This is a genomic window from Pseudomonas sp. (assembly GCF_048265905.1).
In the GTDB taxonomy this organism is placed as follows: Bacteria; Pseudomonadota; Gammaproteobacteria; order Pseudomonadales; family Pseudomonadaceae; genus Aquipseudomonas.
In genome coordinates this window covers 57,672-114,600 of the sequence record NZ_JBLXAP010000003.1, presented here as the reverse complement: position 1 = coordinate 114,600, position 56,929 = coordinate 57,672, and the positions used below count along the sequence as shown (strand labels likewise).

Genomic DNA, 56,929 nt, shown 5'->3' with positions numbered 1-56,929 from the left:
CCCGGCGATGCAGGTCGCGCACCGTAGCCATGTGGTCAATATGCTGGATGGCGCAGAGCTTCGCGCGGTGATTGAGCAGGAAAAACCGCATTACATCGTGCCTGAGATTGAGGCAATTGCCACCGCGACGCTGGCTGAGTTGGAAAGTGAAGGCTACACCGTGATCCCAAGCGCCCGCGCCGCTCAACTGACCATGAATCGCGAAGGCATTCGTCGCTTGGCTGCTGAAGAACTAGGCCTGCCAACCTCACCCTATGAGTTTGCCGACTCATTCGAGGCGTTTGCGGCCGCAGTGGCCAAGATCGGCTTCCCTTGCGTGGTCAAGCCGATCATGAGTTCTTCTGGCAAGGGCCAGTCGGTACTCAAGAGTGAGGCTGATGTACAGCAAGCGTGGGATTACGCGCAGGAAGGTGGTCGCGCTGGCAAGGGGCGGGTCATTGTCGAAGGTTTTATCGACTTTGATTACGAGATTGCTCTGCTGACGGTGCGTCATATCAATGGCACCACCTTCTGTGCGCCAGTCGGTCATCGTCAGGAACGTGGTGACTACCAGGAATCTTGGCAGCCCCAGCCGATGAGTCCGAAAGCCATGGCCGAGGCCGAGCGCATTGCGCTGGCGGTTACAGATTCGCTGGGCGGCCGCGGTCTGTTTGGCGTTGAGCTGTTTGTTAAGGGGGATCAGGTCTGGTTCTGTGAAATCTCGCCGCGCCCGCATGACACCGGCATGGTGACCCTGATCTCCCAAGACCTTTCCGAGTTTGCCTTGCATGCGCGGGCAATTCTTGGTCTGCCAATTCCAGTGATTCGCCAGTTTGGCCCTTCGGCTTCAGCTGTCGTGCTGGTTGAGGGGCAGTCGGAGCAAGTCAGCTTTGGCAATCTGGCGGCGGCGCTGGCGGAGCCCGATACCATGCTGCGCTTGTTCGGTAAGCCGCAAGTCAATGGTCAACGGCGCATGGGTGTTGCACTGGCGCGTGACGAGTCACTGGAGCTGGCGCGGAGCAAGGCAACGCGTGCTGCCAAGGCGGTTAACGTCGAGCTGTGAATGGTCAGGGCTGGCGTTGGTGGCTGCTGGTTGGGTTGACGTCGCCTGTGGTCATACCGCTGGCGCTGTACACACGCCTTACTGCATTGCGTCTTGCCCCTGCTGCTGGGCCTGTCGAGGGCGTGGCTGGCGTTCAGTTCGCCGGGCAGCCAGTGCGACTTTTACTGCTCGGCGAGTCAACCGCCGCTGGCGTAGGCGTAAGTTGCTTGTCGCAAGCCTTGGTCGGGCAACTGGCTAGAGCCTTGGCCGATTATCAACAGCGTCCGGTTGCATGGCAGGTGCTGGCTGAGAACGGTATTACCGCAGCCCAGGCCTGTCAGCGGTTGCTGCCGCAGGTGCCTGCCGGCTCATTTGATTTGGCGGTGCTGGTGTTCGGGGTTAATGACTGTAGCCACCTGACTCGGCTTAGCCGTTGGCGCGCTTCGTTGCGCATGCTCGCCGTTGGGCTTCAGGCGGGTGGTGCGTCACTGGTTTTTACCGGTGTTCCGCCGCTACAGCACTTTACGGCGTTGCCTTGGCTGTTGCGCTGGCTATTAGGTGCCAGAGCGCAGCAGTTGGACGCGCAATTGCAGGCGCTGGCTAATGAGCGCCGAGCTCTGTATGTGCCGCTAGAACTGGATTTTTCAGCTGAGTACCTGGCGCTCGATGGTTATCATCCATCAAGCGCCGGGTATCAGGTTTGGGCGCAGAATTTGGCTGCTGCGATTACTCGCTCGCCTCACCCTCGGAAGATCGATTAAGTGCTTGCCAGACTTTTACGCTTTTAACGCGGTTGTCAGACGATTGCAGAATTTCCAAGTGGTAATCATCTATTTTTAAGCACACCGGGCCGTCTGGAATACTCTCCAGTGCTTCGGTGATCAACCCGTTCAGGGTTTTTGGCCCTTCACACGGTAGTTCCCAATCCAGTGCTTTGTTGATTTCGCGAATATACGCGGCGCCATCGATGACTTGGGTGCCATCGTCTTGTGGATGAATGTCGGGATTGCGCAGGGTATTTTGGTTGCTGAAGTCGCCGACAATTTCTTCAAGAATATCTTCTAATGCGACCACACCAATAACATCGCCATATTCGTCAACGACGATACCAATACGATGTTTTTGCTTTTGGAAGTTGATCAGCTGAGTCGAAAGCGGCGTGCTCTCGGGCACGAAGTACGGCTCCATGCAGGCGCCCAGCAGGCTCTCTTTAGTCAGTTGGTTGCTGGTTAGCAGGCGGGCGATCTGGCGGATATGCACCACGCCTTCGATCTGGTTGATATCAGTGCGGAATACCGGCAAGCGCGTGTGTGTCGTGCTGACCAACTGGGTGATGATGATTTCGATGTCATCTTCGAGATTGATCCCGGTAACTTCGTTACGCGGAATCATGATGTCGTTAACCGTGACCTTCTCTAGGTCAAGAATGCCGAGCAGCATACTTTGCCGGTTTTTCGGCAACTCATGGCCTGACTCACGCACAACGCTACGTAGCTCTTCGGTGGTCAGGCTGTCACTGCTTTTGCTGGTTGGGTCAACGCCAAGCAGTCTGAGGAGGCCGTTGCTGATCCAGCCGAGCATGATGACCAGCGGGTAAAACAGCTTGAGCAGTATGCTCAGCGGCATGCTGAATGGATATGCCACTCGCTCCGGGTGCAGGGCTGCCAAGGTCTTCGGGGTGATTTCGCCGAAAATCAGCAGGGCTATGGTCAAGCCAATGGTGGCAATAGCGATACCGGCTTCGCCCCAGAGTTTGATTGCCAGGACGGTTGCGATCGAGGAGGCGAGAATATTGACGAAGTTGTTGCCGATCAGAATCGTCCCGAGCAGCCGATCGGGACGGCTGAGCAAGGCGCTGACGCGCTTGGCGCCGCGATGACCTTCTTTGGTCAGGTGGCGCAGGCGATAGCGGTTGAGGCTGAGAATGCCGGTTTCGGAGCTAGAGAAGAACGCTGAGCAAGCCAGCAGGAAAATCAGAACGCCAAGCAAAAAGCCAGGGGGCAATGTGTCCACGAGGTGCGGGCCTACCTATATGTGCAGAATGAATTCGCGAACCAGCTTGCTGCCAAAGTAGGCGAGCATTAGCAGGCAGAAGCCCGCAAGGGTCCAACGAATTGCCTTGTGTCCGCGCCAGCCAAGCTGGTGGCGACCCCAGAGGAGTACGGCGAAGACGACCCAGGCGAAGCAAGAAAGGATGGTTTTGTGCACTAAGTGCTGTGCAAATAAGTCATCAATGAAAAGCGCTCCCGATAACAGCGACAACGAGAGCATGATCCAGCCAGCCCAAAGGAAACCGAACAACAAGCTTTCCATGGTCTGTAGCGGCGGGAAATTTTTGGTCAGGCCTGAAGGGTGCTTGTGCTTGAGTTGGTAGTCCTGCATCGACACCAGCAAGGCTTGAAATACCGCAATCGTCAGGATGCCGTAGGCGATGATCGACAGCAGTATGTGGGTAATAATGCCGGGGCCTTCATTAATCGGGTCAATGGTGCCAACGGGCATAAACTGCGCGAGTAATACGGTGATGCAGCCTAATGGAAACAAAAACAGCAACAAATTTTCCGTCGGAATGCGCAGGCAAGCCAATAGTGTGATGCTGATCACGGCGAATGTAATGAGGCTGGCCGCGTTAAAAAAATCTAACTGCATGCCAATATCGTGATGCATTTGCACGAAAAGACTGCCGCCGTGGAACAGCAGTGCGAGCACGCCGAGCAGGCCGAGCAGGCGCTTGTCAGGGTTGCTGCGTGTGGAAAGACGCAGTCCTTGGTAGATTGCAGCGCCGCCGTAAAGGCAGGCAGCCGCTAAGCTGGGCAGCAATGGGTGCATAAATCCTAGTAGGGAAAGCCCGAAAGGCGCTGAGTTTGGCACATAAAGCATAATTTACGAAAGACTACTGGCGGTGTCAGTGTTGCAGACAGTTGGTTATAATCACCGGCTAGTTGCAAGCCCAGCCTCGGTTCAGTTGAACCTGAAAGGAACGAGCATGTTCGAAAATTTAACAGACCGCCTCTCGCAGTCACTGCGAAATGTCACTGGCAAAGCCAAGATGACAGAGGAAAACATCCAGGACACCCTGCGTGAAGTGCGCATGGCTTTGCTCGAGGCCGACGTTGCATTGCCGGTGGTCAAAGAGTTCGTTAACCGGGTTAAAGACCGTGCGGTTGGCACTGAAGTGTCGAAAAGCCTGACGCCAGGTCAAGCGTTTGTGAAGATCGTGCGCGCCGAGCTCGAAGAGCTGATGGGCGCGGCCAACGAAGACCTGGCTTTGAATGTTACGCCTCCGGCTGTCGTGCTGATGGCGGGTTTGCAAGGTGCGGGTAAAACCACCACCGTCGGCAAGCTGGCAAAGTTTCTAAAGGAACGTAAGAAGAAAAGCGTGCTGGTGGTTTCGGCTGATGTTTATCGCCCTGCGGCGATCAAGCAGCTGGAAACTCTGGCCAATGATATTGGTGTGACCTTCTTTCCGTCGGACATTACGCAAAAGCCAGTGGCGATCGCGCAGGCGGCAATTAAAGAAGCGACGCTCAAATATATTGATGTAGTGCTGGTCGATACCGCTGGTCGTTTGGCCGTTGATGCCGAAATGATGGCTGAGATCCAGGCGCTGCATGCTGCGGTCAAGCCTGCTGAAACTCTGTTCGTGGTTGATGCCATGACCGGTCAGGATGCGGCAAACACTGCTAAGGCCTTCGCTGATGCGCTGCCGTTGACCGGTGTGGTGCTGACCAAGGTTGATGGTGATGCGCGTGGCGGTGCGGCGCTGTCTGTGCGCCATATCACCGGCAAGCCGATCAAGTTCATTGGTATGGGCGAGAAGAGCGACGCACTTGAGCCGTTTCACCCAGATCGTATTGCCTCGCGCATCCTCGGGATGGGCGACGTACTCAGCCTGATCGAACAGGCTGAGCAAACCCTTGATCGCGACAAGGCCGACAAGCTCACCAAGAAACTGAAAAAGGGCAAGGGCTTCGACCTCGAAGACTTCCGTGATCAGTTGCTGCAAATGAAAAACATGGGCGGTCTTGGTGGGCTCATGGACAAGCTGCCGCAAATGGGTGGGGTTAATCTCGCACAGATGGGCAACGCCCAAGGCGCAGCTGAAAAACAATTCAAGCAGATGGAGGCCATCATTAACTCGATGACTCCCGCTGAGCGTCGCGACCCTGAAGTTATCAGTGGTTCGCGCAAGCGTCGCATCGCCATGGGGTCTGGTACTCAGGTTCAAGACATCGGCCGGCTGATAAAACAGCACAAGCAGATGCAGAAAATGATGAAGAAATTCACCGCCAAAGGCGGTATGGCGAAAATGATGCGCGGTATGGGTGGAATGTTGCCAGGTGGCGGCGGGATGCCCAAGATGTAATTCAGTGTCTCGGCTTTGGCCTGCAGCCCCCTAGAATGGGTTGTTCAGGTGTTTGGTCGAGACAGTTTGAATGGCTTTGCAGGCATGCCAAGTCACGTCCTCGACCGGTGGGGGCAAAAAGTTATTTGCAAAAAACCGGATTATCCTTAGAATATGCGGCCTTTCGGGCCTAGTGCCCGATGCTTGCATTATCAGTTTTGCAGCACCGACTACAGGAACGAAGTTTAATGGTAACTATCCGTCTAGCCCGTGGCGGCTCTAAAAAGCGCCCGTTTTACCACCTCACAGTGACCAACAGCCGCAATGCGCGCGATGGTCGTTTCGTTGAGCGTGTTGGTTTCTTCAACCCAGTTGCATCGGGTAACGAAATCAAGCTGTCCGTTAACGAAGAACGCGTTACTTACTGGCTTGGCCAGGGTGCGCAGCCGTCTGAGCGTGTTGCTCAGCTGCTGAAGGAAAATGCTAAGGCTGCAGCCTAAGTATTTATGAGCACAACGCCAGCTCCAGCTGAAGACTTGGTTGTCCTCGGCAAGATCGTATCGGTGCATGGCGTGAAAGGCGACGTGAAGGTGTATTCCTTTACCGATCCGATCGATAACGTGCTCGATTATCCGCGTTGGACGCTCAGGCGTGACAACGAGGTTAAGCAAGTTGAAGTGGCCAGTGGGCGCTTGCAAGGCAAGGTCCTGGTAGCGAAGTTGAAAGGTCTCGATGATCGCGAAGTTGCGCGTACTTACGCCGGCTTTGAGATCTGCGTGCCTCGCAACCAATTACCGGAACTAACCGATGGCGAGTTCTACTGGTATCAGTTGGAAGGTCTTAAGGTGATTGATCAGGCGGGGCAGTTGCTCGGCAAGATTGACCATCTGTTTGAGACTGGCGCCAACGATGTGATGGTAGTCAAAGCCTGCGCCGACAGCCTTGATGATCGCGAACGCCTGTTGCCCTATACCGAGCAATGCGTGTTGTCGATTGATTTGAGTGCTGGAGAAATGCGGGTTGACTGGGATGCGGACTTTTAAGCGCCATGCCTAGCTTGCGCGTTGAAGTCATTACGTTGTTCCCGGAAATGTTTGCTGCCATCAGCGAATATGGCATTACCAGCCGTGCGGTGAAACAAGAGCTGTTGCAGCTCACTTGTTGGAATCCGCGGAGCTACACCAGCGATCGTCATCACACTGTGGATGATCGACCTTTTGGTGGCGGTCCAGGCATGGTGATGAAGATCAAGCCGCTTGAGGATGCTTTGCTCGACGCCAAGCATGCCGCAGGTGAAAAAGCGAAGGTGATTTACCTTTCGCCGCAAGGTCGCCAGCTGACTCAGTCAGCAGTACGCGAACTGGCAAACGAAGAGGCTTTAATCCTCATTGCAGGTCGCTACGAAGGCATCGATGAACGCTTTATTGAAGCGCATGTTGATGAAGAATGGTCGATTGGGGATTACGTCCTGTCTGGCGGTGAGCTGCCAGCCATGGTTCTGATCGATGCGGTAACGCGCCTTTTGCCTGGTGCATTAGGTCATGCAGGTTCGGCCGAGGAAGACTCCTTTACGGATGGCTTACTTGACTGCCCGCACTACACCCGCCCGGAGGTGTATGCGGATAAACGTGTTCCTGAGGTGCTGCTTAGCGGCAACCACGAACATATCCGGCGCTGGCGTTTGCAGCAGTCCCTTGGTAGGACGCACGAACGACGCGCTGATCTTCTGGATAGCCGCTCGCTTTCTGGGGAAGAGAACAAGCTGCTGGAGGAATACATCCGCCAGCGGGACGATAGTTAATGTATCGATGACAAGCCAGACCGCTTGTCTTAGGAGCGCAGCATGACCAACAAAATCATTCAGCAGATCGAAGCTGAGCAGATGAGCAAAGAAGTCCCTCCTTTTGCACCGGGCGACACCATTGTCGTTCAGGTAAAAGTTAAGGAAGGCGACCGTCAGCGTCTGCAGGCTTTCGAAGGCGTCGTAATCGCCAAGCGTAACCGTGGTCTGAACAGTGCTTTCACTGTTCGTAAGATCTCTAACGGTGTAGGTGTTGAGCGTACTTTCCAGACCTACAGCCCGCTGGTTGACAGCCTGGCTGTTAAGCGTCGCGGTGACGTTCGTAAAGCTAAGCTTTACTACCTGCGTGACCTGTCTGGTAAGGCAGCACGCATCAAGGAAAAACTGTCGTAAGACGTTTTTCTTTGAAAAAAAGGCAGCCTACGGGCTGCCTTTTTCGTTTAAGCAAGATCACTCAGGCGAACGTTGCTTCATCTGCCCGCTACTTGGCTGGTGGATATCCGACTTCTGGTGGACAAGCTTCGCGTTGTCGCACCCTACAATGATCATGCTTCCTCAACACTAAACTACAGGCCGCTACGTCATGACCCCTCGTGAGCAAGAAATCCAGCGCCGTATAGAACTCTCCACCACGCGCGTCGCCAAAGCCGTGTTCCCGCCGACAACTAATCACCACAACACCCTGTTTGGTGGTACCGCACTGGCCTGGATGGATGAAGTGTCGTTTATTGCCGCGACACGGTTTTGCCGACGCTCGTTGGTGACAGTATCTTCGGATCGCATCGACTTTAATCATGCAATTCCTGCCGGTTCGATTGTTGAATTGGTTGGACGGGTAATCAAGGTCGGCAATACCAGCCTCAAGGTTGAAGTCGAAGTCTTCGTTGAAAATATGTATCAAGACGGTGTGGAGCGCGCGATAAATGGTGTGTTCAGTTTTGTGGCTATTGATGACGATAAGCGACCGGTACCGGTTTTACCCGATTTCCCGCTAGACGCATAAGCCGTCCGCGACTAGTAAAAAGGCGCCTAAACCGGCGCCTTTTTACCTTGTGCTGCACTCTGGGCTATTTGCCGGCACTCGTCTCTGCCGCCGGATGCGTTGTCGGTTCGGTTTTGGCTGCGGGGGCATTGGCCGTTTCGTCATCAATCAATGACACCAATGTCCAGCCAGCTTCAGGTACGAAGTCCAGAGGTTGAGTGGCCACGTGGATCCAGCCTTTAGGGTCTTTAGCCATCAGCAGTAAAGCACTGTCGCCATGCAGTTCTTGATATTCCTGCCAGCCGAACGCTGCCTTGAGTGTGGTGGTGCGGATTTCTGCACCCTTGCTTAGTCGGCTGGCGAACTGTGGAAAGCTGATGGCAGCGCTGCCCAGGTTGCGCCCGCGTACACCGTCGCTGCTGCGATGCTTGTCTGAGCGCCGACTGTCGCTGCCAGAGGGCAGGGTGAAGCGGTTCGTCGCAGCAAAGTCATGGCGGAAATGCATGCAGGCCAGGGCGTTGAGCTCGCTTGAGGGGGATAGGGTTATCAGGTGGCCAAGACCGACCAGATCCAGATTGGCTTCGGCGTGCTGTGAGGTCGGATTGCCGAAGTAAGTCGGCAGATTGGCCATGCGAGCTGCGCGGGTGTTTTCCCAGCTGGAGTCGGTGAGCAATACGCGGTTGCCAAGGCTTTGCAGGGCTTTGCCCATGGCTCGGGCCACTGGATTGGCACCGACAATCAAGAAGCCGCTTGGCGCGGGCTCGGCGACCTTCAGCAGTCGCGCTAAAGGGCGCGCCGTGGCGCTTTGCAGCACCACGGTGCCGATAATCACCAGGAAAGTAAGGGGTACCAGCAATACCGCTTGCTCATCCCCCGCTTCTTGCAGGCGTAAGGCGAAGATCGCTGATACCGCCGCTGCGACAATGCCGCGTGGCGCGATCCAGGCCAACAGGCTCCGCTCGCGCCAGTTCAGGTTGGAGCCAAGGGTGCAAGCGAATACGCTGAGCGGGCGGGCGACAAACTGGATAATCGCCAGTAAAACCAAGGTCACCGGGCCCAGCGCGATCAATGCGTTAAGGTCAAGGCGTGCTGCGAGCAGAATAAACAACCCGGAAATCAGCAAGACACTGAGGTTTTCCTTGAAGTGGAGGATTTGCCTTACATCAACGCCGCGCATGTTGGCCAGCCACATGCCCATGACGGTCACGGCCAGCAGACCAGACTCGTGCATCAATTGGTTGGAGGTTATGAAAATACCCAGCACGGCGGCCAAGGACGCGAGATTGTGCAGGTATTCAGGCAGCCAGTGGCGCTTGAGCACCTGGCCAAATAGCCAGCCGCCAATCACCCCAAGCAGCGCGCCTGTGCCAATAACCGCGCCAAAGGTTGAGAGGCTATGACCCCAAGGGCTGCCATCGTCAATGCTGACGATAAAGCTGAAGACCACGACCGCCAGCAGTGCGCCGATTGGGTCGATGGCGATCCCTTCCCAGCGCAGGATGTTGGCGATAGAGGCTTTGGGACGCACCACGCGCAGCATCGGCACGATAACGGTAGGGCCTGTCACCAGCGTCAGGGTGCCGAACAGGAGCGCCAGTTCCCAGCTGAAACCGAGCAAATAGTGGGTCGCACAGGCGATGACCGCCCATGTGATCAGCGCACCCCATGACACCAAGCGGTGCACCACGGTACCGATCTCTTTCCACTCTGACATATGCAATGTCAGGCTGCCTTCAAACAGGATCAGCGCTACAGCCAGCGATACCAGTGGAAACAGCAAGTCGCCAAACAGCGCTTGAGGATCAAGAATTCCAGTGATGGGGCCTGCCAACAAGCCGCTTAGCAGTAAAAATAAAATGGCTGGTAAGCGTAAGCGCCAAGCCAGCCACTGGCTGGCTAACGCTGCTGCGCCAATGCCGCCGATGGCAAATAGGATTTGTGTTTCGTTCATCAGGACTCCTTGTCACTGGTGCGGCGTTACTTGCTATGGAAGACTAAGGCATCTCTGAAAAACGATTGCGCGCGCTACTTTTTTCAGGAGATCCCTAAAGCGACGCCACATTAAAGCAGTTACTTATGCCAACGCTAGAGCATCAATTGATCGATCGCTTCCTTGAAGCATTATGGTTTGAAAAAGGCCTTTCTGTGCACACTCGCGATGCATATCGCAGTGATTTAGCACATTTTAATGCTTGGCTCGACTCGCGTGGTTTGGCGTTAGAGGCGGCTGGCTGCGATGTGATTCTGGATCACTTGGCCTGGCGCTTGAATGAGGGGTACAAGGCGCGCTCTACTGCACGGTTTTTATCTGGCTTGCGGGGTTTCTACCGGTATTTATTGCGTGAAGGGATGATTAGCCAAGACCCGACCCTGCAGATCGATCTGCCGCAATTAGGCCGGCCGTTGCCGAAATCGTTATCCGAGGCCGACGTCGAGGCCTTACTGGCTGCGCCAGAGCTGGATGATCCTATTGGTCTGCGCGATCGTGCCATGCTTGAGGTGCTCTACGCCTGTGGCTTACGGGTAACCGAGCTAATAAGCCTGACTCTCGAACAGGTTAATCTGCGCCAAGGCGTACTTCGGGTTTTTGGTAAGGGCAGCAAGGAGCGGTTGGTGCCGCTGGGGGAGGAGGCGATTCTCTGGATTGAGCGCTACATCAAGGAAGCGCGAGCGTTTTTGCTCGATGGCAAGCCCAGTGATGTGTTGTTTCCCAGTTCTCGCGGTGAGCAGATGACCCGCCAGACTTTCTGGCATCGCATCAAGCACCAAGCCAAGGTCGCAGGTATCGCTAAATCATTGTCGCCGCACACGCTCAGGCATGCGTTTGCCACGCACTTGCTCAATCATGGTGCGGACCTGCGCGTGGTGCAAATGCTGCTGGGTCACAGTGATCTATCCACTACGCAAATTTACACGCACATTGCCCGTGCCCGCCTACAAGAGTTGCACGCGGTTCATCACCCGCGCGGATAAGCCTGTTTGGCGGCGCCCCGCGGGCCTGAATTATGGTAGTCTCCAGCCTCCGAAATTTGCGCTGCTCTGTAGGAGAACTCATGCGCTTGACCCGAATTATTGCAACCGCTGCATTGGCACTGTTAAGCAGCATGGCGTTTGCTGACAAAGCAGAGCAGGCTATCCGTAAAACACTGGATACCCTGCAGATCGATGTTCCGGTAGAAAGCATCGTCGCAAGCCCGCTCAAAGGCTTATACGAAGTTAAGCTCGAAGGTGGCCGGGTAATCTATGCCAGCGCCGACGGCCAGTTTGTGATGCAGGGCTATTTGTTTCAGATGCAAAATGGCGCGCCGGTCAATTTGACCGAAAAGGCTGAAAGCCAGGGCATCGCCAAGGCTATCAACAGTATTCCCGAGGCTGAAATGGTGGTTTACCCGGCGACGGGCAAGGCCAAAACCCATATCACCGTCTTCACTGATACCACTTGCCCCTATTGCCACAAGTTGCATGGCGAAGTGGCTGAGCTGAACAAGCAAGGCATCGAGGTGCGTTATGTTGCCTTCCCGCGCCAGGGGCTGGGTTCGGCAGGTGACAAGCAACTGCAAGCGGTGTGGTGTTCTAAGGATCGCCGCGACGCCATGGATAAAATGGTCGAGGGCAAGAATATTTCGGCTGCAGCTTGCGCCAACCCAGTCTCCAAGCAGTTTGCTCTGGGACAGTCTATCGGCGTACGCGGGACGCCGGCGGTAGTACTTGCCAACGGTCAGTTGATCCCTGGCTACCAGCCAGCTGCCCAGCTTGGCGCCCAGGCACTTGCCGCCCAGTAATCGCTGGCGGTTTGACCGTGCAGCAGGGCAGATTGACTATTACCTAGCCGCTTCGTAATGTGCGGCTCTCTTTTTATGCGACCGGCCAATGAGTCGGTCGTTTTGTGCAGTACAGATGGGAGTTCAGTGTGAAACCGGTCAAAGTAGGCATTTGTGGTTTAGGTACTGTCGGTGGCGGTACATTCAACGTGCTCAAGCGTAATGCCGAGGAAATCTCGCGGCGTGCTGGGCGTGGTATTGAAGTGGCGCAAATTGCGCAGCGTTCAGCTAACCCGCAATGCGACACGACCGGTACTGCAATTACCAACGATGTCTTCGAACTGGTCAGCAACCCTGAGATTGAAGTGGTTGTCGAATTGATTGGCGGCAGCACAATCGCCCGTGACGTGGTGCTCAAGGCCATTGAAAACGGCAAGCACGTCGTGACCGCAAACAAGGCGCTGATCGCCGTTCACGGTAATGAGATTTTCGCCAGGGCCCGCGAGAAAGGCGTGATCGTTGCGTTTGAAGCCGCGGTTGCTGGCGGCATTCCAGTGATCAAGGCGATTCGCGAAGGTCTGGCGGCTAACCGTATCAACTGGTTGGCTGGCATCATTAACGGCACTGGTAACTTCATTCTCAGTGAAATGCGTGAGAAAGGCCGTGCCTTTGCCGATGTGCTGGCTGAAGCTCAGGCGCTGGGTTATGCCGAAGCTGACCCGACCTTTGACGTTGAAGGCATTGATGCGGCGCACAAGTTGACCATTCTGGCGTCGATTGCCTTTGGTATTCCGCTGCAGTTCGACAAGGCCTACACCGAAGGCATTACCAAGCTGACCACCGCTGATGTCAACTACGCCGATGCTCTGGGTTATCGCATCAAGCATCTTGGTGTTGCGCGTCGCACCGATGCTGGTATCGAGTTGCGTGTACACCCGACGCTGATCCCGGCTGATCGTCTGATAGCCAATGTTAATGGCGTGATGAATGCGGTTATGGTCAACGGTGATGCAGTGGGTTCAACGCTGTACTACGGCGCTGGCGCTGGCATGGAACCAACCGCTTCGTCTGTGGTTGCCGACTTGGTTGACGTTGTGCGTGCCTTGACCACTGACCCGACCAACCATGTGCCGCACCTGGCGTTCCAGCCAGATTCACTGTCTGATCATCCGATCCTGCCGATCAGTGCTTGTGAGAGCGCTTATTACCTGCGTATTCAAGCCAAGGATCGCCCCGGTGTTCTGGCTCAGGTGGCCAGCATTCTGTCGGCTCGCGGTATCAATATCGAATCGATCATGCAGAAAGAAGTCGAAGAACATGACGGTTTGGTGCCCATGATTCTGGTCACCCACCGTGTCGTTGAAGCGCAAATCGATGAAGCCATCACCGCCCTTGAAGCGTTGGATGATATTGCTGGCAGCGTTGTGCGCATCCGCGTCGAACAACTGGTCTAAGGGGAATCGTTATGCGTTATATCAGCACTCGCGGTCAGGCCCCGGCCCTGAATTTTGAAGATGTACTGCTGACCGGCCTGGCCAGTGATGGCGGCTTGTATGTACCGGAAAACTTGCCGCGTTTTACTCAGGAAGAGATCGCCTCGTGGGCGGGCTTGCCGTATCACGAGTTGGCTTTCCGGGTCATGCGGCCATTCGTGACAGGCAGTATCCCTGATGCGGATTTCAAGAAGATCCTTGAAGAAACCTACGGTGTGTTTGCTCACAGCGCAGTTGCCCCTTTACGCCAGTTAAACGGCAACGAGTGGGTGTTGGAGCTGTTTCACGGCCCAACGCTGGCATTCAAGGACTTCGCTCTGCAGTTGCTCGGTCGCCTGCTTGACTACGTGCTGGAAAAGCGCGGCGAGCGCGTGGTGATCATGGGGGCAACCTCGGGTGATACCGGTTCTGCCGCGATTGAAGGCTGCCGCCGTTGCGAAAACGTCGATATTTTCATTCTGCATCCGCACAACCGCGTGTCCGAAGTTCAGCGTCGGCAGATGACCACCATTCTCGGTGAGAATATTCATAACATTGCCGTCGAAGGTAACTTCGATGACTGCCAGGAAATGGTCAAGGACAGCTTTGCTGACCAGAGCTTCCTCAAGGGCACGCGTTTGGTCGCGGTAAACTCGATCAACTGGGCGCGGATCATGGCTCAGATCGTTTACTACTTCCATGCGTCCTTGCAGCTTGGTGGTCCGGCGCGCTCGGTGGCATTCTCGGTGCCAACCGGCAACTTCGGCGACATCTTCGCTGGTTATCTGGCGCGCAATATGGGCCTGCCAATCAGCCAACTGATTGTCGCAACCAACCGCAATGACATCCTGCATCGCTTTATGAGCGGTAATCAGTATGTCAAAGACACCTTGCACCCAACGCTGTCGCCGTCGATGGATATCATGGTTTCGTCAAACTTTGAGCGACTGTTGTTTGATATGCACGGTCGTAACGGTGCGGCGATTGCTGAGTTGATGGCCAACTTCAAGAAGGGCGGTGGTTTCAGCGTCGAGCAAGACCGCTGGACCGAAACCCGCAAGTTGTTTGATTCGTTGGCAGTGGACGATACCGAAACCTGCGAAACCATCGCAGATGTCTACAAGGAGTGCGGTGAGCTGCTTGATCCGCACACAGCTATCGGTGTGAAAGCCGCGCGTGAGTGTCGTCGTAGCCTGAGCGTGCCAATGGTCATTCTCGGTACTGCGCATCCGGTTAAATTCCCGGAAGCGGTCGAGAAAGCCAATATCGGCCAAGCCCCGGCGCTACCGCCACATCTGGTTGATCTGTTCGAGCGTGAAGAGCGCTGTACTGTGCTGGCCAATGACCTGAAAGCGGTGCAGGGCTTTGTTTCCGCTCACGGAAATCGCGGCAAGCCTCTGTAAAATAGCTGTGCCTAAGCTGCAAAATCAGGCCGGTAACCTCAAGGGTTACCGGCCTTTTTTATGGCGGTTATTTACATTTCCCCCCAATTTTTTATCAACTGAGTGGCGATACTTGCTAGGGTAGTTGGTAAAGCATCGAAAGCTGTCGCCTGGGGGGCGTTTTCGTGTACTGCCCGTGAGGGCTGAACTGAAAAGGGGGCCGCCATGTCGCTGCGTAATGCTGTGCAGCTGATTTGTTATCCAAACCGGCTTGGTAATAACCTTGCTGACCTCTACACAGTGATCGACCGCTATCTGGGCGATAGCATTGGTGGCGTGCATATCCTGCCGCTGTATCCATCCAATGCCGACAGTGGCTTTTCACCGCTGACCCATGCTGAAGTCGATCCGGTATTTGGCACCTGGGCGGATGTCGAGCGCATTACCGCCCGCTATGACCTGTGCCTGGATTTGACCATCAACCATATTTCCGATGAGTCGGTGGAGTTCAAGGACTTCCTGAAAAACGGCGCGGCCTCGGTCTATGCCGACTTGTTTGTACAGGTTGATCGACTCGGCCCCATCAGCCCGCAAGACTTGGCGCTGATCCATATCCGCAAGGAAAAGGAGCCATTTCGCGAAGTGCAGTTTGCCAACGGCGAGCGCGGTCGTGTGTGGTGTACATTCACTGAGCAGCAAATTGATCTGGATTACACCGCCGCCCATACCTATCAATTGATGGAAGGTTACATCGCATTTCTTGCTGCGCGTGGGGTCAAGCTGTTCCGCCTCGATGCATTTGGCTACACCACCAAACGTATTGGCAGCAGTTGCTTTCTGGTTGAGCCTGAGGTCTATCGGATTCTCGAATGGTTCCGTGATACCACCCAGAAATACGGGGCCGAAACCCTGCCCGAGGTACACGATCACACCAGTTATCAGTACGCTATCTCCCGGCGAGGTATGCGCCCTTATGCGTTTGCCTTGCCGCCATTAATCCTGCATTGCCTGCTTGAAGGCAGCAGCCGTTATCTGAGGAACTGGCTGCGCATGTGCCCGCGCAACCAGGTGACGGTACTCGATACTCACGACGGTATTTGTATTCCTGATGTCGAAGGCGTGCTGCCGGAGGATCAAATCAAGGCCTTGGTTGCCAACGTCTCTGAACGCAGTGCAGATCCGATCATGCGCCGCTCGGCGGTGAATGTGCACAGTGTCGGTGCCATTTATCAACTGACCTGTACTTTCTACGAAGCACTGCAGTGCGACGATGATGCCTATATCGTTGCCCGCGCCATTCAGTTCTTCACACCGGGTATTCCCCAAGTCTATTACGTCGGGCTGCTGGCCGGGGCGAATGACTATGATTTGTTGGAAAGCAGCGGTGAGGCGCGCGATATCAATCGCCATTACTACAGCTTCGAGGAAATAGACCAGGAAATGCAGCGGCCAGTGGTCCAGCGCTTGCTTGAACTGATGCGCTTTCGCAGCCATTACCCGGCGTTTGAAGGTCGCTTCGAGCTTAATTCCTCAATCGACAGTCGAGTGTTGATGGGCTGGCGCCATGGTGAGTTTTATTGCCGGTTGGACATCGACTTGGTCGCCAAGACGGCAGTCATCAATTACCGTGATGTCGAGGGCTGCTGCGAGCGGGAAATGCAGTGCTAAAAAAACGCCAATGACACAGTGTCACTGGCGTTTCAGTTGCAAAGTGCCTGTCATCCGCGCTGGGTATGGCGGATGACAGGCATCTTCAGCCCATCATCGAAAGCACCACGAATGTGCCGCCGATCGCCACCCCGGAAATCCCCAGCCAGATAATCAAATAACCCATGATATCCCGCGCTGACAGCCCGGCAACGCCCAGCAATGGCAGGGCCCAGAACGGTTGGATTTGATTGGTCCAGCCATCACCCCAAGTGAAGGCCATGATGGTTTGTGCTGGATCTGCTCCGAGGGCGTGAGCGGCATTCATCATGATCGGACCTTGTATCGCCCACTGCCCGCCACCGGAGGGGATAAAGAAGTTGACAATACCCGCGCAGAGGAAGGTCAGCAGCGGGAAGGTTTCTGGTGTGGCGATGTGAATGATCGCTTCAGAAAACTCAGTCACCAGCCCGGAGCCGGTCATCATTCCGGCAATACCGGCGTACAGCGGGAACTGCACGATAATGCCGCTGCCGGCGGTAACGGCCTTGCTGGCCGCCTTGGTGTAGGAGGCTGAGTTCTTGTGCAGCATCAGGCCGAGTGCGAGAAAGAACAGAATGATGGTATTGAGGTTTACATTGAAACCTTTGTCGATGATCTGCCCAACCAGATAGGCCGCTGCCAGGCAACCCAGGAGAAAGATGGGCCAGCGACTGTGCTCAAGGCGATCAGAGGGGGCCATGCCTTTTTTGCTGATTGGCGCATCGTCTTGCACATCCTCATCGGTATCTTGCAGGCGGATGATCTCCTTGGGCTGTTTTTGCAGCAAGAAGAAACCCACCAGTAATACCAGCAGCAACAGGGTGAGGATGATGTTCCAGCTTGAGTAAAGGGTCTGCGATACAGGAATGATACCCAGCGTATCTTCCATGAAATGGCCTGGCGTCGCGATAACCAGCGGAATCGATGACGACGGTCCGCGCACCAGTTCGCCGCCATACGCAGCGGCGACGATCAACGGGAAGTGAATCGCAACGCGCTTACCCATTTCCCGGGCGAGGATGGCGCCCGCCACCATGCCAAAGCCCCAGTTGAGGTAGTAACAGACAAAGCTGACCACAATGGTCAACACCAATGCCTGTTTGGGCGTATTGGCGTGCTTGGTAAAACCGCTGAGCATGGCTTGGACTGCCGGGCTCAAAGCGAGTACATAGCCGGTCAGCAGCACGAGCACCATCTGCATGCCGAAGGTAAACAGCTTGGAAAATCCATCGCCCCAATAACTGGCCATGTCCATGGGCGACTGGCCGGTGATGCCAAGCCCCATCAACACCACAATAAAGGTCAGCAGGACCGCTAATAGAAAGGCGCTAGGCAGATAACGCTGCACCATTTTTACAGAGAAATTAGTTATCGCTTCCATCAGTAATCCTGTTGTTTTTATGCTGATTGCAATTGGCTGCAAGGCTATAGGCAGACGGCCTCTGTTCGTCGGCGTGTTCGGTTTTTGGAGACGTATTCACATCTTGTGATAGGGGCTTTGTCTCTTTGGCCGTACTCCTGATTATCTCGTTTAGCACTAAGTTCGCTATGCGAACATATGTTTGCCTAACGAACACAATGCGCGATCATCCTTCTCAGGTCAATACTTTCCAGGTCGAGCCTGCAAAATCTATGTTCGTAAGGCGAACAAATGCTAGAGTTCTGCCCGCTCGAAAGGGTGTATGTGCAGCGATCAAGGAGAAACGATGGACGACAAGGTGCTTCAGCCAGATGACCGGGACTACGTGAGTGCATTGGCTTCCGGGCTGAAGGTTTTACTCGCCTTCGATGCGGCTCATCCGCGAATGACGCTGAGCGAAGTGGCGGCCCGCACGGCCATGGATCGGGCAAAAGCCAGGCGCTTTCTGCTCACCTTGCATTCGCTGGGCTATATGCGCCGCAGTGGCCGCCAGTTCGAGCTGACGCCGCAGGTGTTGCAGCTTGGTCATGCTTATCAGGCCTCGAATCAATACAGCACAGTGATTCAGCATTACCTGCAAGACATCACCGCAGAGCTTGGCGAGTCCTCTTCTTTAACCGTGCTCGACGGCAATGATGTGGTCTATGTGACTCGCTCCGCAGCGCCGCACCGATTGATGGCAATCACCCTGGTCGCTGGCACCCGGCTGCCCGCCGCCTATACGTCTATGGGCCGGGTCTTGCTGGCGCAGATGAGTGATCAGGCGCTGCACGTCTTTGTCGAGCGCGTACCGCTGGAGTCACACACCAGTTTTTCGATCACCGATAAACAGGTTTTGCACGAAGAAATTGGCAAGGTGCGTGCGCAAGGCTACGCCATGGTCGATCAGGAGCTGGACCTGGGTTTGCGCTCGGTGGCCGTGCCTGTATTTGCCGGTAATGGTGATTTGCTCGGTGCTATCAATATCAGCACCAACGCTTCGCGGGTGCCCACTGAGGTCTTGCTCGATGATTATCTGCCCAAGCTTCTGGGGGTTGCGCAAACCGTGCGCACCGTCATTCGTTCGGCGATGGGCTGAGCCTTGCAGGGCTCAGTCTGGCAGTGACTGGTCTGCGTCGTTGCATGCGCGCAGACCAGTTTTTTGATGTTGATTAGAGCAACTTCAAAGCTTTGGCATGGGTCAGCTCGTCAGCATGGCAACCAGCGCTGGTACTGTGAGTACCGCGGTGTAGAACCCCATGAATTGCACGCCGATATTGAAACCCAGAAAGCGCGACAGAAACCCGCCCAATAGGCCGATGGTGATGATCACCAACAGGCCCAGCATGCCGCCTTCCCAAATGCCAATCACCAAGATCAGGCCGACAAAGGTCGCGATCACGGCCTCGTGGCTGATCTTGCGCGACACATAGGATGCAGCCTGGTGGGCGTAATTCATGGTGAAGGGGTAGGCGATCAGTATGGCAACCACCACCGCCAGCATGCCGTAGCCCAGAAATTCCCAGGTGTTTAGCAGGGTGTGCAGGTTTTCCACCTGGCCGGTGGCGTTGTCTACGGTAAAGCGCGGCGGTGCGTTAAACAGCGGTGCGGCCGGGCCAGCTGCTACCGGGCTAAGCGGTAGGCCAAAGGCAATCAGTGGAATCAGTGCCTCGGCAATATAGGTGGCTTCGGTAACGCCGTTTCTGGCGGTGATCACAGTGGTCAGTCGGTGATAGACATGCTTGACTCTTGAGCCGACAACCTCGCCGAGGATCACCGTCATTGCCACCGGGCTGAATACAAAGGTGGCGCTGGAAATGGTCGCGGTCGCTGCCGTCCACAGGCTTTGCTTTCGGTCCATGACTTTCAGTGGATTCGGGAAAAAGCCACCCCAGCTTTTCACATCAGGTGACAGGGAAAAGGTTCTGACCTCCTGGCGTCGCATCTTTTCCCGTTCAGCAGGTGCGAGCATTGAAAACAGGGCTGCGATCAAAGGGCCGATGGCAATGCCGAGAAAGTAGCTGACGCTCAACTTTACATCGTACTGCGTGGTAAGGGTTTGCAGGCCGACAATGATCATCACGAATGGAATCAGGGTCAGTACCGCTGCCAGGCGACCTTTGGAGAACCATGCAATGGCAATCGCCGCGGCCAGAAACACCCAAGGGGCAGCGCGTTTGATCATGTCACCAAATGGTGTCAGCAGTACCGCGAATAATACCGCCATTGGCACGGCTAAAAGGGCGGCAATAACGGCACCTGAAATCATTTTGCGCAGGGCAATGTGCGGCACGCCCAGATTGCGCAAGAAGTTGGCTTCGCGCATTAGTGGCGTGGCCATGGTATCGCCGGGAATACCCAGTAGTGCGGTCGGCACGGCGTGGGTCATGTGCTTGGCCACGGCGCCGGCGAGGAAGAAGGTGAGCACGCCGGGCGCGGGTACACCCAGCAATACCACCAGCAAGGTTAAAGGCGCCAGAGTGGTGGTTTCGTCACTGCCGGAAATAAGCCCGATCCCGGAGAAAATAATGGCACCGAGAATGCCCATGCCCAGCGCAATCATGATTTGATCTAACAAGGGCATCATTGCGTCACTCCATTACTGGTCACAGCACCCGTGTCGGTGCGCTGAGTCGGGGAGGGCTCGGACTCTTGGATTGCCAGTGTTTTTTCGTGTTCGGCAAACAGGTCATAGAGGTCCAGTTCACGCAACTCGGCCACTGTCTCAACTGGCAAATCACTCATTCGGCCAAGGTCACCGAATTCGCTTTGCAGCTCCTTGAGGACTTCCGCCCGCCAGGCGGGATCTGCCTGATGCTCGACGACATGGCGCTTGGGCTTGAACAGCGTTGCGCTGATGGCGCCGCCAATCAGGCAGCCAACAATGCCAATCAACATGGCATAGGCGCGTGCCATTTGTGCCGATTCCACCCAATTGACGAGCAGCGATTGGGCAATAAAGAACGCGCTTAAGCTTACGGTCGCGCCAATGGCAATTGCGTAGGTCAGGTGGCGAGCGTTTACCGTGTCGCCCCACACTTCGTACAGTTCAGATTTCAAAGGAATTCTCCTATGCCCTTGCGGGCTCTTATTGTTATTAATCAGAGGTGCTGGGTAACTCAGGCTCCAGTACGATGCTTGGCGAGTAGCGCCCGCGCGACACTGGACCTTTCCTTGCGGCCCAGCGCAGCGTTGATGAATTCGCCTGTTTCTATCAGTGCATCCAGGTTTACCCCATGTTCGATACCCAGCCCGTCGAGCAGGTAAACCAGGTTTTCAGTGGCAACATTGCCGGTAGCGCCGGGTGAGTAAGGGCAGCCACCCAGCCCGGCCACCGAGCTGTCGAAGACACTTACGCCAGCCTCTATTGCCGCATAGATGTTGGCGATTGCCATTGCGTAGGTGTCATGAAAGTGTCCTGCCAGCGCCGCGACAGGAACCTGCTGAGCGCAAGCCGCAATCAATGCCTTGGTCGCTGCTGGTGTGCCGGTGCCCACGGTGTCGCCCAGGCTGATTTCATAGCAGCCCATTTGGTACAGCGAAGCGCTGATGTCCGCGACCTTATTAGGGTCAACCCGACCGGTGAATGGACAACCCATGACGCAGGATACATAGACGCGTACTTTGACCTGCGCTGCTTTTGCGCGATCAATGACCTGCTGCACGCGTGTGAGGCTTTCGGCAATCGAGCAGTTGGTGTTCTTTTGCGAAAACGCCTCAGACGCTGCAACAAATACCGCGACCTCCTGGCAACCAACTGCCAGCGCAGCTTCGAGGCCTTGCAGATTCGGCACCAGTGCTGTCCAACTGACGCTTGGCCGCATCGGCAACTGCTTGAACACCTGGTCGGAGCCCGCCATTTGCGGCACCCAGCGTGGCGAGACAAATGCCCCAGCTTCCAGGGTGCGCAATCCGGCATCTGCCAGGTGAGTCAATAGTTGCACGCGAGTTTCAGGCGGCAGAGTGAGGTGCTCGTTCTGCAAACCGTCCCGAGCGCCGACTTCAACCAGGCGAATGCTCTGTTTGTTGGGCATCGCCATTATTGCGCTCGTTTGTGCTTTAACAGCTCGCTGGCGTTGTCTGAGCGAACATCCCTGGCCTCGACCATTTGCTCGACCAGCCAACTGATTTCTTCGCCACGGGCACCGGCGGAAAGCGCGATGTTGCGGGCATGCAGCGCCATGTGTCCGCGTTGAATACCTTCGGTGGACAGCGCTCGTAATGCTCCAAGGTTTTGTGCCAGACCCACTGCAACTGCGATTTCGGCGAGTTCCTGAGCGCTCTTGACCCCGAGAATCCGGAGCGACAATTGCGCCAGCGGATGGGTCTTGGTCGCTCCGCCAACCAAGCCGACGGGCATTGGCATCTCCAGCGTGCCGACCAGATGCCCCTTGCTGTCTTTCTCCCAAGTTGTCAGGGAACCGTAGTGTCCATTGCGACAGGCATAGGCGTGGGCGCCAGCCTCGACAGCACGCCAATCGTTGCCCGTGGCAACAATTAGCGGGTCAATACCATTCATGATGCCTTTGTTGTGCGTGGCTGCGCGGTACGGGTCGATCGTGGCGAAATTATAGGCATCGAGAATGCCTTCGATCACATCTTCACCCTTGTAATCGGCTGTCGTCAGGTGCTCGGGAGCGATACGGATTTGCGCACGCGCCAGACGCAGATCGGCAAGGTTGGACAGGATGCGCAGGCGAACTTTACCGCCAGTGATTTCCTCCATCAGCGGGGCAACTGCCTCGGCCATGGTGTTGACAGTATTGGCGCCCATTGCATCGCGTACATCGACGATAAGGTGGGCGACCAGCATTGGCCCGCGTGGGCTCTGGGCAAAGGTGTGTACCTCTATGTCGCGGCAACCGCCGCCCAGGCTGTTGAGCAATTGGTCCTTGCGGTTTGCCAGTTCAATGATCTCGTCCTTGCGCCGCATCAGGCTCAGGCGGGCATTGAAGGGGTCTTCAATCTCGACGATTTGCACTTGCGCGCGCATCAGCGGCAAGCTGCTGGAGGTCATGAACCCACCCGCTTCACGTGCAAGCTTTGCCATGAAGGATGCCGCGGCCACAACCGAAGGCTCTTCAACCACCAGCGGCACTATTACGTCGCGCCCGTTGATTTGAAAGTTGCTGGCCAGTGCATAGGGCAGCTCGAACTTACCGATGACGTTCTCGATCATGCCATCGGCGATCTCTAGCGGCAGCGCGCCAGCCTCGCTCAGCAACGCTATGTCTTCGTTGGGGAGTTCAAGTAGTGCTTGCAGGTGGCCGAGGCGCTCGGCAGGGCTCATGTTGCGGAATTTAGGCAGGCGCGAATCGATACTCATGGGGAATCCTGTTGCAGTTATTATTTTCGATTGAATTAACCTTAATTCGGACTGTATCCATAAAAAAGGTACAGTAAGGGCAAACAGTATTGGCTGTACTCTTTGTCTTACCTGTTCAGGAATTTGAACCATGATGCGTCTGACCTTGGCCCAGCAGTTGGCAACCACGCTGGCCGAGCAGATTGCTAACGGCGCCTACCGTGAAGGCGACCGCTTACCCTCGTTGCGCGAGAGTGTCAGCCTGCTCGGTTATTCCAAAAATACGGTGATCAATGCCTACGAATTACTGGCCTCGCAGGGGTTGATTGAGGCACGTCATGGCCAGGGTTTTTTCGTCAAGCAAGTGCCAGTCAACGCTGAGCCGGAAGAGCCGCAGCCCTACGCGCGGGCCATGGACACCATTTGGCTGATGCGGCAGCAGTTTGTCCGTGAGCCGAGCCAGTCGCCGCTCGGAGAGGGCTTCCCGCCGGTTGATTGGCTGATGGATTTGCGCCTGGACAAATTCACCCGGCAAATCATGCGCACCGGAGTGACGACCCTGTTTCGCTACGGCAATCGCTTGGGCAATGCCGGGCTGCGCCAACACCTGGTGCAGAAACTGGCGAGCTACGCGATTGCGGTTAAGCCGCGACAGATCGTCACGACCCATGGCGCCAATCACGCACTGGATTTGATCATCCGTCGCTTCTTGGCTTCTGGTGATACGGTATTGGTCGAGGATCCAGGCTATTACCCCTTGTTCGGCAAGCTGCAGTTGCAAGGTGCGCGGATGTTGCCTGTGCCCCGGCTGCCGGATGGGCCGGACATTGAAGTGCTTGAGCGCATGTTGCGGGTCGAGAAACCGAAGCTGTTTTTTATCCAGTCCGTCGTGCATAACCCGACAGGCTCGGATATATCGCCGAGCAAAGCCCATCGCTTGGTCAAGCTGGCCGAGGAACACAACTTCATCCTGGTCGATGACGATGCCCTGGCTGATTTCAAACCTGCATCGGCGATCAAGGTCTCGGCGCTGGATCAGTTGAAACACTCGATTTACGTCGGCAGTTTTTCCAAGTCAGTCTCGGCCGCGTTGCGCGTTGGTTTTATCGCGGGTAGCAAAGAGGTGATCGATGAACTGGGGGATTTGAAGATGCTGCTGCACACAAGCTCTTCCGAGTTCAGCGAGCGCATAGTCGATGTGATACTGGCTGAAGGTCACTTCCTGCGACATCAGATTCGCCTGCAAGAGCGCCTCAAGGCCGCGACCGATGCTGGCTTGCAGATGCTGGATGAAATTGGCGCCGAGGTGTTCTTCCGGCCAGAGCAAAGCCTGTACCTGTGGGCAAGAATGCCGCACATCGATGATGCCCGCGAGTTGACTCGCCAGTTGCTGCCCAAGGGTTTCATGATTGCGCCCGGGCATATTTTTTCACCTGAGCAGTCACGCATTAATCCCTGGACCCGACTGAATGTAGCCTACCTCAATGACCCTTTGCTGAAGGCTGTGCTACGGCTTCCCTGAGCCTGCAAAGCTTGTTGCGCCGCCCCAGCAGGGGCGGGCTGTTTCGCTGGCGAAGGGGATTAGCCGCCCAAGCCAAGCAGCGGCGGTGGGCAGCGCTGATACCAGCGAGTGGCTTGCTCGTAGGCGTGAGCCAGTTGCAACACGGCCATGTCGGCTTGGTGGCGACCGATGATCTGGATGCCCATTGGTAAACCTTGCTCATTGAAACCCACGGGTACGTTCGCTACCGGGCAACCTGACAACGTGCCGGGGATCACCACTTCCATCCAGCGGTGATAGGTATCCATGGCGACCCCTTCGATCTCTTTTGGCCAGTCGAGGGTCTTGTCGAACGGGAATACCTGCGCGCTGGGCAGCAATAGATAATCGTATTTCTCGAACAGGCGACTGATGGCTCTATACCAGTCGGTCCGCGCAGCAGAGGCGCGGTAGACATCCATCGCCGACAGCGCCAATCCCCCTTCGATTTCCCAGCAGGCTTCGGGTTTTAATTGCTTGCGTTGCTGTGGATCGGCATAGCGGCCACCGAGTGAGCCAGCCACCAGCCAATGGCGCAGAGTGAGCCAAGTGTCCCACAAACGCTCGGGTGCGTAGTCGCTGCGGGCGTCTTCGACATGGCAACCCAGAGCCTCGAAGTCAGTCAGAGCGCGTTTGCACAAATCCAGCACCCCGCGCTGCATCGGCAAATAGCCGTTGAAGTCACCGAGCCAGCCGAGCTTCGCGCCTTTGATGTCGCACTCAAGGCTGCCAGCGAACTGGGTACCCGGCTCGCTGATCGACAAGGGCGAGCGTGAGTCGCCGCCAGCCTGGGTTGACAGCAGCATGGCAACGTCGCGCACGCTGCGGCCCATTGGGCCTTCATAGCCTAGCTGGTCGATAAACAGGTCGGCGCTGTCATCAAATGGAACCCGGCCTTGAGAAGGGCGAAAGCCAATGATGTTGTTGAATGCGGCCGGGTTGCGCAGCGAGCCCATCATGTCACTACCGTCGGCCACCGGCACCAGTTGCAAAGCCAGTGCCGCGCCAGCGCCGCCACTGCTGCCACCGGCCGTGCGGCTAGGGTCATAAGCGCAGCCGGTAACGCCGAATACCGGGTTATAACTGTGCGAACCCAGCCCGAACTCGGGGGTGTTGGTCTTGCCGATAATAATGGCGCCAGCCGCGCGGATACGCTCGACCATGATGCCGTCGTTCTCGGGTATAAAGTCGCGAAAGAGCGGCGAGCCGAGGGTGGTGCGAATGCCCTTGGTCAGCGACAAGTCCTTGATCGCATGGGGCAGGCCATGCATCCAGCCACGGTATTCACCACGCGCTAGCTCGCTGTCACGCTCATCGGCTTGAGCCAGCAGGATTTCTTGCGGTTGCAGGCTGACGATGGCATTGACCGCCGGGTTGAAACGCTCGATATGCGCAAGATAGTCGCTCATCACTTCACGGCATGACACATGACGCAAGCGGATGCGCTCAGCCAGTTCATGGGCCTGAAGCTGGACCAGTTCGCTGATATTGGGGTTATTGATCATTAGGTCTCGCTTATCAAAACAGTTTTAAAGAAGGCTGCATCCGGCCCTAGTTGCACTGATTGACAACATAACGGTGCAGCGGTTTTTGTAATAGGGCTGCTGAGGTCGAGTGTGTCGAGATTGCGGTTGTGAGAAAAGCTCAATTTGTTTACCGTTGCTGTTAATAAATTTAATAGCAAAGCGAAAATTTGACATGACAACATCACGCCTGCCACCGCTTAACGCAGTGCGCGCATTTGAAGCAGCGGGGCGTCTGGGCAGCTATGTTGCAGCTTCTAAATCATTGCACGTGACTCAACCAGCAATCGGTCGCCATGTGCGCCTACTGGAAGACTGGCTCGGCGTGCAGTTACTTGAGCGTTCATCACGTGGCGTCAGCCTGACCCCGGCTGGGCAGCGTTACTTCGACAAGGTTTCCACGGCGCTGCAACAGATTGCTGAGGCCAGTTTGGAGCTGACACCAGGCGGTGCCGCGCGCTGGCTGAAAATTCTGGTGGTTCCGGCATTTGCCAAGCGTTGGCTGATGCCGCATCTGGATGCGCTGCGTCAGGAGCGGCCTGGGTTGAAAGTGGCGATTGAACCGAACCCAACCTTCACCGACGTCGATGCCAACGTGGCCAGCCTGGGGATTGTTTATGGAATGCCTGGCGATTTTGCTCAGAGCCAGGGCATGTTGCTCCATCCCCAAGTATTTCCCGTGTGTTCACCCGCCTATTTAGAGGCGCACGGGCCGCTGCAAGGGATTGAGGAGTTGGTGCAGCACGAATTGATTCACGTCGACGAAGGTACTTGGTGGAACGCTTGGCTAGCGGCAAACAATCAGGTGTTTCGGGTCACTTCAGAGGTGCGTTATGTGAGTAACGACCATGCTTTGTCGATGGCGGAGGCGGGCGCCGGTATCGCGTTGGCCAATGATGTGCTGGTGCGTAAAGAGCTGGAGTCCGGTCTGTTGGTCAGGCCTTTGCCCAATCAGGTGCGCCTGGATAGCTACCAACTGCTGATTCCCACAGGGCCACGTAGCGCTGACATGCAGTGGTTTGAAGTCTGGCTGACAACCATATTGGCAAGGGAGTTTCCCGAGGCCATTCCCGGTACTGCTGGATAGTTAAAAAACTAGGGCAAATCTCAGATATTGAGCTGACGCGCATTAATGTTTGGGCACAGTTTCGGGTTGTAGTTACCGACATAGGGATTGCTCCAGCCCATCACACAACCGAGTAATTGGTTGCGTTGGCGTTCCCAGTTTTTAACCGGATAGGTGCGATTCCAGACGCTATACAGTTGTCGGTTCTTCTTCGACAGGCGCAGTTTGTAGCGGTCGCTCATGTAAAGGTAGGTGCGGGCGATCATGCCGCGTACCGACTTGCGTGGCATCGCGACCCTGGCTTTGAAATCGACCACCATCGGGCAGGCGCCATATTGGCTGGGTGATTGCGGTAGCCAGCCGTAGCGGAAGTTGCTGCGATCACCGTTGATCTCGCCGATACCGGGAACCAGATTGAACAGATCTGCCTCGGCGCGCTGATAGACTTTGTCGTTTTTCGAGCAGTTCTTGCGCCCACCTTGTTGCCAGCATTGGCGCTGATGACCGATTTCCCAAGCTGGAACAATGTGCTCCCACTCGATACGCGAGGCGCGGTTGCGGTTTTTACGAGGGGTGTAGCCGCAACTCTTCAGGTCAATCCGCTTACCGCTGAACTTGCAGCCGCAGTAAAACTCGGTTGATTGCTTGGCGTAGAGCTTCCAACCAATCTTCTTTGCCTCGCTAAAGGTGCGCGGCGGGCTTGCCCAAATACTGCTGCACAGCAGCAGGCAGACAAGACTAACGATCAAGCGAACAAACATGCAGCTTCGTCCAAAAGGGACGCATCATAGCAACTGGCGAGTATTTGCCAAGGCTGGATAACTGTTTGTATCCATTCATAAATTTATTTTTCACGGGGAAAATCGAAACCAGCCTCATGTGCTTGATGGCCGTCATCTATCAGACGCTGGACGTGATCCTGACGTGCACAGGCTGCATCGGGTAGACTTGCCGCCTATTTGATCAGTCAAGAAGCTCGCCCATGGCCCTGCCTTCCACTACGTACAAAATTGAGTTGAACCTTACCGATATCGATCGTGGGATTTATCAAAACCTGCGATTCACGGTTGCCCGGCATCCATCCGAGACAGAAGAGCGTCTGGCTGTGCGCCTGATTGCCTACGCGCTGTTCTATGACGAGCAACTGGCGTTTGGTCGCGGCCTGTCGGATGTTGATGAGCCGGCGCTGTGGGAAAAGAGTCTGGATGATCGTGTGCTGCACTGGATTGAAGTGGGTCAGCCAGACAGCGATCGCATCACCTGGTGTTCACGTCGTACCGAGAAATTCAGCCTGGTTGCCTACGGCAGCCTACGCGTTTGGCAGACCAAGGTGCTGGCGCCAGTGCTGAGCCTGAAGAACATCAATGTGGTTGCGCTGGGTCAGGAAGAGTTGGCCAGCCTTGCCTTGGATATGCCACGTGCGTTGAACTGGAGCGTGATGATCAGTGACGGCGAGTTGTTCGTCACCGACGAGCGCGGCCAGCATGAGATTCCAATGGAATGGCTCAAGGGCGAGCGCTAGGTAACCTCTGAAAAACTACTGCGCTCGATATTACTGCGTTAAAAAACTGCTCAAAATGCTCATTTACAACACGTAAACTCCGCTTTTTCGCAGTTTTTTGCCTTGTCCTATCGTCGCTCGCTACCTTTTTCAGAGGCTCCCTAGACGCTGGTATCGCTGAGGGTGAACAGTCTGTGTTCACCCTCAGTCGCTTTACTTATTTAGCCGTTTGGTTGCAATCAAGATATCCAGAACTTGATAAACGAATCAAACGACAGCACCACGCCGACGCAGGTTGCAATCACTGCCAGAATGCCGAAGCCGAGCATCCAGTTCGGGTGATGGTAGTCCTTGCCGACAATCTTCGATTTTTTCGCTGCAATCAGAATGCAGCCCAGCGCCAGTGGTAATACCAAGGCGTTGAGCGTGCCAGCAACCACCAGCACTTTGACCGGTTGGCCGACCAGGCTGTAAATCAGTGTCGAGCAGACGATAAAGGCGATCACCACACGTTGATTGTGACGCTTGATGCTCTCATGCAGCGAGTACATAAAGCTGACACTGGTGTACGCCGCACCAATCACTGAGGTGATTGAAGCCGCAAGCAACACGACACCGAATATCTTGTAGCCGATGGTGCCCATCGAATGTGAGAACACCGAGGCGGCCGGGTTGCCCGGATCAAGAATCAAGCCCTGACTGACCACGCCAAGCGCCGCAAGAAACAAACACACACGGACTGCGCCAGTGGTCGCGATACCAATGACCGCAGCGCGAGTGACTGCACCGACGTTTTCGATGCCGGTGATGCCTGCGTCAACCAACCGGTGGCCGCCGGAGAAGGAAATGTAGCCGCCAACGGTACCGCCAACCAGCGTTACGATTGGCAGCAGCAGGAGCATTGGATCATCCGGGTTGATGCTTTGTGACAAGGCTTCAAGCAGTGGTGGATTGGATTGCAACATGGCGTAGCCGATCATGCACAGCATCACCAGCCCCAGTAATTGCATGACTTTGTCCATGACCCGCGCAGCATTGCGCATCATGAAAATACCGATGATGGCGACCGCCGCGATGATCGAACCAATCACCGGTGGCACCCCGAACAGCACATTCATGGCCAAGCCCGCGCCACCAATATTGCCGATGTTGAAGGCGATACCGCCGAGCACGATAAACCCTGATATAAGGTGGCCAATGCCGGGTAGAACTTTGTTGGCGACGTCTTGGCCGCGCAGATTGGAGACGCTGAGTACGCGCCAGATATTCAGCTGCGCGCCGATATCAATCAGCAATGAGATAAGAATGGCAAACGCGAAGCTGGCCATGTATTTGGCGGTGAACAACGAAGTCTGGGTGAGAAACGCCGGACCAATCGATGAGGTCGCCATAATAAAAATCGCGCCGCGCATAACGCTTCGCTGGTGCCCGGGGGCGGTGTCGAGGGTGCTTGCCGTTGGTTGCATGATTACCTTCTTTTTTTTGGAGTTTGGCAGGGCGTTTTTAGAAAAGCGGTACCGTCTTAATTGTTATTTGGTAAAGCCTTAAAGCTTGTTGTGGCGCCTTAAATCACGCCCAGCTGCTCATTGCGGATATCACAAATAAGCATATGGCCGGGTGCGTGAGTAATTGCCAGCGCCGGTTTGCTGTGCATAACGACGGCCTGCGGGGTAACTCCGCAGGCCCAGAACACAGGTACTTCACCTTCGTTGAGCTTTGATGCGCAGCCAAAATCAGGTTGCGCCAGATCGTTAATCCCCAATGCCGCCGGATCGCCAATGTGTACCGGAGCGCCATGCACACCGGGAAAACGCGACGTTACCTGTACGGCTCGCACTACTTTGTCGGCGGGCATCGGCCGCATGCTGACCACCATCGGGCCGCTGAACTGGCCTGCTGGGCGACACTGGCGGTTGCTGATGTACATGGGCACGTTGTGGTTGTCTTCGATATGCCGGACCGGCACATCATTGGCCAACAGGGCGCTTTCAAAGCTGAAGCTGCAACCAATCAGAAACGCGACCATGTCGTCTTGCCAGTGAGCGGTTATATCGCCGACTTCCTCATCGAGCACGCCGTGGCGGTAAATCCGGTACTTGGGCAAATCGGTGCGGATGTCTGCGCCGGGCGCGGCGTAGCGCGAAACAGCTGAGCCTACATCGCTTACATCCAGCAGCGGGCAAGCTTGTGGGTTGCGCTGGCAGAACAACAGAAAGTCATAAGCCTGCGCTTGATTAACAATCAACAGATTCGCCTGAGCAAAGCCTGCAGCCAGTCCAGCCGTTGGGCCGGTAAATTCTCCGAGGCGAATTTTCTGGCGTAATTGCTCAGGGCTCAAATTGTGTAATGGCTGCATGGTCGAATCTCCGCAAACCGTTAAACCCACTGAGTGAGTAGCTGTTTGTGTAGGCGTTGAGCTGTTTCCAGCGCGATGGGTTTGAGCTGCAACTCGGTGCCCGGTAAGCACTGAGCCAGCTGAGCGACTGCGGAGGGCGTCAGCGCACCAATACGTGGATAACCACCAATGGTTTGTCGGTCGTTGAGCAGCACAATCGGCTGACCATCGCTAGGCACTTGAATGGCGCCAAGTGGCACACCTTCAGACACCATCTGCTGGCGCTCACAGCGCAATGCCGGGCCGAGCAAACGGATGCCCATGCGATCTGCGCGCTGATCAACCTTCCAATTGCTGTTGAATGCATCGAACAAGCTTTGGCCGCTGAAATCAGCAATCTGCGCACCCAAAACCACCGGCAGGATGATGCTTGCTGGACGTTGCGGCGTTTGTTGCGTGCTCAACTGCCGTGGCGTGGGGATAGCTTTGGGGTTGTGCCATTGCAGGCGATCATTGGCTTGCAGCGACTGGCCATCACCGTGCAAGCCACCGAGCTGGTCGCGCTTTACACTCGAGCAACTGCCCAGTACTTGCGGGGCGACAAAGCCACCAGGTGCCGCAATATAAGCGCGTACACCATCGACTGGGGTTTGAAAGCGCAGGCGCTGACCCCGGCGCACGGTGAAACTGCACCAAGGTGCAAGCGGTTGCCCATCAAGCTGGGCGCCAAGGTCTGCGCCACACAGAGCAAGGCACGTATCGGCTTCAGCAAGCAATTCAAGGTTGCCGAGAGTTATCTCAATCACGGCGGCGTTGAGTGGATTCCCAAGCAGCCAGTTGGCCCAGTTTTGCGCGATCCAATCAGCGCCACCGCCTTGGGTTACACCAAGGTGACGCACGCCAACACGACCGCTGTCTTGCAGGTTGGCGAGGGCGCCACTGCGCTCAATCAACAGGCTCATGATTTAGCCTCAAACGGTGTGTCATCGCCGCCCAGCTTGATAAATTCGGAATGGTCAATTGGGATAAAGCGGACGCGGTCACCGGGCTGCAGCAAGCTGTAGCCATCCAGTTCACGGTCAAATAAGCGAGCAGGACTGCGCCCGATCAAGTTCCAGCCGCCCGGCGATTGCAGCGGATAAATCGCGGTTTGCCGATCAGCAATGCCCAGGCTGCCTGCCGGAACTTGCTGGCGCGGAGTGCTCAAGCGCGGGCTGGCGAGCACTTCATCGACAAGGCCCATAAAGGCATAGCCGGGCGCAAAGCCCAAGGCGAATACCTGATAAACGTGTTCGCTGTGCAGTTTGATGACACCCGCATCACCGAGCCCGGTGCGTTCGCCGATGGTTTGCAGTTCAGGGCCGACGCTCCGCTGGTACCACACGGGAATTTGTTGTTCGCGTCCGGCTTTGCTGGCTTGCGGTTGCAAGTCAGTCAACGCCTGCTGAATCAGTACACGTGCCTGGCGGTCGTCAATTTGCTTCAGGTCATATTGCAACAACACGGTGGTGTAGGAGGGGACTAGCTCAAGCAGCGCGCCAGCGAACGTCTCGCGCAGGCGCTCTGTTGCAGCGAGCAGCCACGGCATGTTGTCTTCGGCAATTTCGTCGAACAGGCGCAGCATCAAGCTGTCGATGGCGACGACTTCAATGCGCAACTTCATGCAGGAAGCGCCTTCAAGGCTGCGCGGATTTTTTCTACCGCGGCGACCGAGCCTGCGTTATCACCATGCACACAAAGGGTGTCGGCGCGCAGTTGCAAAGCGCTGCCATCTTCGGCAATCAACGCAGTGCCAGTGGCGAGGTCAGTAGCTTGTTTGATGATGGTTTCAGCTTGGTGATGAACCGAACCCGGTTTGGCGCGAGAGACCAGCATGCCAGCGGCGTCATAGGCGCGGTCGGCAAATACTTCGAACCACAGCTTGATCCCGATTTCATCTGCAAGACGCTGGCTGGCGCTGTTGTCGCGGGTCGACATCAGCATCAATGGCAGCTCAGGATTGTAACGGGCAACAGCCTGCATGACTGCGCGTAGCGAGTCCGGGTTGCGCATCATGTCGTTGTACATAGCGCCGTGCGGCTTGACGTAGCTGACTTGCGTTCCTTCCGCGCGGCAAATGCCTTCGAGTGCGCCAATTTGGTAGAGCAGCATGTCTTCAATTTCCTGCGGGCTGCAGGCCATCGAGCGACGTCCAAAACCGACCAGGTCGGGATAAGCCGGGTGCGCACCGATACGCACCTGATGGGCCACCGCAAGCGCCACGGTACGGCGCATGATGCTGGGGTCTGAGGCGTGAAAACCACAGGCAATATTGGCACAATCGATAAATGACATGACCTCGGCATCGAGGCCCATGCGCCATGCGCCAAAGCTTTCACCGATATCGCAATTGAGCAGTAAACGACTCATTGAAATCCCCTGTTTATTATTGGCGTTCAGAATGTGAACTAGAATTTCTTTGACAAAACGATGATATTTTATCGATAAAACGTCAACGTATTTTTCATAAGAATCTTCTGATCAACCGTCTGCCGGACAAACGGCTTTGTTGTATGCTTGCCTGCAGCCACCCGCTAAAGCAGCAAAAAAATTTCAAGAAACCCAGGCTTAACCACGGACTTCAGATGACCGACGGCAACTCTTCACGGACCCCGCGCAGCTCTATTGTGGCCTCCAGTCACCTTGCGGAGCAGTCGCAAGAGCTTTCGCAGATGGAGTTCGGCATGATCATCGCGGGCAATGCATTTATGCGCTGGATGGAGCGCTGCATGAAGGCCGCAGGTGGCGTTGAAATGAATGCACTCGATGTTATGGTGCTGCACAACCTGGTAAGTCGTGGGCGGGCCAAGCGCCAAGCAGACATCTGCCTACTGTTAAATATAGAAGACACCCACACAGTTACCTACGCCTTGAAAAAACTCAGCAAACTGGGGTTTGTCGTGGGTGAAAAACAAGGTAAGGAAATGTTCTATCAAGCCACTGAAAAGGGGCTTGAACTCTGTGCTGAGTACACCGAGATTCGTCAAGAGTGTCTGATCTCAGCCTTTGAGAATCTCAATATTAACCCTGAGGAAATCCATCGCCTCGCGGGTATGCTACGGGCGATGTCCGGGCTTTATGACCAAGCCGCACGCGCTGCAACCTCTCTGTAAACTGTACAAGTGTTTCGTTGTGCAGCCATCGTGGATACTGATTAATGCGTATTGAACCTCGCCCACTGCCAGACATCTTGCCTGATCTGGGCAGCCTGCCACCTTTGCTGACGCGCCTTTATGCCGCGCGCGGTGTGCAAACAATCGCTGAGTTGGATAAAGGCTTGGCGCGGCTGATTCCCTACCAGCAACTCAAAGGTATCGATGCGGCGGTTGACTTGTTAGTGACTGGCCTTGAACAGCGCCAACGCATGTTGATTGTTGGTGATTTCGACGCCGATGGCGCCACGGCCAGTACTGTTGGCGTGCTGGGCTTGCGGATGCTGGGTGCTACCCACGTCGATTACCTGGTGCCCAACCGCTTTGAATATGGCTACGGCCTGACTCCGGAAATCGTTGCTGTGGCGCTTGAGCGCGAACCGCAATTGCTAATCACCGTTGATAATGGCATCTCCAGCGTTGACGGCGTGACAGCGGCTAAAGCGGCAGGGCTGACTGTATTAATCACTGACCATCACTTGCCGGGCCCAGAATTACCGGCGGCGGATGCGATCGTTAACCCCAACCAACCGGGCTGTGAATTTCCGAGTAAAGCCTTGGCCGGTGTTGGCGTGATGTTTTATGTGCTGCTGGCGCTGCGTGCGCGCTTGCGAGCTATTGGCTGGTTCACTGAGCAATCCATTCAAGAGCCGAATCTGGCTGAGCTGTTGGATTTGGTCGCGCTGGGAAGTGTGGCTGACGTGGTACCACTGGATGCCAATAACCGCATCCTGGTACACCAAGGTTTAGCCCGAATTCGAGCCGGTCGTGCGCGTCCCGGTTTGCGCGCCGTGCTTGAGGTTGCAGGGCGCCAACATGGACGGATTACCTCTACCGATCTGGGCTTTATTCTTGGGCCGCGCTTAAATGCTGCAGGGCGTCTGGATGATATGAGCCTCGGTATCGAGTGCCTGCTGTGTGAAGACGAAGCACTGGCCCGCGACATGGCGGTTGAGCTTGATCAACTTAATCAGGATCGCAAAAGCATCGAACAGGGCATGCAGCGTGAAGCCCTGGCGCAACTCAAGGATTTGCCGGTTGAAGACATGCCCTTTGGTTTGTGCCTATACGAGCCAGACTGGCATCAGGGTGTAATTGGAATTCTCGCCTCGCGTCTGAAAGAGCGTTATCACCGGCCAACCATTGCCTTCGCCGACGCTGGCGATGGTGCGTTAAAAGGCTCGGCGCGCTCAGTGCCGGGCTTTCATATTCGCGATGCGTTGGACGCCGTAGCAGCCAGGCATCCGGGGTTGATCAGCAAGTTTGGTGGCCATGCGATGGCGGCGGGCTTGTCTTTGCCTGCGGCTAATTTTCCGGCCTTTGCCGAGGCATTTGATGGCGAAGTGCGACGTCAGTTGGTCGAAGATGACCTCACCGGACGCCTGTTTTCGGACGGCACCCTGTCGCTGGCGGAATACAATCTCGAACTGGCGCGTGCGCTGCGCAACGCTGGGCCTTGGGGGCAGCATTTCCCTGAGCCACTTTTTCATGGTGCGTTCCAGCTTGTGCAGCAGCGTTTGGTGGGTGAAAAACACCTGAAAATGGTTTTGAAAACTGAATGTGGCGGACAAACCCTGGATGCCATCGCATTCAATATCGACCGCGACCAGTGGCCGAATCCGACCGTGCGTTGGGTCGAGCTGGCCTACAAGCTCGATGTGAATGAGTACCGTGGCAATGAGACGGTGCAACTGTTGGTGGCTCATCTGGCAGCCCGCTAAAGCCTCACTGCGGCCAAAATGGGGCGTAGGGTGCGGCAACGCGCTGCTTGCCCACCAAAGTTCAGCAAATAGCGCGAATATTTACCGCTGCAATGGTGGATGAAAAGTATCGCTCGCCTGTCTGTTCACAACACGCTCAGCAATATTTCGATGCATTCTGTTTGTAGGCTCTGCGCAACTGATGCGCTTAAATCCGGTCAACTTATCTAGACCTAAGATTTATAACGTGCGCGGAGAGTGCAATGAACACACGTGGACTGCTCGATCAATTACTCAAGTCGGGCCAAGACCTGATGCAACAAAAGTCATCAGGCCAGCAGAGCGCCAATAACCAGGGCTCGAACTCAAGCGGTGGCTTGGGCGATGTTTTGGGTAGCGTTTTGGGCAAGTCCGGCGGCTCATCCGGCGGTTTGGGCAGCTTGCTCTCTGGTGCCGGTGGCGGTGCGTTGGCAGCAGGTGCGATGGGACTGTTGCTGGGCAATAAAAAAGCCCGCAAGTTTGGTGGTAAAGCACTCACATATGGCGGTTTGGCTGCACTGGGTGTTATCGCTTACAAAGCCTATGGCAACTGGCAATCCCAGCAGGCGGGCAATGTTCGGCAGGAGCCGCAAACGATCGACCGTTTGCCCGCGCCAGAAGCGGAAATTCACAGCCAGGGCATTCTCAAAGCGTTAGTGGCAGCAGCCAAGGCTGATGGCCATGTTGATGCCCGCGAGCGGCAGTTGATTGAGGGTGAGTTAAGCAAGCTGGCTGATGATCAAACCTTGCAGCGCTGGCTTGAAGCAGAGTTGAATAAGCCACTGGATCCGGCCGATGTCGCACGCGCTGCAACTACGCCAGAGATGGCGGCGGAGATGTATATCGCTAGTGTGCTGATGGTCGATGAAGAGCACTTTATGGAGCGCGCCTATCTTGAAGAGTTGGCGCGCCAGCTCAAGCTTGAGCCCGCGTTGAAACAAGAGCTTGAAGCGCAGGTGAGAGCTGAACTTACTCAGGCTTGAATAACGTTCCGGCCTGGCGCGCCTCTTCTGCCTGACCAAGCTGGCAGGAGAGGGCGCGGCTAAAGTCTATTTGCTCGGGGCCGTCTTGCTTGCTCCATCCTTCACGTAGGATGTTTTACCTTGGGCGAGGAAGATGCGTGACCAGACGCTCATCAAAATCGCACTGTTGGTCATTTCTTCTTTCTCGGTTGCGCTGTAGCCGACCGCATCGAGTTGTGCATATGCCGCTGGCATGGCTGCGTGGTCAACTTTGGCCAATGCTTCGGCATAAGCCAGCGCGGCGCGTTCTTTATCGCTAAACAATTCACTGCTGCGCCAAGTGGCGATGGAATTGACCTTGGCGGGAGCGATTCCTGTCTCAAGTGCATCGTTGGTGTGGAACACGACGCAATAATTGCAGTTGTCTACCTGGCTGACGCGCAGCCGTACCATTTCTGCGATTTGCGGTGCCAGCTTCAATGATTTGTTGAACGAGCCGTAGTCCTTGGCCCATTGCGTGGGCAGCTTCAGATAGCCGGACTCGTTGCTCGACAGGCGGGTGGTCTTGAAGGCGATGTCGTCAAAGCTTTGGTGGACGATATCGGCAGCGTTGGCGGTGCCTATAGCTCCGGCCAAAATGCAGGCGGCTAGCGTAATTGTCTTGCGCATCATCTTTTACAGTTCCTTTGCTTGATTAATCCGTATGGCGCGTGCGCGCTGATTTCCGTGGTGGCGCGCTGGCCATGATACGCATAGCTAGCAGCAACTACCAAACCAAGCGCTGTCAGCTACCTGCCGATGCAAGGCACATGCACTGGTGTAGAGCGTGCGGCTGGTCTATGGTTTATTTCCCGGAATCGAGTGTATCAACGCAATGGAGGCATCAATGAACACTAGCGGTTTACTTGAACAGTTATTACGCGCTGGGCTGTCTGGGCAGGGAGGCTCCAGAGGCGGCGCAGGCGGTATGGCAGGGGGGCTTGGCGGTGCGTTGGGCGGCGCGCTTGGCGGCATGCTGGGCGGCTCGGGCAACACCCGCTCGGGTGCAGGTGGTCTCGGCGGCTTAGGTGGTTTGCTGGGTGGTCTACTGGGCGCCGGGGGGCAGAGCCCGCAAGCAGGCCAACCCCGCAGCAGTGCGAACAATAGCGGCGGTATTGGCATGAGCGGTTTGGCCACCCTCGGCATGCTGGCTTATCAAGCCTATAGCGCCTGGCAAAAAACTCAGGCCCAGAATGCGCAGGCTCCCGCGACACGCTCTGCGGCCATGGCGATGCCGCAAACCGTCGATATGCTGGCTGGTCCCGAGGTTGAAGAACACAGCCATGCGATATTGCGTGCACTGATTGCTGCATCCAAGGCCGACGGGCGAGTGGATGAGCAAGAGAAAAAACTTATCTACGCAGAGATAGCAAAGCTGACCTCCGACCCCGAGTTGCAAGACTGGTTGGATCGGGAAGTACGCAGTCCACTGGATGCCGCTGCGGTTGCCCAGGCGGCCAATAGCCCGGAAATGGCGGCTGAAATGTACCTTGCCAGTGCCATGCTGATTGGTCGGCAAGAAGGTGGTGAGCGTGAGTACCTCAATCAACTGGCCGCCCAACTGCAGCTGGAACCTGGCTTGCAGGCCCAGCTTGAAGCGCACGCACGGCCTCAGGGCTGATCGACTGCTGTACCTTCATGACAAGCTTCGCTAGCCGCGCTCTGCGATTGGCGAAGCTTTCACCGATGCACGGGGCAATCCGACCAATAGATGATTCCTGCCAGCCGCTTTAAGCGGCTAGGCTGACTCCTGAGCATATAAAAATTACAAAGCGAGGCGTCAATGCAGCAACTTCTCGAGAGCTATGACTATTTGATCGTCGGCGCTGGACCGGCGGGTTGCTTGCTGGCTAATCGCTTGTCTGCCGATTCCAGTGTACAAGTGGCGCTGCTTGAGGCGGGAGGGCGTGATAACTATCCGTGGATCCATATTCCGGTGGGTTACCTTTATTGCATTGGCAACCCGCGTACGGACTGGTGTTACGACACCGTCGTCGAGGCAGGGCTCAATGGCCGCTCGCTGAAGTATCCGCGTGGTCGGGTGCTCGGTGGTAGTTCCTCAATCAACGGCATGATTTATATGCGTGGCCAGCGTCAGGACTACGATGGCTGGGCGGCTGCGGGTAATCAAGGCTGGGCCTGGAACGATGTATTGCCGGTGTTCAAGCGCAGCGAAAATCACTACGCAGGCGACAGCGAGTTGCATGGCGGTCAGGGTGAGTGGCGGGTCGAACAGCAGCGCTTGAAGTGGGATGTGCTGGAGTCGTTCAGGCAGGCCGCAGCACAAACTGGGATCGCCAGCATCGAAGATTTCAACGGTGGTGATAACGAAGGCTGCAGCTACTTTCAGGTTAACCAGCGACGCGGCGTGCGTTGGAATGCTTCAAAAGCATTTTTGCGTGGGGTCGAGCAGCGTGCAAATCTGCATGTTGTGACTGACGCTGATGTTCAGCGGGTAATCCTGGCTGATGGCCGTGCCCAAGGTGTTCAGGTGCAACGTCACGGACGTGAGCAGACGGTTAAGGCGCGTCGAGAAGTTATTTTGTGTGCCGGGGCGATTGGTTCTCCTACGTTGTTGCAACGTTCCGGTATTGGGCCCCGGCCGTTACTGGAGCGTCTGGGCATCGCGGTACAGCATGAACTTGCAGGCGTTGGTGAGAATCTGCAGGATCACCTGCAGTTGCGCCTTATTTATAAGGTAAGCGGGGTCAAAACCCTCAATCAAATAGCCTCGAAACTGACTGGGAAAATGGCCATGGGCATTGAGTATTTGCTCAAGCGCAGCGGTCCGCTTGCTATGGCGCCAAGCCAGTTAGGTGCTTTTGCCCGCTCGAGTGCCGAACAAAACCGCGCGAACTTGCAGTATCACGTGCAACCCTTGTCACTTGAGCGCTTTGGTGAGCCGTTGCATGCTTTTCCGGCGTTTACCGCTTCAGTGTGTAATCTGCGCCCGTTTAGCCGCGGCAAGGTTGAAATTAATTCGCTCGACAGCACAGCAACACCCTTGATTCAGCCTAATTATTTAAGTGATCCGCGTGATTTACAGGTAGCTGCAGATGCTATCCGGCTAACTCGCCAGATTGTTGCTGCGCCGGCATTTGCAGCCTTTAAGCCTGAGGAATACAAGCCTGGTCCGAGTTATCAGAGTGAGCAGGATTTGTACCGTGCGGCAGCAGAGATAGGCACTACCATTTTTCACCCAGTCGGCACCTGCAAGATGGGGCAAGGAGCCGATGCAGTGGTTGATGCACAGTTGCGGGTGTACGGAATTCCGGGTTTGAGAGTCGCCGATGCCTCAATTATGCCGAGCATTATTTCGGGTAATACCTGCTCGCCAGTGTTGATGATCGCGGAAAAAGCAGCACAGATGATCATGCAGAGCCATTCAACAGCTATGGTTAATGGGGCGCTTACTGATTCGCTTGCACAACGTGTTTGTGAGCCGGTAAGCAGCGAGTAACTATGTCCGAAAGTGCAAAGCTGCTTTAGATAAGTCACTTGCAGTCGATAGAGTGAGTCACTAGAGTCGCCGCCATAGCTTTAAGCTATAGGTTGCGAATCTGCGTTGAATTAAGTATTTGAGATCGGGGAAAACTGTGAAGAACTGGACTGTTCGGCTGCGTATTGTTGCGAGTTTTGCGGTTGTCATAGCCATTCTGCTGTCACTTGCAGTCTATACATACGCAGGTTTGCTGAGTATCGACGAAGAGGTAGAGTCAGTTCAGGACGATGCTGTCCCCGGTCTGTACCAGATTTCCAGAATTCGTAGTGTCTGGGTCGAGCATATGCTTACGACTCAGCAGCGGTTGCTTGTCGCATCTGCTGGTGAGCTTGGCTCTGAGTTGACGGGGCAGGGCGAATTCGCCAAGAGTTATGAAGCCAATGAACAGCAGCTCGACCAAGAAATTACGCAGTATAAAAAGACGGTGTTCGATAGCGATGACCGTGAGCTGTTAGCGGGCTTTGAGCGAGACCGTGCTGAATACCTGAAGCTCCATGCGCAATTTAAGGCACTGGTCAGTCAAGGCGAACTTGACCAGGCCTCGGCTTTGATAAGAGGTCCGCTTGCCAGTAAATGGCAGGAGGGGCAAAGCCAGCTTCACCAGCTCGTCGATTTAAACCGTCGCAACGCCCAAATAGCAGCTGAAGACATATTGTCTTCGGTGCATGCACTTGAGGTCAGTATCCTGATTGCCGTGTTACTGGCGGTCTTGATTGCCTGTATTTGTGGTTTCTTGCTGCTGCGCGCCATTACCACCCCAATTAGAGCCATTGTGAGGACGTTGCGGGTAATGGGTGAGGGCGATTTGGCGGTGCGCCTCAACTTGCAGCGCAACGATGAATTCAATGCAATTGAGCTTGGTTTCAATGAGATGAGTGAGGCGCTGAAGTCTCTGGTGACTCAGGCGCAGCGCTCAGCTGTACAGATGACTACTGCAGTAACCGAGATTGCAGCGACGTCCAAGCAACAGCAAGCTACCGTCACTGAAACCGCTGCGACTACCACCGAGATAGGCGCAACCTCACGCGAGATTACTGCGACCGCACGCGATCTGGTACGCACCATGGATGAGGTTTCCGGCACCGCCGAGCAAACTTCAGTACTGGCAGGCTCCGGCAAGCTTGGCCTGACTCGCATGGAAGACACCATGCATCAGGTCATGGGCGCTGCTGATCTGGTCAATACCAAGCTGGCGATCCTCAATGAAAAGGCGGGCAATATTAATCATGTGGTCACCACCATTGTTAAGTTTGCTGACCAGACCAACTTGTTGTCCCTGAACGCTGCGATCGAGGCTGAAAAGGCCGGTGAATATGGTCGTGGTTTTGCGGTTGTAGCCACCGAAGTACGCCGCCTTGCAGACCAGACTGCAGTGGCGACTTACGACATTGAACAAATGGTCCGAGAAATTCAGTCTGCAGTGTCTGCCGGGGTGATGGGCATGGACAAGTTCTCGGAAGAGGTGCGTCGCGGCATCGCAGAAGTTGGCCAAATGGGTGAACAACTGTCGCAAATTATCCATCAGGTTCAAGCGCTGGCCCCACGCGTGCAGATGGTCAATGAGGGCATGCAAGCGCAGGCAACGGGGGCCGAGCAGATCAACCAGGCGTTGGTTCAATTGGGTGAGGCCAGCGGCCAGACAGTTGAATCGCTGCGTCAGACAGGATCGGCAATTGATGAGTTAAATCAGGTGGCTGGCAGCCTGCGTTCCGGCGTTAGCCGTTTCAAGGTTTAAGTTTCCATGAGCCTGCGAGCCAATTATCAGCACGCTCGCCGCCAGCAAGGTGAGTTGTACTTGCTGTTCTCACTCGGTGACGACCGCTATGCGCTTGATGTCCACTCCATCAGCGCTGTCTTGCCCTTGCAGCAGTTCAAGCAAATACCCGATGCACCAAACTGGGTTTCGGGGTTGTTTGTATTTCGCGGCGAGCCACTGCCGGTGATTGATCTTTGCCATTTAGCCCTTTCCATACCCGCCCAAAAGCGCGCGAGTACCCGTTTGGTCGTGGTCAAGTATTTATCGGCGGGCGGCCAACCGGTGCAGCTCGGCTTAATCCTTGAGCAAGCAACTGATACCCAGCGCTTGCTGGGCGATGGCTTCAGGCCTAATCCACTACAAAATCCGCTGACACCTTATTTGGGTATGGTTCAACAAACCCCGCAGGGTATGGTTCAGCGCATCAGCGTTGAGCAACTGTTGACTGATGAGGTGCGAGCGTTGCTGCTGCGTAACGCAGTGGATGATTGTGCTCATGGATGATCGTTTCGAGCAGTTACTCAAGCGCAAGATTGGCCTGGATGTTGAGTCTGTTGGTCAGATGGTGCTTGAGCGCGCTATACGTCAGCGTATCAAGGCTACCGATAGCGCCGATGAAGAGGCTTACTGGCAGCAGTTGCACCTATCCCCGGAAGAACAACTTGCCCTGGTTGAGGCGGTTGTGGTGCCTGAAACCTGGTTTTTCCGTTACCCGGAATCATTTAGTCAGTTAGTCAAATTGGCGCAAGCGCGGTTAACCGAGCTGAAGCATTCACGGCCGTTACGAATCATCAGTTTGCCATGCTCGACGGGTGAAGAGCCCTATTCGATTGTCATGGCTTTGCTGGATGGCGGTTTGGCGCCGCAGTCATTTGAAGTGGATGCACTGGATGTAAGTGAGCGGGTTATTCGACTGGCCAGTGAAGGGCTATATGGGCGCAATTCATTTCGTGGCGACTCTCTGAGCTTTCGTGATCGTCATTTCAGTGTTGAGGGCGATCATTATCTGCTTGCTCAATCTGTGCGTGAGAAAGTGAGCTTGCAGTGCAGCAACCTGTTCGCCAGCAACTTGCACAGCACGCGACAGCCTTATGATTTTGTGTTTTGTCGCAATTTGCTGATCTATTTCGACCGGCCCACGCAGTTACAGGCCTTGCAGGCGTTAAAGCGCTTACTGGCGCCAGGTGGTGCGATGTTCACCGGGCCAGCTGAGACCGGCTTGTTCAGTCAGAACGGTATGCAGGCATTGGCGGCGCCGTTGAGTTTTGTGTTCAAAGTCGCCGAGACCCGCCAGCCAGTATCGAAGCCAAGCCCGGACTTGAGCTTTCATGCTCAACCCCGTCCACCACAACCCTTTGCAAAGCCGATCATGGCTCAGCCGCGGCGATCTGAGCCTAAGGCCCATAAACCGGCGTTGGCTTCGTTGCGACCGAGTGAAGAACATACTGCAGTAGCCAAAACCGATGCTGGCGCGCAAAAGTTAAATGCAATTAAGGCATTGGCCAACAGTGGGCGCACCGCTGAAGCGTTAGCGGCTTGTCACGCATTACTGGCAGAGCAGGGAGCCAGTGCCGAGCTGTTTTATTGGCTTGGGCTACTCAGTGATACCGCTGGCGATAGCGATGCCGCGCAGAATTTTTACCGCAAAGCGCTCTATCTTGAACCTGCACATATTGAGGCGTTATCGCATCTGGCGATGTTGCTGGAAGCCCGAGGCGATCAGGCTGGCGCCCGTCGGCTGCGACAACGTGCGAGCCGTGGAGTAAATAACAGTGGTTGATAGTTCGCACATCTTTGCGGGTGATGAGACCTTGCCGGTACTTGACGATTGCTGGAAACACATTGGCGTGTACGGCGATAAAAGTTGCTCGCGTCTGAATGAACATGTGCACTGCCGCAACTGTGAAGTCTACGCACAGGCGGCAATCAGTCTGCTTGATCGTTACGGTGCGCAGTTGCTGGATCACGACGACACTGCGGCGCAGGTTGAAGAAGATCTCGGGGAACGCCGTTCAACTCTGATTTTTCGTCTTGGCGAGCAATGGTTTGGCCTCGCGACTACTGGCTTGGTCTCGGTGGTTGGACAAACGTCTATTCACTCATTACCCCATCAGCGTTCACCGAATTTACTGGGAGTCACCAATGTCAACGGTGCGCTGGTTGCCTGTATTTCTCTGCAGGACCTGCTTGCTCTGGAACCCGCGGTAATTGCCAGTACCGAGCGCAGAGTGGTGCCACGTATGCTAATTCTCGGAAGCACCAATGGTGTTTTTGTTGTACCGGTTGATGAGGTTGAAGGTATCCATTTGCTTGCTCTGCGTGATATCAGAGAACCGGCTCGTGGTGCGGGTCAGGCTGCTGGTCAATACGCCAGTGGCGTTGTTCGGTGGCATCAGCGCAGCATTACCTTGCTAGACGAGCAGTTACTGGCGCAGGCGATGATCAGGAGCCTGGCATGACTCCGGATCAAATGCGTGATGCATCGCTGCTTGAGTTGTTCCGCCTGGAAGCCGAAGAGCAGACCAAAGTGCTCAATGCAGGCTTGTTGGTGCTCGAACGTGACCCAATTGATGCTGGGCAGCTTGAGGCCTGTATGCGTGCGGCCCATTCGCTAAAAGGGGCTGCACGCATTGTTGGGCTTGATGAGGGGGTCAGTGTTGCCCACGTCATGGAAGATTTGCTGGTGGCTGGCCAATCAGGTTTGTTGCGCCTGCAGCCTGACCATATCGACGCATTATTACAGGGTTCTGATGCGCTGTTGCGTATTGGTCAGGCTGGGCTGAGCAGCGAACAGCAGGCGCAGCTCTCCGCGCAAGTTACCAGTCTTGTTGCACGCTTGCAGGCATTGTTCGACGCGGCTGTGCCGTCTCTTGCGCAAGCTTCGCAGCCCGTGACGCCCAAGCCCTTGCCCCCCGTAATTGAACCCGAGGTGCAGGATGCTCATGAATTGTCGGGCGCGGAGCTGGCTCAAGACGCCAGCCATGAGCCAGCGACTGATGCGCGCGGACGAGTGCTACGCGTGTCTGCCGAACGTCTTGATCATCTTTTGGATATGTCGGGCAAGTCGCTGGTTGAATTTCAGCGGATCAAGCCGCTGAGTGAATCCTTGACTCGCCTCAAGCGCCTGCATGCAACGACCAAGCGCGCACTTGACTCTTTGCGTGAAGCAACCTTGGCGTCGTCCCTGGATGTGCAAGCTCAGGCATTGCTGGGTGAAAGTCGGGGCTTGCTCAGTGAATGCCAGCAGATGTTACTGCAGCATATGGAAGCCTTCGATGAGTTTGCCTGGCAAGGAGAGCAACGTACGCAAGCACTCTATGATGCGGCGCTGACCTCGCGCATGCGCCCGTTTGCCGATGTGTTGTCGGGGCAGGCGCGGCTAGTGCGTGACCTTGGACGCTCGCTTGGTAAACAGGTACGCCTGGACATTGAAGGGGACAGCACGCAGGTCGATCGCGATGTATTGGAGCGACTTGAGTCACCTCTTACACACTTGCTGCGCAACGCTATCGACCATGGAATTGAAAGCCCTGAGCAGCGGATTAATGCAGGCAAGGCTGCAGAGGGCAAAATCAGCCTTCGTGCTCGTCATCATGCGGGCATGCTGGTGCTGGAGCTTCTTGATGACGGTGGTGGTGTTGATTTAGCTCAGCTGAAACAGAGTATTTGCGCGCGCAAACTATCCACCGCAGAAACCGTTGCGCAACTGAGTGAGGAAGAGCTGCTGGCGTTTTTGTTTCTGCCCGGGTTCAGCATGCGCGACAAGGTCACCGAGGTTTCCGGGCGGGGCGTCGGGCTTGATGCAGTCATGCACGAGATTCGCCAATTACGTGGCAGCGTGCGCATGCAGCAGACTACCGGTCAGGGCAGCGTATTCGTTATTGAGGTGCCGCTAACCCTTTCAGTTGTGCGCAGTCTGGTCGTTGAAATTGGTTCTGAAGCCTATGCGATTCCGCTGGCACATATTGAGCGCATGGTGCGTCTTGGGCAGGAACAGATTGTCCAGCTTGAAGGGCGCCAGCACTTTTGGCATGAAAACCGCCATGTCGGCCTGATCGCAGCGAGTCAGTTGCTGCAAAAAAGCGAAGGGCGTACTGAGCAGGATGGCATTTCTGTGGTGCTGATCAATGATCGTGAAATGCTCTATGGATTGACTGTCGAGCGCTTTATCGGCGAACGCACTCTGGTGGTCATGCCGCTTGATCCGCGTCTGGGCAAGGTTCGTGATGTGTCGGCGGGGGCTTTGCTCGATGACGGCACGCCGGTATTGATTCTTGATATTGAAGACCTCTGCAGCTCGATCGGGAAGCTGTTGGGCAGCGGTAGCCTGCAGCGTGTCGACAGTCGTGATAAGCAGGCTGGAGGGCGTGCCCGTAAGCGTGTTCTGGTGGTAGATGACTCGCTCACCGTGCGCGAGCTTGAGCGTAAGTTGTTGCTCAGTCGCGGCTATGAAGTGTCGGTGGCCGTAGATGGAATGGACGGCTGGAACGCACTACGGGCCGAGTCCTTTGATCTGCTGATTACCGATATCGACATGCCACGTATGGACGGTATCGAACTTGTCAGTCTGGTGCGGCGTGACAGTCGCATGCAGTCATTGCCAGTGATGGTGGTTTCCTACAAGGACCGTGAAGAAGACCGCCAGCGCGGCCTTGATGCCGGTGCTGATTATTATTTGGCCAAGGCCAGCTTCCATGACGAAGCATTACTTGATGCTGTTCAGGTTCTGATTGGGGATGCGCAGGAATGAAGATCGGGATTGTCAATGATATGCCGCTGGCGATTGAGGTGTTGCGGCTCGTCATCAGTCAAGAGCCGGCGCACCAGATTATATGGACCGCAAATGATGGTGTTGAGGCGCTGCGCCAGTGCAAGGCGCAAAGGCCAGATGTGGTGTTGATGGATATGTTGATGCCACGCATGAATGGTGTTGAGGCAACCCGGCAAATAATGGCTGAGTGTCCCTGCGCTATTTTGATCGTGACCTCGGATATCGAACGCAACATGAATCAGATCTTCGAGGCTATGGGGCATGGCGCGCTGGATGTGGTCAACACACCGTCATTGGTTGATCCGCAAGCTGTAGGTGCGACGGCATTGCTGCGTAAATTGCACAATATTGGCTGGATGATTGGTCAGCACGGCGCCAAATCAGTGGCTGCGCCAGCCCAGACTGAAACCACACGCCAGCGGGAACGAATCGTTGCAATAGGTGCCTCGGCAGGCGGACCCGCTTCGCTGGTTAGCTTGCTGAAACAGTTGCCCGCGGACTTTAGCGCTGCGGTTGTGCTGGTGCAGCATGTGGACGAAGTATTTGCCATGAGTATGGCGCAGTGGTTAGCCAGTGAATCAAAGCTGCCAGTACGTTTAGCTCAACCTGATGAGCGGCCGCAGTCGGGTGAGATACTGCTGGCGGGCACTAATAATCACCTGTATATGCAAAGCAATGGACGCCTGAGCTATCGCAAAGAGCCTGCTGAGCAAATATATCGACCGTCGATTGATGTGTTTTTTGACAGCCTGGTACGTAATTGGCAGGGCGATGCTGTAGGTGTATTGCTCACAGGTATGGGACGCGATGGCGCGCAGGGCTTGAAGCATATGCGTGAGCGCGGTTTCTTGACCATTGCCCAGGATCAGGCGAGTTGTGCTGTTTATGGTATGCCCAAAGCCGCCGCAGCTATTGATGCGGCGGTAAAGATTTTGCCGCTCGATCAAATTGCCCCCACATTGATTAACTATTATGCATAACAGTTCGGCTGCTGGTGGAGTAGATAAATGCACATTGCAATGAGTAGTCTGGAGAGTGTATGCACGATTCCAAGCAAATAGATGCGCAAGGCTTTGCTGCTGCGGCCAACGCAGTCATGATCTTGTTGGTTGATGATCAGGCTATGATTGGCGAAGCGGTTCGGCGTGCATTGGCGGGAGAGGAGGGCATCGACTTCCATTTTTGCTCAGACCCTCATAAAGCAGTCGAGGTTGCTCAGCAGATCAAGCCAACCGTGATTCTGCAAGATCTGGTCATGCCTGGCATCGATGGTTTGAACTTGCTGTGCGCGTATCGCGCCGAACCTGCCTTGCAAGATATCCCGATTATCGTGCTCTCCACCAAAGAGGACCCTCAAGTCAAGAGTGCTGCATTTGCCAATGGGGCCAATGACTATCTGGTGAAGTTGCCCGATAGCATTGAGCTGATCGCACGTATTCGCTATCACTCACGCTCCTATATCGCCCTGCAACAGCGTGACGAGGCATTTCGTGCTTTGCGGGAAAGCCAGCAGCAGCTTTTGGAAGCGAATCTGGTGTTGCAACGCATGATGAAGTCCGACGGTTTGACCGGTCTGGCCAATCGCCGGCATTTTGATGAATACCTTGAAATTGAGTGGACTCGTGCACTTCGTGAACACAGCCAGTTATCGCTGATTATGATAGATGTCGACTATTTCAAGGTTTATAACGACCAGTTTGGCCATGTTGCCGGAGATGATGTGTTGCGCCGTGTTGGCGCGGCGTTGGCCGACTCATGCTCGCGCTCCTCGGATTTGGCCGCGCGATACGGCGGAGAGGAATTCGCCATGATACTGCCAGGGACCTCGCCCGGTGGCGCCCGCTTGCAGGCCGAAAAAATCCGCAGGGCTGTTGAGGCGCTGGACATACCCCATTGCCGGCCTGAAACCGGATCGCCAGTTACGGTCAGCATCGGCGTGGCGACTGTGATACCTGTCGCAGGCGGCAGTTCACTGGCGTTGGTCGAAAAGGCCGACAACGGTTTGTATATGGCTAAAGGTAACGGCCGGAATCAGATCGGCGTAGAGCAATAACGCCCTACAAACTCTGGGCTGTCGATGGCGGGCTACAGCAGGTATAATCGTCGGCTTTTCGAACGTTTTACCTGTGAGTGCCCGCCAGCTATGGAAATCAACCCGATCGTTAACAGCATTAAGGACCTCTCCGAGCGCACCCTGACAATTCGGGGGTATCTTTGACTACGATCAAAAGCATGATCGTTTAGTCGAAGTAAACCGTGAGCTTGAAGACCCGAATGTCTGGAATGACCCCGAGTATGCCCAGAATTTGGGGCGCGAACGCGCATCCCTTGCATTAATAGTCGAGACCCTGGACGACCTTCATACCGGCTTGGCAGATTGTGCCGATTTGCTTGAAATGGCCGCTGAAGAAGACGACCAGAGCGCTGTTGATGATGTAGCCGCTGAAATTGAGCGTCTGCGTGACATTCTTGAGAAACTTGAATTTCGCCGCATGTTCAGCGGTGAAATGGACCCTAATAACGCCTATTTGGATATTCAGGCCGGCTCCGGCGGCACTGAGGCTCAGGATTGGGCCAACATGCTGTTGCGCATGTACCTACGCTGGGCTGATAAACGCGGCTTTGATGCGACCATTATGGAGCTGTCGGCTGGTGAAGTCGCCGGTATCAAGGGTGCCACGGTCCATATCAAGGGCGAATACGCATTTGGTTGGCTGCGCACCGAGATCGGCGTTCATCGCTTGGTGCGCAAGAGCCCGTTCGACTCGGGCAACCGTCGTCACACATCGTTTACCGCCGTATTTGTCTCGCCTGAAATCGATGACAACATTGAAATCGAGATCAATCCGGCTGACTTGCGTATTGATACCTACCGCTCCTCGGGTGCCGGTGGTCAGCACGTAAACACCACTGATTCAGCGGTGCGTATCACCCACGTGCCGACCAATACCGTAGTGAGCTGCCAGAACGAACGTTCTCAGCACGCCAACAAAGACACCGCCATGAAAATGTTGCGGGCCAAGTTGTACGAGCAAGAAATTCAAAAGCGTAACGCTGCATCGCAAGAGCTTGAGGACTCCAAGTCGGACATCGGCTGGGGCCACCAGATACGCTCTTATGTGCTCGATCAGTCGCGAATCAAGGATTTGCGCACCAATATCGAGAACAGCAACTGCGACGCAGTGCTCGATGGCGACCTCGACGGTTTTATCGAGGCCAGCCTCAAGCAAGGACTGTAAAACAGCTTCGTCCGCGCAGCTGTGCAACACAACGCAATGTAGGTTGAACCCAGCTAAGCTGGGGCAACGAGCGGCGCTGCATTTGCGTAGGATCCCGGCTAACCAGGCCGGATGTTGAGCATCGCTGCGCTCAGCAACACCCTACGAATACAGGAACAGACGGAAGACCATGAGCGACGAACAACTCGACCAGCACGATCTGCAACAGGAAGAAAACAAGCTGATTGCCCAGCGCAAGGAAAAGCTTGCCGCCGTGCGTGAGCAGGGTATTGCCTTCCCAAATGATTTCCGCCGAGACAGCTATTGCGCGGACTTGCAGAAACAGTACGTCGATAAGACCAAGGAAGAGCTGGCTGAAGCCGCGATTCCAGTCAAGGTTGCCGGTCGTATCATGCTCAACCGTGGCTCCTTTATGGTGCTGCAAGACATGACTGGGCGCATTCAGGTCTACGTCAACCGTAAAACCCTGCCTGAAGAAACCCTGGCAGCGGTCAAAACCTGGGATTTGGGTGACATCATCGCTGCTGAAGGCACCTTGGCGCGCTCGGGCAAAGGCGACTTGTACGTTGAAATGACCAGCGTGCGCCTGCTGACCAAATCTCTGCGTCCACTGCCAGACAAGCACCACGGGCTGACTGACACCGAGCAGCGCTATCGCCAGCGTTACGTTGACTTGATTGTTAACGAAGAGGTTCGTCAGGATTTCCGCGTGCGCTCCCAGGTGATCAGCCATATTCGTAAGTTCCTCGCTGAACGTGACTTCCTGGAAGTTGAAACCCCGATGCTGCAGACCATTCCAGGCGGCGCTGCGGCCAAGCCGTTTGAGACGCACCACAACGCCTTGGACATGCCAATGTTCCTGCGTATCGCGCCTGAGCTGTATCTCAAGCGTCTGGTTGTCGGTGGCTTTGAGCGGGTCTTCGAGATCAACCGTAACTTCCGTAACGAGGGCGTTTCGACTCGTCACAACCCTGAATTCACCATGCTTGAGTTCTACCAGGCTTACGCCGACTATGAAGACAACATGGATCTCACCGAAGAGCTGTTCCGTGAGTTGGCGCAGTTGGTTCTGGGTACAACTGATGTGCCGTACCAAGGCAAAGTCTTCCACTTTGGCGAGCCATTTGTACGCTTATCGGTATTCGACTCGATTCTCAAGTACACCGATGTGACGGCTGAACAGTTGCGCGACATCGACGCTGCCCGTGAAATCGCCAAGAAAGCTGGCGCCAAGGTGCTGGGTTTTGAAGGTCTGGGCAAGTTGCAGGTAATGATTTTCGAAGAACTGGTCGAACCAAAACTGGAACAGCCGCATTTCATTACCCAATACCCGTTTGAAGTTTCGCCATTGGCACGACGCAATGATCAGGATCCAAGTGTCACTGACCGTTTTGAGCTGTTCATTGGTGGCCGCGAGATTGCCAACGCTTACTCCGAACTTAATGATGCTGAAGATCAAGCCGAGCGCTTTATGGCACAGGTTGCGGATAAGGATGCCGGTGACGATGAAGCCATGCATTACGATGCTGACTTTGTTCGGGCACTGGAATACGGCATGCCGCCGACTGCAGGTGAAGGTATCGGTATTGACCGTTTGGTCATGCTGCTGACCGATGCGCCTTCAATCAGGGATGTAATCCTGTTTCCACATATGCGACCGCAAGCGTAGGATGTTGGCAAAAGCCGCCTTCGGGCGGTTTTTTGTTTCTGCTTCAATGTGCCGCAAAGCGGCATCTGTCGGTCTATTGCATGAACTTCAATAATTGGCCGTTCCGCACAGAATGATTCTGTGCGGTGCTGTGTGATTTTTCGGGCAGTATGATAGTCAACACAGAGAGCAGGCCGTCGTCTGTTTGCCGGTAAAACCTAAAAGTCTAGGGAAGATAAAAATCCGTTTATAAGTATGTGTCAGAGGTCTGCCAGCCGTGAAACAAGTAAGTGATAGCCCCGCGGTCATTGCTGTAACCGACAATATTCAGTATCAAGGCCGTAAAGCCAGTCGTGCCGGAAGTGAGAAGCGCCGTCAGGCAATTCTTGAGGCCGCTCTGCGCATTATTGTGCGAGAGGGCGTGCGTGCAGTACGTCATAGAGCTGTGGCTGCCGAGGCACAGGTTCCGCTGTCCGCGACCACCTATTACTTCAAAGACATTAACGACCTCATCAGTGACACCTTCACGCTCTTCGTCGAACGTTGCGCCGCTAACCAGAATCAGCTTTGGGGCGGCAATGAAGCACTGCTACAGGATCGCGTGAGCAAATTTGATGGTTCACCGGACAGGTTGCGCGCCTTTGCCGATGAGGTTGCGTACATTGCCGTAGCCTTCGTTCGTGACCAACTGGCTAATCGTCGCGATCATTTATTGGCCGAGCAAGCGTTCCGTCACGAAGCGTTGCTTAATCCACGTTTGCATGAACTGGTGCGAGCCCAAGCGCAAATCCTTTTGCAAGGTGCAACACGTTTCTTCGCTATGATCGGCTCAAAGCATCCGGTTGAGGATGCAACACTCTTGACGACTGCAGTCGAGCGCATGGAATATCGAGGTCTGATAGAAGGCGTTGATGCGCTGGACATTGAGGCAATGTTAGCCATTCTTAAGCGGTATCTGTATTTGGTTCTGGATGTCTGAAACCGCCGTAGTCAGCAGGTTACTGGTGGCGCACGGGCAGGCCAGAAGCAACATCGTCGGCACACTGAAACCCGATTCACAAGGAGAGCTGAATGAACGCTTGGCGTGTGCTGGTCGCCTTGTCCTTTTTGTTGTTGAGTGGCTGCTTGGTTACCTTTCAGGATCCGATCCCGGCTAATGAAGCCGCACCTATTCCGCTACTGGGTGAGTGGTCGCGCAAGGATGAATGGGGCGAGTTGCATTACCTTGAAATCAGTCGATCGGGGTCAAATACCTACAAGGCGAGAAGTTTCGAGGGCAGCCCGGATAACCTTGTGGGCGCTGAAGAGTACGGCTTTACCGTCGCGCATCACGGCAGCCGCTGGTATCTGTCGACCGGTTTGCCCAAGCGCCTGGGCGCCAATTTTGTAATCCTTGGTTTTGAGCTGACGCGCAATAATGAGTTGGTGTTGTACAGTCTCGACGTTGAACGCATTCTGCAAGAGCTCGAAGAGGGCATGTGGCAAGGTAAAATGGTTGAGATGCCGATTGGCGAGGGTGTATTGATTACCTCGCCGATGGATAAGGTTTTTGCGTACTTGAATGACCCCGCCAACTCGGACGTGTTTATCGAGATTGCGCGCTATCAGCGCGAGGGTGAATGATTTTGCTGGTCTTGAGGCCGCGAGGGAGACATGAATAGCCATGTAGGTTTGGATGATTATCAATTAGTCGTCCGTGCGTTATCAGACAGGATTGTCGAGGCGCAAACACCCATTCGTGTTTTGGACGGGGTGAAATGGGACGAAAGCGTTCGTAGCGAGTTTCTTAAACACAAAGGAACAAAGCTGCCGAAAGTAGACAGGGCCTATTACGACAGCCGCCCACTGGCGTTTGATGCGACGGCAAAAAAACTCGAATTCCAGAACATTGAACGCGATATCACTCGCCAGCTTGGACAATTCAATCCAGTCGGGCAGATCATGCGGCGCATGTGTCGTGAGTACCGCATGGTTATTCGCATGCTCGAGGCCCGAGGCACCGAAGATTTCGGTTTGATTTCGCAAGACCTCTACGGTGCGGCCTCGGATGCATTCCATGCTGGCGATCCAACCTTGGCTGATCTCGGCGTCATGTTCTCGGGCTTTCTGAACAATATCGACAGCCGTGGTGACTTGAAGGATGAGGTTAAAAGCCTCAATGCCAAGGCCGCGGTTGACCTGCTACAGCACCGCCTGAACAAGGTGTTTGGTGAGCATGAAGATACCATTCGCGTATTTGAATCCGACGGTATCTTGGCTGATGCTGCAGCTGGCGCTGATTACATCAAAATCCGTACCGATGCGATGTTCAACGAGCGCGATGTTAAAGCGCTTGAAGTACATGAAGGGCTGGTACATGTCGCGACAACCTTGAATGGGCAGAATCAGCCAATCTGTACCTTTCTATCCAAAGGGCCACCGTCTTCCACAGTGACTCAGGAAGGCTTGGCAATTCTGATGGAGGTAATCAGTTTCGCCTCATATCCCACCCGTTTGCGCAAGCTGACCAATCGCACCCGCGCCATTCACATGGCCGAGGAGGGTGCCGATTTTCTGCAGGTATTCGACTTTTACCGCGAGCAGGGTTTCGGTGTTGAAGACAGCTACAGCAACGCCAGCCGTGCCTTTCGTGGCTCGACACCCACCGGTTTGCCTTTCACCAAGGACCTCTCGTACCTGAAAGGCTTCATCATGATCTACAACTATATCCAGCTAGCGGTCCGTAAAGGCAAGCTGGAGCAAATCCCTTTGTTGTTCTGCGGCAAAACCACCCTTGAAGACATGCGCACCCTGCGCCAGTTGGTTGATGAAGGTCTGGTGGTACCGCCCAAATACCTGCCACCGCAGTTCAGTGATTTGAACTCGTTGTCGGCGTGGATGTGTTTCTCAAACTTCCTAAACAATCTGAGTCTCGACCGTATAGAAGCCGATTACGCCAACATCCTGTAAAGCGTCCTGTACTTTGGTGATGCTGCGTTGGAATTGCCCCCGAAAATGCTCATTTACCGGAGTAAACTCCGTTTTTCGGGGGCAATGCCGCCTTGCCTGACCTTTGTACAGAACACTTTAATGCTTTGCGGACGGGCTACTGCGCTTGGCGATACTGCGTTGCAGCCCTTCTGAAAACTGCTCATTTACCGGAGTAAACTCCGCTTTTCGGGGGCAATGCCGCCTTGCCTGCGCTCGCTACGCCCTCGATCGGTATTGTTAGTGATAATGAATCAACAGCATCAGTAGTCGCATCAGCGCATAAGTAGCCTCTAATGACGATCGTTTAGCCTTGTTATGAGCCTTCCCGCCTAAGGATATTTAATGAACAGCCACGAACTTGAGTACGAAATTCTCGGTAACTCGGCGCAGAGTGTTGAGGTGATTCTTGATCCGGGGGAGACGGTGATTGCCGAGGCGGGCGCGCTCAACTACATGACCGAAGGGGTGCGTTTTGAGACGCGCATGGGCGATGGCTCTTCCTCAGGTGTGTTGGGCAAGTTGTGGAGTGTCGGTAAGCGCATGGTTACCGGTGAGTCGATGTTTATGACGCACTTTTCCAACAGGGGTGACAAGCAGGCACGGGTTGCCTTTGCGGCGCCTTATCCCGGCAGTGTGGTGCCAGTTTCACTGACGCAGGTGGGCGGCACCTTGATCTGCCAGCGTGATTCGTTCTTGTGTGCGGCCTTGGGAACCTCGATAGGCATCAGTTTTAATAAGCGTCTGGGCGCCGGTTTCTTTGGCGGAGAGGGTTTTATCCTGCAAAAGCTTGAAGGCGATGGACTGGTCTTTATGCATGCCGGTGGAACTGTAATTCGCAAAGAGCTGAATAACGAAACCTTGCGCCTCGATACCGGCTGTTTGGTTGGCTTCAGCTCGGGGATCGACTACGACATCAAATTGGCTGGCGGCCTGAAAAGCATGCTGTTCGGGGGCGAAGGTATATTTCTTGCCACGCTCAAGGGCACCGGCACCGTGTGGATTCAAAGCCTGCCCTTTTCTCGATTGGCAGAGCGCATCTATGAGGCAACCTACAAGGCTCGTGAAGAAGTGCGTGCGGGCGGCCAATGATGCGCCTGTTTGTACTGCTGGCGATCATCTCGCTGCAAGGTTGTAGCTCGCTGCTGTTCTATCCCGAGAAAGGTCTGCCGTTCACACCTGAGCGCGCCGGGCTTGAGTTTCGTGATGAATACCTGCTCGCCGCCGACGGCACACGTCTCAATGCATGGTGGCTGCCTGCAAAGGCCGGAGTCGGGGTCAAGGGCACCATTCTTTATCTGCACGGCAATGGCGGCAATATGGCGATGCACTTGGGCGCGCCGTGGTGGCTGCCAGAGCAGGGTTATCAAGTGTTGATGCTTGATTACCGCGGTTACGGCCTCTCTGAAGGTGAGCCGAGTCTGCCAGCTATTTATCAGGATATTGATGCGGCGTTTGCCCAGCTTAGGGATACTGCCGAGGTGCGCGGCAAACCCTTGTTCGTGCTTGCCCAAAGTTTGGGTGGCGCACTTGCTGTGCATTATCTGGCTGAGCATCCGCAGCAAGCTGAAACGCTTGATGCTTTGATCATCGACGGCACCCCGGCCAGTTATCGTGATGTCGCTCAATATGTGCTGAGTACATCTTGGTTAACCTGGTTGTTTCAGGCGCCTTTAAGCGGGTTTGTCCCTGATGACGATAGTGCGATTACTGCAATTCCCAAGCTCAAAGGCTTACCATTACTTATTTATCACAGCATTGATGATCCGGTCGTGCCGGTATCCAACGCCATTAGTTTGTATCAGGCTGCGCCAGCGCCAAGGGTTTTGCAACTGACCCGTGGCGCTCATGCACATACCTTCAATGATCCAACTTGGCGTCAAGTGCTGTTGCTGTTCATGAGCGATCCGCAGGGCTTCAAGGGCTTGCGTCGCTTAGCTGAAGTTCCCAACTCTGAGAGTCCGCAATGACTGAACGTGATCCTGCAATTCCA

At 55.2% G+C, this 56,929-nt stretch carries 53 protein-coding genes (2 of these 53 only partly in view); 37 read left to right on the top strand and 16 right to left on the bottom strand.

Features of this window, described 5'->3' with window-relative positions:
• Together purT and ACN0UH_RS06025 are read left to right on the top strand one after the other, a co-directional pair.
• Nucleotides 1-1,042: the 3' portion of a formate-dependent phosphoribosylglycinamide formyltransferase gene (gene purT / locus ACN0UH_RS06030; protein WP_417661211.1), read on the top strand. It extends 140 nt beyond the left edge of the window; 1,042 of the gene's 1,182 nt are visible here — the last part of the coding sequence; the start codon falls outside the window, past its left edge; its stop codon occupies nt 1,040-1,042.
• Nucleotides 1,039-1,782: an SGNH/GDSL hydrolase family protein gene (locus ACN0UH_RS06025; RefSeq protein WP_417661210.1), complete on the top strand. Its 744-nt coding sequence runs from the start codon at nt 1,039-1,041 to the stop codon at nt 1,780-1,782. The genes purT and ACN0UH_RS06025 overlap by 4 nt, the downstream gene beginning before the upstream one ends.
• Here ACN0UH_RS06025 and ACN0UH_RS06020 read toward each other — a convergent pair.
• Both ACN0UH_RS06020 and ACN0UH_RS06015 read right to left on the bottom strand, forming a co-directional pair.
• Nucleotides 1,748-3,034 (bottom strand): HlyC/CorC family transporter, encoded by a 1,287-nt coding sequence (locus ACN0UH_RS06020; protein WP_417661209.1) that lies wholly within the window; start codon nt 3,032-3,034, stop codon nt 1,748-1,750. The genes ACN0UH_RS06025 and ACN0UH_RS06020 overlap by 35 nt on opposite strands.
• 15 nt (nt 3,035-3,049) lie before the next feature.
• Nucleotides 3,050-3,850, bottom strand: a complete 801-nt coding sequence (locus ACN0UH_RS06015; protein WP_417661208.1) for a cytochrome C assembly family protein — start codon at nt 3,848-3,850, stop codon at nt 3,050-3,052.
• Between the two features lie 157 nt (nt 3,851-4,007).
• Here ACN0UH_RS06015 and ffh point away from each other — a divergent pair, with 157 nt between their 5' ends.
• The 6 genes from ffh to ACN0UH_RS05985 all read left to right on the top strand — a co-directional run bounded on the left by ffh (nt 4,008) and on the right by ACN0UH_RS05985 (nt 8,170).
• Nucleotides 4,008-5,387, top strand: a complete 1,380-nt coding sequence (gene ffh, locus ACN0UH_RS06010; protein WP_417661207.1) for a signal recognition particle protein — start codon at nt 4,008-4,010, stop codon at nt 5,385-5,387.
• A 227-nt stretch (nt 5,388-5,614) separates the two neighbouring features.
• On the top strand, nt 5,615-5,866 hold the full coding sequence (gene rpsP, locus ACN0UH_RS06005; protein WP_010484678.1) for a 30S ribosomal protein S16: 252 nt from the start codon (nt 5,615-5,617) through the stop codon (nt 5,864-5,866).
• A 6-nt stretch (nt 5,867-5,872) separates the two neighbouring features.
• On the top strand, nt 5,873-6,409 hold the full coding sequence (rimM, locus tag ACN0UH_RS06000; RefSeq protein WP_339487457.1) for a ribosome maturation factor RimM: 537 nt from the start codon (nt 5,873-5,875) through the stop codon (nt 6,407-6,409).
• Between the two features lie 5 nt (nt 6,410-6,414).
• Nucleotides 6,415-7,167: a tRNA (guanosine(37)-N1)-methyltransferase TrmD gene (gene trmD, locus ACN0UH_RS05995; RefSeq protein WP_339514638.1), complete on the top strand. Its 753-nt coding sequence runs from the start codon at nt 6,415-6,417 to the stop codon at nt 7,165-7,167.
• Nucleotides 7,168-7,209: 42 nt separating this feature from the next.
• Nucleotides 7,210-7,560 (top strand): 50S ribosomal protein L19, encoded by a 351-nt coding sequence (gene rplS / locus ACN0UH_RS05990; protein ID WP_010484685.1) that lies wholly within the window; start codon nt 7,210-7,212, stop codon nt 7,558-7,560.
• A gap of 190 nt (nt 7,561-7,750) precedes the next feature.
• Nucleotides 7,751-8,170, top strand: a complete 420-nt coding sequence (locus ACN0UH_RS05985) for an acyl-CoA thioesterase (protein WP_417661206.1) — start codon at nt 7,751-7,753, stop codon at nt 8,168-8,170.
• 64 nt (nt 8,171-8,234) lie between these two features.
• Here ACN0UH_RS05985 and ACN0UH_RS05980 read toward each other — a convergent pair whose 3' ends face one another.
• On the bottom strand, nt 8,235-10,100 hold the full coding sequence (locus tag ACN0UH_RS05980; protein ID WP_417661205.1) for a cation:proton antiporter: 1,866 nt from the start codon (nt 10,098-10,100) through the stop codon (nt 8,235-8,237).
• 125 nt (nt 10,101-10,225) lie between these two features.
• Between ACN0UH_RS05980 and xerD the strand changes: the two genes are divergently transcribed.
• The 5 genes from xerD to gtfA all read left to right on the top strand — a co-directional run bounded on the left by xerD (nt 10,226) and on the right by gtfA (nt 16,432).
• On the top strand, nt 10,226-11,122 hold the full coding sequence (gene xerD / locus ACN0UH_RS05975; protein WP_417661204.1) for a site-specific tyrosine recombinase XerD: 897 nt from the start codon (nt 10,226-10,228) through the stop codon (nt 11,120-11,122).
• A gap of 80 nt (nt 11,123-11,202) precedes the next feature.
• Complete coding sequence (gene dsbC, locus ACN0UH_RS05970) at nt 11,203-11,931, top strand: bifunctional protein-disulfide isomerase/oxidoreductase DsbC (protein ID WP_417661203.1); 729 nt, start codon at nt 11,203-11,205, stop codon at nt 11,929-11,931.
• Nucleotides 11,932-12,059: 128 nt separating this feature from the next.
• Entirely contained in the window at nt 12,060-13,364 is a 1,305-nt protein-coding gene (locus ACN0UH_RS05965) for a homoserine dehydrogenase (protein WP_417661202.1), read from the top strand.
• A gap of 11 nt (nt 13,365-13,375) precedes the next feature.
• The gene (thrC, locus tag ACN0UH_RS05960) at nt 13,376-14,785 is read left to right on the top strand and encodes a threonine synthase (protein WP_417661201.1); all 1,410 of its coding nucleotides are present in this window, start codon (nt 13,376-13,378) and stop codon (nt 14,783-14,785) included.
• A gap of 204 nt (nt 14,786-14,989) precedes the next feature.
• A complete protein-coding gene (gene gtfA, locus ACN0UH_RS05955; protein ID WP_417661200.1) occupies nt 14,990-16,432 on the top strand; it encodes a sucrose phosphorylase in 1,443 nt (480 codons plus the stop codon).
• A gap of 85 nt (nt 16,433-16,517) precedes the next feature.
• Here the strand turns inward: gtfA and ACN0UH_RS05950 are convergent, their stop codons facing one another.
• Nucleotides 16,518-17,834 carry a short-chain fatty acid transporter gene (locus ACN0UH_RS05950; RefSeq protein ID WP_417661199.1) on the bottom strand — a complete coding sequence of 439 codons (1,317 nt, stop codon included), beginning with the start codon at nt 17,832-17,834 and terminating at the stop codon, nt 16,518-16,520.
• A gap of 325 nt (nt 17,835-18,159) precedes the next feature.
• Between ACN0UH_RS05950 and ACN0UH_RS05945 the strand changes: the two genes are divergently transcribed.
• Nucleotides 18,160-18,951, top strand: coding sequence for an IclR family transcriptional regulator domain-containing protein (locus ACN0UH_RS05945; protein WP_417661198.1), 792 nt, complete (start codon nt 18,160-18,162; stop codon nt 18,949-18,951).
• A 102-nt stretch (nt 18,952-19,053) separates the two neighbouring features.
• Here ACN0UH_RS05945 and ACN0UH_RS05940 read toward each other — a convergent pair whose 3' ends face one another.
• Genes ACN0UH_RS05940 through ACN0UH_RS05925 form a run of 4 tightly spaced genes read right to left on the bottom strand, consistent with a single transcriptional unit; the run spans nt 19,054 to nt 23,178 of the window.
• The gene (locus ACN0UH_RS05940) at nt 19,054-20,439 is read right to left on the bottom strand and encodes a tripartite tricarboxylate transporter permease (protein ID WP_417661197.1); all 1,386 of its coding nucleotides are present in this window, start codon (nt 20,437-20,439) and stop codon (nt 19,054-19,056) included.
• Nucleotides 20,436-20,912, bottom strand: coding sequence for a hypothetical protein (locus tag ACN0UH_RS05935; RefSeq protein WP_417661196.1), 477 nt, complete (start codon nt 20,910-20,912; stop codon nt 20,436-20,438). The genes ACN0UH_RS05940 and ACN0UH_RS05935 overlap by 4 nt, the downstream gene beginning before the upstream one ends.
• Nucleotides 20,913-20,971: 59 nt before the next feature.
• The gene (locus tag ACN0UH_RS05930; protein ID WP_417661195.1) at nt 20,972-21,892 is read right to left on the bottom strand and encodes a hydroxymethylglutaryl-CoA lyase; all 921 of its coding nucleotides are present in this window, start codon (nt 21,890-21,892) and stop codon (nt 20,972-20,974) included.
• A complete protein-coding gene (locus ACN0UH_RS05925; protein WP_417661194.1) occupies nt 21,892-23,178 on the bottom strand; it encodes a hydroxymethylglutaryl-CoA reductase, degradative in 1,287 nt (428 codons plus the stop codon). The genes ACN0UH_RS05930 and ACN0UH_RS05925 overlap by 1 nt, the downstream gene beginning before the upstream one ends.
• Nucleotides 23,179-23,308: 130 nt before the next feature.
• Between ACN0UH_RS05925 and ACN0UH_RS05920 the strand changes: the two genes are divergently transcribed.
• Nucleotides 23,309-24,679 carry a PLP-dependent aminotransferase family protein gene (locus tag ACN0UH_RS05920; protein WP_417661193.1) on the top strand — a complete coding sequence of 457 codons (1,371 nt, stop codon included), beginning with the start codon at nt 23,309-23,311 and terminating at the stop codon, nt 24,677-24,679.
• A 59-nt stretch (nt 24,680-24,738) separates the two neighbouring features.
• Here ACN0UH_RS05920 and ACN0UH_RS05915 read toward each other — a convergent pair whose 3' ends face one another.
• Nucleotides 24,739-26,202: an amidase gene (locus tag ACN0UH_RS05915; protein ID WP_417661192.1), complete on the bottom strand. Its 1,464-nt coding sequence runs from the start codon at nt 26,200-26,202 to the stop codon at nt 24,739-24,741.
• A 193-nt stretch (nt 26,203-26,395) separates the two neighbouring features.
• Here ACN0UH_RS05915 and ACN0UH_RS05910 point away from each other — a divergent pair, with 193 nt between their 5' ends.
• On the top strand, nt 26,396-27,307 hold the full coding sequence (locus tag ACN0UH_RS05910) for a LysR substrate-binding domain-containing protein (RefSeq protein ID WP_417661191.1): 912 nt from the start codon (nt 26,396-26,398) through the stop codon (nt 27,305-27,307).
• 20 nt (nt 27,308-27,327) lie between these two features.
• Here ACN0UH_RS05910 and ACN0UH_RS05905 read toward each other — a convergent pair whose 3' ends face one another.
• Nucleotides 27,328-28,047 carry an endonuclease gene (locus ACN0UH_RS05905; RefSeq protein ID WP_417661190.1) on the bottom strand — a complete coding sequence of 240 codons (720 nt, stop codon included), beginning with the start codon at nt 28,045-28,047 and terminating at the stop codon, nt 27,328-27,330.
• A gap of 221 nt (nt 28,048-28,268) precedes the next feature.
• Between ACN0UH_RS05905 and ACN0UH_RS05900 the strand changes: the two genes are divergently transcribed.
• Nucleotides 28,269-28,808 carry a YaeQ family protein gene (locus tag ACN0UH_RS05900; protein WP_417661189.1) on the top strand — a complete coding sequence of 180 codons (540 nt, stop codon included), beginning with the start codon at nt 28,269-28,271 and terminating at the stop codon, nt 28,806-28,808.
• Between the two features lie 218 nt (nt 28,809-29,026).
• Here the strand turns inward: ACN0UH_RS05900 and ACN0UH_RS05895 are convergent, their stop codons facing one another.
• The 5 genes from ACN0UH_RS05895 to ACN0UH_RS05875 form a co-directional block, all read right to left on the bottom strand.
• Nucleotides 29,027-30,253: an NRAMP family divalent metal transporter gene (locus ACN0UH_RS05895; RefSeq protein ID WP_417661188.1), complete on the bottom strand. Its 1,227-nt coding sequence runs from the start codon at nt 30,251-30,253 to the stop codon at nt 29,027-29,029.
• Between the two features lie 98 nt (nt 30,254-30,351).
• Complete coding sequence (locus ACN0UH_RS05890; protein WP_417661187.1) at nt 30,352-31,143, bottom strand: putative hydro-lyase; 792 nt, start codon at nt 31,141-31,143, stop codon at nt 30,352-30,354.
• A gap of 20 nt (nt 31,144-31,163) precedes the next feature.
• Complete coding sequence (locus tag ACN0UH_RS05885; RefSeq protein ID WP_417661186.1) at nt 31,164-32,084, bottom strand: biotin-dependent carboxyltransferase family protein; 921 nt, start codon at nt 32,082-32,084, stop codon at nt 31,164-31,166.
• The gene (gene pxpB / locus ACN0UH_RS05880; protein WP_417661185.1) at nt 32,081-32,785 is read right to left on the bottom strand and encodes a 5-oxoprolinase subunit PxpB; all 705 of its coding nucleotides are present in this window, start codon (nt 32,783-32,785) and stop codon (nt 32,081-32,083) included. Before pxpB ends, ACN0UH_RS05885 begins: the two co-directional genes overlap by 4 nt.
• Complete coding sequence (locus tag ACN0UH_RS05875) at nt 32,782-33,531, bottom strand: 5-oxoprolinase subunit PxpA (RefSeq protein ID WP_417661184.1); 750 nt, start codon at nt 33,529-33,531, stop codon at nt 32,782-32,784. The genes pxpB and ACN0UH_RS05875 overlap by 4 nt, the downstream gene beginning before the upstream one ends.
• A 215-nt stretch (nt 33,532-33,746) precedes the next feature.
• Here ACN0UH_RS05875 and ACN0UH_RS05870 point away from each other — a divergent pair, with 215 nt between their 5' ends.
• The 3 genes from ACN0UH_RS05870 to ACN0UH_RS05860 all read left to right on the top strand — a co-directional run bounded on the left by ACN0UH_RS05870 (nt 33,747) and on the right by ACN0UH_RS05860 (nt 37,035).
• Nucleotides 33,747-34,274, top strand: coding sequence for a winged helix DNA-binding protein (locus ACN0UH_RS05870; protein ID WP_087516124.1), 528 nt, complete (start codon nt 33,747-33,749; stop codon nt 34,272-34,274).
• Nucleotides 34,275-34,318: 44 nt separating this feature from the next.
• On the top strand, nt 34,319-36,034 hold the full coding sequence (recJ, locus tag ACN0UH_RS05865; protein WP_417661183.1) for a single-stranded-DNA-specific exonuclease RecJ: 1,716 nt from the start codon (nt 34,319-34,321) through the stop codon (nt 36,032-36,034).
• A 242-nt stretch (nt 36,035-36,276) separates the two neighbouring features.
• The gene (locus ACN0UH_RS05860; RefSeq protein ID WP_417661182.1) at nt 36,277-37,035 is read left to right on the top strand and encodes a tellurite resistance TerB family protein; all 759 of its coding nucleotides are present in this window, start codon (nt 36,277-36,279) and stop codon (nt 37,033-37,035) included.
• Nucleotides 37,036-37,101: 66 nt separating this feature from the next.
• Here the strand turns inward: ACN0UH_RS05860 and ACN0UH_RS05855 are convergent, their stop codons facing one another.
• The gene (locus ACN0UH_RS05855) at nt 37,102-37,683 is read right to left on the bottom strand and encodes a carboxymuconolactone decarboxylase family protein (RefSeq protein ID WP_417661181.1); all 582 of its coding nucleotides are present in this window, start codon (nt 37,681-37,683) and stop codon (nt 37,102-37,104) included.
• 217 nt (nt 37,684-37,900) lie between these two features.
• Here ACN0UH_RS05855 and ACN0UH_RS05850 point away from each other — a divergent pair, with 217 nt between their 5' ends.
• The 17 genes from ACN0UH_RS05850 to ACN0UH_RS05770 form a co-directional block, all read left to right on the top strand.
• On the top strand, nt 37,901-38,674 hold the full coding sequence (locus tag ACN0UH_RS05850; RefSeq protein ID WP_417661180.1) for a tellurite resistance TerB family protein: 774 nt from the start codon (nt 37,901-37,903) through the stop codon (nt 38,672-38,674).
• 162 nt (nt 38,675-38,836) lie between these two features.
• Nucleotides 38,837-40,513 carry a GMC family oxidoreductase gene (locus tag ACN0UH_RS05845; protein ID WP_417661179.1) on the top strand — a complete coding sequence of 559 codons (1,677 nt, stop codon included), beginning with the start codon at nt 38,837-38,839 and terminating at the stop codon, nt 40,511-40,513.
• 136 nt (nt 40,514-40,649) lie between these two features.
• Nucleotides 40,650-42,290: a methyl-accepting chemotaxis protein gene (locus ACN0UH_RS05840; protein WP_417661178.1), complete on the top strand. Its 1,641-nt coding sequence runs from the start codon at nt 40,650-40,652 to the stop codon at nt 42,288-42,290.
• Nucleotides 42,291-42,296: 6 nt separating this feature from the next.
• Nucleotides 42,297-42,815 (top strand): chemotaxis protein CheW, encoded by a 519-nt coding sequence (locus ACN0UH_RS05835; protein ID WP_417661177.1) that lies wholly within the window; start codon nt 42,297-42,299, stop codon nt 42,813-42,815.
• Nucleotides 42,808-44,091: a CheR family methyltransferase gene (locus ACN0UH_RS05830; protein WP_417661176.1), complete on the top strand. Its 1,284-nt coding sequence runs from the start codon at nt 42,808-42,810 to the stop codon at nt 44,089-44,091. Before ACN0UH_RS05835 ends, ACN0UH_RS05830 begins: the two co-directional genes overlap by 8 nt.
• Complete coding sequence (locus ACN0UH_RS05825; protein WP_417661175.1) at nt 44,084-44,770, top strand: chemotaxis protein CheW; 687 nt, start codon at nt 44,084-44,086, stop codon at nt 44,768-44,770. The genes ACN0UH_RS05830 and ACN0UH_RS05825 overlap by 8 nt, the downstream gene beginning before the upstream one ends.
• Entirely contained in the window at nt 44,767-47,061 is a 2,295-nt protein-coding gene (locus tag ACN0UH_RS05820) for a hybrid sensor histidine kinase/response regulator (RefSeq protein WP_417661174.1), read from the top strand. Before ACN0UH_RS05825 ends, ACN0UH_RS05820 begins: the two co-directional genes overlap by 4 nt.
• Nucleotides 47,058-48,062, top strand: a complete 1,005-nt coding sequence (locus tag ACN0UH_RS05815; protein WP_417661173.1) for a chemotaxis response regulator protein-glutamate methylesterase — start codon at nt 47,058-47,060, stop codon at nt 48,060-48,062. The genes ACN0UH_RS05820 and ACN0UH_RS05815 overlap by 4 nt, the downstream gene beginning before the upstream one ends.
• Before the next feature lie 59 nt (nt 48,063-48,121).
• Entirely contained in the window at nt 48,122-49,135 is a 1,014-nt protein-coding gene (locus ACN0UH_RS05810; RefSeq protein ID WP_417661172.1) for a diguanylate cyclase, read from the top strand.
• Nucleotides 49,136-49,225: 90 nt separating this feature from the next.
• Nucleotides 49,226-50,321 (top strand): peptide chain release factor 2 gene (prfB, locus tag ACN0UH_RS05805; protein WP_417661171.1). Its coding sequence is split into 2 segments (ribosomal slippage): nt 49,226-49,297 and nt 49,299-50,321, totalling 1,095 coding nucleotides; the frame shifts between segments, so codons are not numbered across the junction.
• 169 nt (nt 50,322-50,490) lie between these two features.
• On the top strand, nt 50,491-51,990 hold the full coding sequence (lysS, locus tag ACN0UH_RS05800) for a lysine--tRNA ligase (RefSeq protein WP_417661170.1): 1,500 nt from the start codon (nt 50,491-50,493) through the stop codon (nt 51,988-51,990).
• Nucleotides 51,991-52,246: 256 nt separating this feature from the next.
• Nucleotides 52,247-52,948, top strand: a complete 702-nt coding sequence (locus tag ACN0UH_RS05795; protein ID WP_417661169.1) for a TetR/AcrR family transcriptional regulator — start codon at nt 52,247-52,249, stop codon at nt 52,946-52,948.
• 92 nt (nt 52,949-53,040) lie between these two features.
• Complete coding sequence (locus ACN0UH_RS05790; protein WP_417661168.1) at nt 53,041-53,592, top strand: hypothetical protein; 552 nt, start codon at nt 53,041-53,043, stop codon at nt 53,590-53,592.
• 30 nt (nt 53,593-53,622) lie between these two features.
• Entirely contained in the window at nt 53,623-54,918 is a 1,296-nt protein-coding gene (locus tag ACN0UH_RS05785) for a flavohemoglobin expression-modulating QEGLA motif protein (protein ID WP_417661167.1), read from the top strand.
• Between the two features lie 363 nt (nt 54,919-55,281).
• Entirely contained in the window at nt 55,282-56,028 is a 747-nt protein-coding gene (locus ACN0UH_RS05780) for a TIGR00266 family protein (protein ID WP_417661166.1), read from the top strand.
• Nucleotides 56,025-56,906 carry an alpha/beta hydrolase gene (locus tag ACN0UH_RS05775; RefSeq protein ID WP_417661165.1) on the top strand — a complete coding sequence of 294 codons (882 nt, stop codon included), beginning with the start codon at nt 56,025-56,027 and terminating at the stop codon, nt 56,904-56,906. Before ACN0UH_RS05780 ends, ACN0UH_RS05775 begins: the two co-directional genes overlap by 4 nt.
• Nucleotides 56,903-56,929 carry the 5' end (the start) of a hypothetical protein gene (locus ACN0UH_RS05770; RefSeq protein ID WP_417661164.1) on the top strand. 303 nt of this gene lie beyond the right edge of the window, so 27 of the gene's 330 nt are visible here — the first part of the coding sequence; it begins with the start codon at nt 56,903-56,905; the stop codon falls past the right edge of the window. The genes ACN0UH_RS05775 and ACN0UH_RS05770 overlap by 4 nt, the downstream gene beginning before the upstream one ends.

Coding starts and splice junctions, on each gene's coding strand:
- ACN0UH_RS06015 (WP_417661208.1), bottom strand. CDS start 3,850: ATGCACCCATTGCTGCCCAGCTTAGCGGCTGCCTGCCTTTACGGCGGC.
- ffh (WP_417661207.1), top strand. CDS start 4,008: ATGTTCGAAAATTTAACAGACCGCCTCTCGCAGTCACTGCGAAATGTC.
- rpsP (WP_010484678.1), top strand. CDS start 5,615: ATGGTAACTATCCGTCTAGCCCGTGGCGGCTCTAAAAAGCGCCCGTTT.
- rimM (WP_339487457.1), top strand. CDS start 5,873: ATGAGCACAACGCCAGCTCCAGCTGAAGACTTGGTTGTCCTCGGCAAG.
- trmD (WP_339514638.1), top strand. CDS start 6,415: ATGCCTAGCTTGCGCGTTGAAGTCATTACGTTGTTCCCGGAAATGTTT.
- rplS (WP_010484685.1), top strand. CDS start 7,210: ATGACCAACAAAATCATTCAGCAGATCGAAGCTGAGCAGATGAGCAAA.
- ACN0UH_RS05985 (WP_417661206.1), top strand. CDS start 7,751: ATGACCCCTCGTGAGCAAGAAATCCAGCGCCGTATAGAACTCTCCACC.
- ACN0UH_RS05980 (WP_417661205.1), bottom strand. CDS start 10,100: ATGAACGAAACACAAATCCTATTTGCCATCGGCGGCATTGGCGCAGCA.
- xerD (WP_417661204.1), top strand. CDS start 10,226: ATGCCAACGCTAGAGCATCAATTGATCGATCGCTTCCTTGAAGCATTA.
- dsbC (WP_417661203.1), top strand. CDS start 11,203: ATGCGCTTGACCCGAATTATTGCAACCGCTGCATTGGCACTGTTAAGC.
- thrC (WP_417661201.1), top strand. CDS start 13,376: ATGCGTTATATCAGCACTCGCGGTCAGGCCCCGGCCCTGAATTTTGAA.
- gtfA (WP_417661200.1), top strand. CDS start 14,990: ATGTCGCTGCGTAATGCTGTGCAGCTGATTTGTTATCCAAACCGGCTT.
- ACN0UH_RS05950 (WP_417661199.1), bottom strand. CDS start 17,834: ATGGAAGCGATAACTAATTTCTCTGTAAAAATGGTGCAGCGTTATCTG.
- ACN0UH_RS05945 (WP_417661198.1), top strand. CDS start 18,160: ATGGACGACAAGGTGCTTCAGCCAGATGACCGGGACTACGTGAGTGCA.
- ACN0UH_RS05940 (WP_417661197.1), bottom strand. CDS start 20,439: ATGATGCCCTTGTTAGATCAAATCATGATTGCGCTGGGCATGGGCATT.
- ACN0UH_RS05930 (WP_417661195.1), bottom strand. CDS start 21,892: ATGGCGATGCCCAACAAACAGAGCATTCGCCTGGTTGAAGTCGGCGCT.
- ACN0UH_RS05925 (WP_417661194.1), bottom strand. CDS start 23,178: ATGAGTATCGATTCGCGCCTGCCTAAATTCCGCAACATGAGCCCTGCC.
- ACN0UH_RS05920 (WP_417661193.1), top strand. CDS start 23,309: ATGATGCGTCTGACCTTGGCCCAGCAGTTGGCAACCACGCTGGCCGAG.
- ACN0UH_RS05915 (WP_417661192.1), bottom strand. CDS start 26,202: ATGATCAATAACCCCAATATCAGCGAACTGGTCCAGCTTCAGGCCCAT.
- ACN0UH_RS05910 (WP_417661191.1), top strand. CDS start 26,396: ATGACAACATCACGCCTGCCACCGCTTAACGCAGTGCGCGCATTTGAA.
- ACN0UH_RS05905 (WP_417661190.1), bottom strand. CDS start 28,047: ATGTTTGTTCGCTTGATCGTTAGTCTTGTCTGCCTGCTGCTGTGCAGC.
- ACN0UH_RS05900 (WP_417661189.1), top strand. CDS start 28,269: ATGGCCCTGCCTTCCACTACGTACAAAATTGAGTTGAACCTTACCGAT.
- ACN0UH_RS05895 (WP_417661188.1), bottom strand. CDS start 30,253: ATGCAACCAACGGCAAGCACCCTCGACACCGCCCCCGGGCACCAGCGA.
- ACN0UH_RS05890 (WP_417661187.1), bottom strand. CDS start 31,143: ATGCAGCCATTACACAATTTGAGCCCTGAGCAATTACGCCAGAAAATT.
- ACN0UH_RS05885 (WP_417661186.1), bottom strand. CDS start 32,084: ATGAGCCTGTTGATTGAGCGCAGTGGCGCCCTCGCCAACCTGCAAGAC.
- pxpB (WP_417661185.1), bottom strand. CDS start 32,785: ATGAAGTTGCGCATTGAAGTCGTCGCCATCGACAGCTTGATGCTGCGC.
- ACN0UH_RS05875 (WP_417661184.1), bottom strand. CDS start 33,531: ATGAGTCGTTTACTGCTCAATTGCGATATCGGTGAAAGCTTTGGCGCA.
- ACN0UH_RS05870 (WP_087516124.1), top strand. CDS start 33,747: ATGACCGACGGCAACTCTTCACGGACCCCGCGCAGCTCTATTGTGGCC.
- recJ (WP_417661183.1), top strand. CDS start 34,319: ATGCGTATTGAACCTCGCCCACTGCCAGACATCTTGCCTGATCTGGGC.
- ACN0UH_RS05860 (WP_417661182.1), top strand. CDS start 36,277: ATGAACACACGTGGACTGCTCGATCAATTACTCAAGTCGGGCCAAGAC.
- ACN0UH_RS05855 (WP_417661181.1), bottom strand. CDS start 37,683: ATGCGCAAGACAATTACGCTAGCCGCCTGCATTTTGGCCGGAGCTATA.
- ACN0UH_RS05850 (WP_417661180.1), top strand. CDS start 37,901: ATGAACACTAGCGGTTTACTTGAACAGTTATTACGCGCTGGGCTGTCT.
- ACN0UH_RS05845 (WP_417661179.1), top strand. CDS start 38,837: ATGCAGCAACTTCTCGAGAGCTATGACTATTTGATCGTCGGCGCTGGA.
- ACN0UH_RS05835 (WP_417661177.1), top strand. CDS start 42,297: ATGAGCCTGCGAGCCAATTATCAGCACGCTCGCCGCCAGCAAGGTGAG.
- ACN0UH_RS05830 (WP_417661176.1), top strand. CDS start 42,808: ATGGATGATCGTTTCGAGCAGTTACTCAAGCGCAAGATTGGCCTGGAT.
- ACN0UH_RS05820 (WP_417661174.1), top strand. CDS start 44,767: ATGACTCCGGATCAAATGCGTGATGCATCGCTGCTTGAGTTGTTCCGC.
- ACN0UH_RS05815 (WP_417661173.1), top strand. CDS start 47,058: ATGAAGATCGGGATTGTCAATGATATGCCGCTGGCGATTGAGGTGTTG.
- ACN0UH_RS05810 (WP_417661172.1), top strand. CDS start 48,122: ATGCACGATTCCAAGCAAATAGATGCGCAAGGCTTTGCTGCTGCGGCC.
- lysS (WP_417661170.1), top strand. CDS start 50,491: ATGAGCGACGAACAACTCGACCAGCACGATCTGCAACAGGAAGAAAAC.
- ACN0UH_RS05790 (WP_417661168.1), top strand. CDS start 53,041: ATGAACGCTTGGCGTGTGCTGGTCGCCTTGTCCTTTTTGTTGTTGAGT.
- ACN0UH_RS05785 (WP_417661167.1), top strand. CDS start 53,623: ATGAATAGCCATGTAGGTTTGGATGATTATCAATTAGTCGTCCGTGCG.
- ACN0UH_RS05780 (WP_417661166.1), top strand. CDS start 55,282: ATGAACAGCCACGAACTTGAGTACGAAATTCTCGGTAACTCGGCGCAG.
- ACN0UH_RS05775 (WP_417661165.1), top strand. CDS start 56,025: ATGATGCGCCTGTTTGTACTGCTGGCGATCATCTCGCTGCAAGGTTGT.